Source organism: Enterococcus sp. HY326 (genome assembly GCF_026157065.1).
In the GTDB taxonomy this organism is placed as follows: Bacteria; Bacillota; Bacilli; order Lactobacillales; family Enterococcaceae; genus HY326.
Genome location: NZ_JANLGQ010000001.1, coordinates 57,672 through 115,342, shown reverse-complemented (window position 1 = coordinate 115,342; position 57,671 = coordinate 57,672). Strand labels below are relative to the sequence as shown.

At 39.5% G+C, this 57,671-nt stretch carries 59 protein-coding genes and 5 pseudogenes (1 of these 64 only partly in view); 59 read left to right on the top strand and 5 right to left on the bottom strand.

Annotation, left to right across the window (positions count from 1 at the left end; genetic code table 11):
- The 4 genes from ORH16_RS00570 to ORH16_RS00555 form a co-directional block, all read left to right on the top strand.
- Positions 1 to 236 carry the 3' end of a flavodoxin gene (locus ORH16_RS00570; protein ID WP_265455280.1) on the top strand. 502 nt of this gene lie to the left of the window's left edge, so only the last 236 of its 738 coding nucleotides appear in the window; its start codon lies beyond the left edge, outside the window; it ends in the stop codon at positions 234 to 236.
- Between the two features lie 41 nt (positions 237 to 277).
- Entirely contained in the window at positions 278 to 1,276 is a 999-nt protein-coding gene (locus tag ORH16_RS00565; RefSeq protein WP_265455278.1) for an aldo/keto reductase, read from the top strand.
- A gap of 97 nt (positions 1,277 to 1,373) precedes the next feature.
- Positions 1,374 to 2,234, top strand: coding sequence for an aldo/keto reductase (locus tag ORH16_RS00560; RefSeq protein WP_265455277.1), 861 nt, complete (start codon positions 1,374 to 1,376; stop codon positions 2,232 to 2,234).
- 180 nt (positions 2,235 to 2,414) lie between these two features.
- On the top strand, positions 2,415 to 3,497 hold the full coding sequence (locus ORH16_RS00555; protein ID WP_265455276.1) for an alpha/beta hydrolase: 1,083 nt from the start codon (positions 2,415 to 2,417) through the stop codon (positions 3,495 to 3,497).
- Positions 3,498 to 3,601: 104 nt separating this feature from the next.
- Here the strand turns inward: ORH16_RS00555 and ORH16_RS00550 are convergent, their stop codons facing one another.
- Complete coding sequence (locus tag ORH16_RS00550) at positions 3,602 to 4,519, bottom strand: LysR family transcriptional regulator (protein ID WP_265455274.1); 918 nt, start codon at positions 4,517 to 4,519, stop codon at positions 3,602 to 3,604.
- A 119-nt stretch (positions 4,520 to 4,638) separates the two neighbouring features.
- Here ORH16_RS00550 and ORH16_RS00545 point away from each other — a divergent pair, with 119 nt between their 5' ends.
- The 9 genes from ORH16_RS00545 (at position 4,639) to ORH16_RS00505 (ending at position 11,768) form a co-directional block, all read left to right on the top strand.
- Entirely contained in the window at positions 4,639 to 5,490 is an 852-nt protein-coding gene (locus ORH16_RS00545) for an aldo/keto reductase (protein WP_265455273.1), read from the top strand.
- Positions 5,491 to 5,571: 81 nt separating this feature from the next.
- Positions 5,572 to 5,991, top strand: a complete 420-nt coding sequence (locus ORH16_RS00540; protein ID WP_265455271.1) for a MerR family transcriptional regulator — start codon at positions 5,572 to 5,574, stop codon at positions 5,989 to 5,991.
- A 100-nt stretch (positions 5,992 to 6,091) separates the two neighbouring features.
- Positions 6,092 to 7,072, top strand: coding sequence for an aldo/keto reductase (locus tag ORH16_RS00535; protein ID WP_265455269.1), 981 nt, complete (start codon positions 6,092 to 6,094; stop codon positions 7,070 to 7,072).
- 28 nt (positions 7,073 to 7,100) lie between these two features.
- Positions 7,101 to 7,565, top strand: coding sequence for an NAD(P)H-dependent oxidoreductase (locus tag ORH16_RS00530; protein ID WP_265455268.1), 465 nt, complete (start codon positions 7,101 to 7,103; stop codon positions 7,563 to 7,565).
- 35 nt (positions 7,566 to 7,600) lie between these two features.
- Positions 7,601 to 7,960, top strand: coding sequence for a nuclear transport factor 2 family protein (locus ORH16_RS00525; RefSeq protein ID WP_265455267.1), 360 nt, complete (start codon positions 7,601 to 7,603; stop codon positions 7,958 to 7,960).
- A gap of 221 nt (positions 7,961 to 8,181) precedes the next feature.
- A complete protein-coding gene (locus ORH16_RS00520; RefSeq protein ID WP_265455265.1) occupies positions 8,182 to 9,525 on the top strand; it encodes an MFS transporter in 1,344 nt (447 codons plus the stop codon).
- Positions 9,526 to 9,547: 22 nt separating this feature from the next.
- Positions 9,548 to 10,390, top strand: a complete 843-nt coding sequence (locus tag ORH16_RS00515) for an aldo/keto reductase (RefSeq protein WP_265455263.1) — start codon at positions 9,548 to 9,550, stop codon at positions 10,388 to 10,390.
- A 71-nt stretch (positions 10,391 to 10,461) separates the two neighbouring features.
- Positions 10,462 to 10,899, top strand: coding sequence for a MerR family transcriptional regulator (locus tag ORH16_RS00510; protein WP_265455262.1), 438 nt, complete (start codon positions 10,462 to 10,464; stop codon positions 10,897 to 10,899).
- A gap of 17 nt (positions 10,900 to 10,916) precedes the next feature.
- Complete coding sequence (locus ORH16_RS00505) at positions 10,917 to 11,768, top strand: aldo/keto reductase (RefSeq protein WP_265455261.1); 852 nt, start codon at positions 10,917 to 10,919, stop codon at positions 11,766 to 11,768.
- Between the two features lie 514 nt (positions 11,769 to 12,282).
- Here the strand turns inward: ORH16_RS00505 and ORH16_RS00500 are convergent.
- Positions 12,283 to 12,855: pseudogene (locus ORH16_RS00500) on the bottom strand (TMEM175 family protein).
- A gap of 188 nt (positions 12,856 to 13,043) precedes the next feature.
- On the opposite strand from ORH16_RS00500, the gene ORH16_RS00495 reads away from it, so the two are divergent.
- From ORH16_RS00495 to ORH16_RS00315, 38 genes and pseudogenes are all read left to right on the top strand, one after another.
- Positions 13,044 to 13,367 carry a carboxymuconolactone decarboxylase family protein gene (locus ORH16_RS00495; RefSeq protein ID WP_265455260.1) on the top strand — a complete coding sequence of 108 codons (324 nt, stop codon included), beginning with the start codon at positions 13,044 to 13,046 and terminating at the stop codon, positions 13,365 to 13,367.
- Between the two features lie 154 nt (positions 13,368 to 13,521).
- A complete protein-coding gene (locus tag ORH16_RS00490; RefSeq protein ID WP_265455259.1) occupies positions 13,522 to 14,307 on the top strand; it encodes a glucose-1-dehydrogenase in 786 nt (261 codons plus the stop codon).
- Between the two features lie 68 nt (positions 14,308 to 14,375).
- On the top strand, positions 14,376 to 15,227 hold the full coding sequence (locus ORH16_RS00485; RefSeq protein WP_265455257.1) for a GRP family sugar transporter: 852 nt from the start codon (positions 14,376 to 14,378) through the stop codon (positions 15,225 to 15,227).
- A gap of 161 nt (positions 15,228 to 15,388) precedes the next feature.
- Positions 15,389 to 16,075 carry a flavodoxin gene (locus ORH16_RS00480; protein ID WP_265455255.1) on the top strand — a complete coding sequence of 229 codons (687 nt, stop codon included), beginning with the start codon at positions 15,389 to 15,391 and terminating at the stop codon, positions 16,073 to 16,075.
- Between the two features lie 235 nt (positions 16,076 to 16,310).
- Positions 16,311 to 16,949: an NAD(P)H-binding protein gene (locus ORH16_RS00475; RefSeq protein WP_265455253.1), complete on the top strand. Its 639-nt coding sequence runs from the start codon at positions 16,311 to 16,313 to the stop codon at positions 16,947 to 16,949.
- 42 nt (positions 16,950 to 16,991) lie between these two features.
- The gene (locus tag ORH16_RS00470) at positions 16,992 to 18,023 is read left to right on the top strand and encodes a zinc-dependent alcohol dehydrogenase family protein (protein WP_265455251.1); all 1,032 of its coding nucleotides are present in this window, start codon (positions 16,992 to 16,994) and stop codon (positions 18,021 to 18,023) included.
- 332 nt (positions 18,024 to 18,355) lie between these two features.
- Complete coding sequence (locus tag ORH16_RS00465; protein WP_265455250.1) at positions 18,356 to 19,174, top strand: alpha/beta hydrolase; 819 nt, start codon at positions 18,356 to 18,358, stop codon at positions 19,172 to 19,174.
- Positions 19,175 to 19,410: 236 nt separating this feature from the next.
- Positions 19,411 to 20,397: an aldo/keto reductase gene (locus tag ORH16_RS00460; protein ID WP_265455248.1), complete on the top strand. Its 987-nt coding sequence runs from the start codon at positions 19,411 to 19,413 to the stop codon at positions 20,395 to 20,397.
- A gap of 333 nt (positions 20,398 to 20,730) precedes the next feature.
- Positions 20,731 to 21,372: a flavodoxin gene (locus ORH16_RS00455; RefSeq protein ID WP_265455247.1), complete on the top strand. Its 642-nt coding sequence runs from the start codon at positions 20,731 to 20,733 to the stop codon at positions 21,370 to 21,372.
- Between the two features lie 31 nt (positions 21,373 to 21,403).
- Positions 21,404 to 21,994, top strand: coding sequence for a cyclophilin-like fold protein (locus ORH16_RS00450; protein WP_265455245.1), 591 nt, complete (start codon positions 21,404 to 21,406; stop codon positions 21,992 to 21,994).
- 202 nt (positions 21,995 to 22,196) lie between these two features.
- Positions 22,197 to 23,078, top strand: a complete 882-nt coding sequence (locus tag ORH16_RS00445) for a LysR family transcriptional regulator (RefSeq protein ID WP_265455243.1) — start codon at positions 22,197 to 22,199, stop codon at positions 23,076 to 23,078.
- 133 nt (positions 23,079 to 23,211) lie between these two features.
- On the top strand, positions 23,212 to 23,562 hold the full coding sequence (locus ORH16_RS00440) for a MerR family transcriptional regulator (protein ID WP_265455241.1): 351 nt from the start codon (positions 23,212 to 23,214) through the stop codon (positions 23,560 to 23,562).
- A 20-nt stretch (positions 23,563 to 23,582) separates the two neighbouring features.
- Positions 23,583 to 24,131 (top strand): NAD(P)H-dependent oxidoreductase, encoded by a 549-nt coding sequence (locus ORH16_RS00435; protein ID WP_265455239.1) that lies wholly within the window; start codon positions 23,583 to 23,585, stop codon positions 24,129 to 24,131.
- A 14-nt stretch (positions 24,132 to 24,145) separates the two neighbouring features.
- Positions 24,146 to 24,331 (top strand): 4-oxalocrotonate tautomerase DmpI, encoded by a 186-nt coding sequence (dmpI, locus tag ORH16_RS00430; protein WP_265455237.1) that lies wholly within the window; start codon positions 24,146 to 24,148, stop codon positions 24,329 to 24,331.
- Positions 24,332 to 24,364: 33 nt separating this feature from the next.
- Positions 24,365 to 25,327, top strand: a complete 963-nt coding sequence (locus ORH16_RS00425; RefSeq protein WP_265455235.1) for an aldo/keto reductase — start codon at positions 24,365 to 24,367, stop codon at positions 25,325 to 25,327.
- A gap of 23 nt (positions 25,328 to 25,350) precedes the next feature.
- Positions 25,351 to 25,740: a MerR family transcriptional regulator gene (locus tag ORH16_RS00420; RefSeq protein WP_265455233.1), complete on the top strand. Its 390-nt coding sequence runs from the start codon at positions 25,351 to 25,353 to the stop codon at positions 25,738 to 25,740.
- A gap of 73 nt (positions 25,741 to 25,813) precedes the next feature.
- Positions 25,814 to 26,554, top strand: coding sequence for an SDR family oxidoreductase (locus ORH16_RS00415; RefSeq protein WP_265455231.1), 741 nt, complete (start codon positions 25,814 to 25,816; stop codon positions 26,552 to 26,554).
- 471 nt (positions 26,555 to 27,025) lie between these two features.
- Positions 27,026 to 29,414, top strand: a pseudogene (gene secA / locus ORH16_RS00410) (preprotein translocase subunit SecA); the annotation flags it as partial.
- Between the two features lie 77 nt (positions 29,415 to 29,491).
- Positions 29,492 to 29,575: pseudogene (locus ORH16_RS18930) on the top strand (SEC-C metal-binding domain-containing protein); the annotation flags it as partial.
- A gap of 88 nt (positions 29,576 to 29,663) precedes the next feature.
- A protein-coding gene (prfB, locus tag ORH16_RS00405) for a peptide chain release factor 2 (protein ID WP_265455227.1) occupies positions 29,664 to 30,771 on the top strand; the annotation gives its coding sequence in 2 pieces (ribosomal slippage) (positions 29,664 to 29,735 and positions 29,737 to 30,771; 1,107 coding nt in all).
- A gap of 108 nt (positions 30,772 to 30,879) precedes the next feature.
- Entirely contained in the window at positions 30,880 to 31,566 is a 687-nt protein-coding gene (gene ftsE, locus ORH16_RS00400; protein WP_265455225.1) for a cell division ATP-binding protein FtsE, read from the top strand.
- A complete protein-coding gene (gene ftsX / locus ORH16_RS00395; protein ID WP_322597272.1) occupies positions 31,559 to 32,443 on the top strand; it encodes a permease-like cell division protein FtsX in 885 nt (294 codons plus the stop codon). Before ftsE ends, ftsX begins: the two co-directional genes overlap by 8 nt.
- A gap of 280 nt (positions 32,444 to 32,723) precedes the next feature.
- Positions 32,724 to 34,181 (top strand): cardiolipin synthase, encoded by a 1,458-nt coding sequence (gene cls / locus ORH16_RS00390; protein ID WP_416207827.1) that lies wholly within the window; start codon positions 32,724 to 32,726, stop codon positions 34,179 to 34,181.
- Positions 34,182 to 34,352: 171 nt separating this feature from the next.
- The gene (locus ORH16_RS00385; RefSeq protein WP_265455221.1) at positions 34,353 to 35,222 is read left to right on the top strand and encodes a phosphate ABC transporter substrate-binding protein PstS family protein; all 870 of its coding nucleotides are present in this window, start codon (positions 34,353 to 34,355) and stop codon (positions 35,220 to 35,222) included.
- 112 nt (positions 35,223 to 35,334) lie between these two features.
- On the top strand, positions 35,335 to 36,255 hold the full coding sequence (gene pstC, locus ORH16_RS00380; RefSeq protein ID WP_265455219.1) for a phosphate ABC transporter permease subunit PstC: 921 nt from the start codon (positions 35,335 to 35,337) through the stop codon (positions 36,253 to 36,255).
- Positions 36,255 to 37,139, top strand: coding sequence for a phosphate ABC transporter permease PstA (pstA, locus tag ORH16_RS00375; RefSeq protein ID WP_265455217.1), 885 nt, complete (start codon positions 36,255 to 36,257; stop codon positions 37,137 to 37,139). The genes pstC and pstA overlap by 1 nt, the downstream gene beginning before the upstream one ends.
- Positions 37,140 to 37,182: 43 nt before the next feature.
- Complete coding sequence (pstB, locus tag ORH16_RS00370; RefSeq protein WP_265456638.1) at positions 37,183 to 37,989, top strand: phosphate ABC transporter ATP-binding protein PstB; 807 nt, start codon at positions 37,183 to 37,185, stop codon at positions 37,987 to 37,989.
- 46 nt (positions 37,990 to 38,035) lie between these two features.
- A complete protein-coding gene (gene pstB, locus ORH16_RS00365; RefSeq protein WP_265455216.1) occupies positions 38,036 to 38,794 on the top strand; it encodes a phosphate ABC transporter ATP-binding protein PstB in 759 nt (252 codons plus the stop codon).
- Positions 38,795 to 38,938: 144 nt separating this feature from the next.
- On the top strand, positions 38,939 to 39,616 hold the full coding sequence (phoU, locus tag ORH16_RS00360; RefSeq protein WP_265456636.1) for a phosphate signaling complex protein PhoU: 678 nt from the start codon (positions 38,939 to 38,941) through the stop codon (positions 39,614 to 39,616).
- A 278-nt stretch (positions 39,617 to 39,894) separates the two neighbouring features.
- Positions 39,895 to 41,493: a daptomycin-sensing surface protein LiaX gene (liaX, locus tag ORH16_RS00355; protein WP_265455214.1), complete on the top strand. Its 1,599-nt coding sequence runs from the start codon at positions 39,895 to 39,897 to the stop codon at positions 41,491 to 41,493.
- Between the two features lie 65 nt (positions 41,494 to 41,558).
- On the top strand, positions 41,559 to 41,870 hold the full coding sequence (locus ORH16_RS00350) for a PspC domain-containing protein (protein WP_265456635.1): 312 nt from the start codon (positions 41,559 to 41,561) through the stop codon (positions 41,868 to 41,870).
- Positions 41,870 to 42,223 (top strand): phage holin family protein, encoded by a 354-nt coding sequence (locus ORH16_RS00345; protein WP_265455212.1) that lies wholly within the window; start codon positions 41,870 to 41,872, stop codon positions 42,221 to 42,223. The genes ORH16_RS00350 and ORH16_RS00345 overlap by 1 nt, the downstream gene beginning before the upstream one ends.
- Before the next feature lie 317 nt (positions 42,224 to 42,540).
- Positions 42,541 to 43,476, top strand: a complete 936-nt coding sequence (gene hprK / locus ORH16_RS00340) for an HPr(Ser) kinase/phosphatase (RefSeq protein WP_265455211.1) — start codon at positions 42,541 to 42,543, stop codon at positions 43,474 to 43,476.
- Between the two features lie 19 nt (positions 43,477 to 43,495).
- Positions 43,496 to 44,326 carry a prolipoprotein diacylglyceryl transferase gene (gene lgt, locus ORH16_RS00335; RefSeq protein ID WP_265455210.1) on the top strand — a complete coding sequence of 277 codons (831 nt, stop codon included), beginning with the start codon at positions 43,496 to 43,498 and terminating at the stop codon, positions 44,324 to 44,326.
- A gap of 76 nt (positions 44,327 to 44,402) precedes the next feature.
- Positions 44,403 to 45,419: an NAD(P)H-dependent glycerol-3-phosphate dehydrogenase gene (locus ORH16_RS00330; protein WP_265455208.1), complete on the top strand. Its 1,017-nt coding sequence runs from the start codon at positions 44,403 to 44,405 to the stop codon at positions 45,417 to 45,419.
- A gap of 19 nt (positions 45,420 to 45,438) precedes the next feature.
- The gene (gene galU, locus ORH16_RS00325; protein WP_322597271.1) at positions 45,439 to 46,332 is read left to right on the top strand and encodes a UTP--glucose-1-phosphate uridylyltransferase GalU; all 894 of its coding nucleotides are present in this window, start codon (positions 45,439 to 45,441) and stop codon (positions 46,330 to 46,332) included.
- Between the two features lie 169 nt (positions 46,333 to 46,501).
- Positions 46,502 to 46,930, top strand: a pseudogene (locus ORH16_RS00320) (DUF948 domain-containing protein); the annotation flags it as partial.
- A gap of 119 nt (positions 46,931 to 47,049) precedes the next feature.
- A pseudogene (locus tag ORH16_RS00315) lies at positions 47,050 to 47,619 on the top strand (YtxH domain-containing protein); the annotation flags it as partial.
- 228 nt (positions 47,620 to 47,847) lie between these two features.
- Here ORH16_RS00315 and ORH16_RS00310 read toward each other — a convergent pair.
- The 3 genes from ORH16_RS00310 to ORH16_RS00300 all read right to left on the bottom strand — a co-directional run bounded on the left by ORH16_RS00310 (position 47,848) and on the right by ORH16_RS00300 (position 51,797).
- Entirely contained in the window at positions 47,848 to 49,008 is a 1,161-nt protein-coding gene (locus tag ORH16_RS00310; RefSeq protein WP_265455204.1) for a glycosyltransferase, read from the bottom strand.
- Positions 49,009 to 49,131: 123 nt separating this feature from the next.
- Positions 49,132 to 50,433, bottom strand: coding sequence for a nucleotide sugar dehydrogenase (locus tag ORH16_RS00305; protein ID WP_265455202.1), 1,302 nt, complete (start codon positions 50,431 to 50,433; stop codon positions 49,132 to 49,134).
- 260 nt (positions 50,434 to 50,693) lie between these two features.
- A complete protein-coding gene (locus tag ORH16_RS00300) occupies positions 50,694 to 51,797 on the bottom strand; it encodes an aminopeptidase P family protein (RefSeq protein WP_265455200.1) in 1,104 nt (367 codons plus the stop codon).
- 205 nt (positions 51,798 to 52,002) lie between these two features.
- Here ORH16_RS00300 and ccpA point away from each other — a divergent pair, with 205 nt between their 5' ends.
- The 8 genes from ccpA (at position 52,003) to ORH16_RS00260 (ending at position 57,606) form a co-directional block, all read left to right on the top strand.
- Entirely contained in the window at positions 52,003 to 53,004 is a 1,002-nt protein-coding gene (ccpA, locus tag ORH16_RS00295) for a catabolite control protein A (RefSeq protein WP_265455199.1), read from the top strand.
- A 289-nt stretch (positions 53,005 to 53,293) separates the two neighbouring features.
- Positions 53,294 to 53,830 (top strand): YqeG family HAD IIIA-type phosphatase, encoded by a 537-nt coding sequence (locus ORH16_RS00290; RefSeq protein WP_265455198.1) that lies wholly within the window; start codon positions 53,294 to 53,296, stop codon positions 53,828 to 53,830.
- A complete protein-coding gene (gene yqeH, locus ORH16_RS00285; RefSeq protein WP_265456631.1) occupies positions 53,823 to 54,935 on the top strand; it encodes a ribosome biogenesis GTPase YqeH in 1,113 nt (370 codons plus the stop codon). The genes ORH16_RS00290 and yqeH overlap by 8 nt, the downstream gene beginning before the upstream one ends.
- Before the next feature lie 15 nt (positions 54,936 to 54,950).
- Positions 54,951 to 55,262, top strand: coding sequence for a ribosome assembly RNA-binding protein YhbY (gene yhbY / locus ORH16_RS00280; RefSeq protein ID WP_265455196.1), 312 nt, complete (start codon positions 54,951 to 54,953; stop codon positions 55,260 to 55,262).
- A gap of 33 nt (positions 55,263 to 55,295) precedes the next feature.
- Positions 55,296 to 55,916, top strand: coding sequence for a nicotinate-nucleotide adenylyltransferase (locus ORH16_RS00275; protein WP_265456629.1), 621 nt, complete (start codon positions 55,296 to 55,298; stop codon positions 55,914 to 55,916).
- Positions 55,906 to 56,502 carry a bis(5'-nucleosyl)-tetraphosphatase (symmetrical) YqeK gene (gene yqeK, locus ORH16_RS00270; RefSeq protein ID WP_265455194.1) on the top strand — a complete coding sequence of 199 codons (597 nt, stop codon included), beginning with the start codon at positions 55,906 to 55,908 and terminating at the stop codon, positions 56,500 to 56,502. The genes ORH16_RS00275 and yqeK overlap by 11 nt, the downstream gene beginning before the upstream one ends.
- Positions 56,503 to 56,530: 28 nt before the next feature.
- The gene (gene rsfS, locus ORH16_RS00265; protein WP_265455193.1) at positions 56,531 to 56,869 is read left to right on the top strand and encodes a ribosome silencing factor; all 339 of its coding nucleotides are present in this window, start codon (positions 56,531 to 56,533) and stop codon (positions 56,867 to 56,869) included.
- Positions 56,869 to 57,606 (top strand): class I SAM-dependent DNA methyltransferase, encoded by a 738-nt coding sequence (locus ORH16_RS00260; protein WP_265455191.1) that lies wholly within the window; start codon positions 56,869 to 56,871, stop codon positions 57,604 to 57,606. Before rsfS ends, ORH16_RS00260 begins: the two co-directional genes overlap by 1 nt.
- The last annotated feature ends 65 nt before the right edge of the window (positions 57,607 to 57,671 follow it).

Here is a 57,671-nt window from a genome sequence, read left to right as displayed (position 1 = left end):
GGTCCATGACACTTTCTAATCCAATGGTTTCTTTTTTACAAGAATATGGAGCTGATTTAAGTGGAAAAACAATTTATCCATTTTCAACAAATGCTGGGTATGGTGAAGGCGATACATTGAGTCGAATTGCAGAACTAGCTCCAGATGCAACCATCGCGGAAAGTTTTAGTATTGAAGACGAAAATTTATTAGACAACCAAGCCGATGTAGTTGCCTGGGTGAATGGCAATCAGTAATAAAATAGTTGAATAAAGTTTGAATTTGAGTGGAGATAAAAATGGAATACACAAGATTAGGTAACACTGGCTTAAAGGTTAGTCGTTTAGTGTTGGGAACGATGAATTTTGGTGCACAGAATACCGAAGAAGAATCCTTTGCCATTATGGACCGGGCCTTAGAATTAGGAATTAATTTTTTTGATACGGCTAATATTTATGGCATGGAAATTAATCCTAAAGGACATAAAGGTTGGTCAGAGGAAATCATTGGCCGCTGGTTTGCTAAAGGTGAAGGCCGTAGAGAAAAAGTTGTCTTAGCTACAAAATTTTATTTAGATATGGACAATGAATTAGATGGCCCAAATGATGCAGCTGGTTTATCAGCATACAAACTTTATCGCAGTCTAGATGCTTCTTTAAAGAGATTGCAAACAGATCATGTGGAATTGTATCAAATGCACCACATTGATCCCAAAATTAATTGGGATGAAATTTATGGTGCCTTTGAAACTATGATTGCCAGTGGCAAAATTTATTATGCAGGTTCAAGTAACTTCGGCGCTCGTCATTTGGCTTATGCCAAAGCAGCTGCTGACAAAAGAAATTTTCTCGGCTTAGTTAGTGAGCAACACAGGTATAATCTTTTAAGTAGATTGCCAGAGTTGGAATTATTACCAGCTGCTAAAGAATTGGGTGTCGGCGTGGTTGTGTGGAGTCCTTTGCAACGGGGACTTTTAGCTAATGATGTGTTGAACCCAGCCATTAAAACTGGTAGACGAGCTGAAAGCATCGCAAAATTATCTGAGATTGAAAAACACCAACTGGTAGATTATCGAGAGCTGTGTCAAGCACTAGGAGAAAGCGAATCAAATATTGCCTTGGCTTGGCTGTTGGCTAATCCAGCTGTCACAGCTCCGATTATTGGTCCTCGAACAGTAGAACAATTAGAAGAAGCAGTTCGTGCAACGGAAATAGTGTTATCAGAAGCTACATTAAATAGGCTCGATGAAATTTTCCCTGGACCCGGTGGAGCGGCACCAGAAGCTTATGGATGGTAATAAATTTTATAAATGCTAAAAATTACTTTTTTTATTTAAAGTCGCCATTCAAATAAATGACCACTAACAAATTATTTTAAAAGGAGAACAAAAAATTATGACAATCCCGACAGTCACATTAAATAATGGGGCAGAAATTCCCCAATTCGGTATAGGTGTTTATCAAATTGAAGGGGATGAATTAACCAAAAGCGTCGTGCTAAATGCATTGAACCTCGGTTATCGACATATTGACACGGCTCATGGTTACGGAAACGAGCGTGGCGTGGGAGCAGCCGTCAAAGAAAGCGGTATTCCTAGAGAAGAAATTTGGGTAACAAGCAAGCTTTGGCCAAGTGAGTACGGTGAAGGCAAAACTGAAAAAGCCATTGATAAGATGTTGAATAGACTAAACATTGGTGCAATTGATATGGTGTTGTTGCATCAACAATTTGGCGATTTTATCGGCGCATGGAAGGATTTAGAAAAAGCGGTCACCGCCGGTAAAATTAAAACAATTGGCATTAGCAATTTTGAATCGGATCGTTTGGAAGAGCTTTTGGAAGTGGCCACTATTTATCCTGCAGTTAATCAAGTGGAATGCCATCCTTATTATCCACAAGATCAGCTGATTGCCAGAATAAAAAATTTTGGTACCAAAATTGAAAGCTGGTATCCACTAGGTCATGCCGATGAAGATTTGTTAAATGAACCGATTTTTTCTGAATTAGCAAAAAAATACAATAAAACCAATGCACAAGTCATTTTGCGCTGGCATATTCAAAAGGGATTTATTATTTTTCCTCGTACGACGAGTGAAGCGCACTTGAAAGAAAATATTGATATATTTGATTTTGCATTAACTGACAGTGAAATGACAAAAATCAACGAGCTTGACCGTGGACAAAGATTTTTCGAGGTTCCCCTTGAAAAAATGGAAAAAGAATGGCTGTATTTTGTACCTGAAGACCATGATTAATCAGCTAAAGTATTTGTAAAACAAGAGGTAAAAGTTATGAATAGATCAGCGGTATTCATGACTTTTTCTATTTTAAAATTCGGCTGTTCTGTTTTTTTGTGAAGGAAAATTATATACACATACTGTCTAGCGGTTGTTAGATGATTATCAGGTGAAAGCTTTATTGGAAGGAGATTTTAGATGAAAATAAAATGGAGAAGACGACATATTGCGTCAACTTTAGCAATGTTTTTGGCGATGGTTATTCTAGCAGGCTGCTCACAAACTACAGAAAATAGCAGCGCCAATTCAACTAGTAGTTCAAGCCATGCCACTAGTTCAACAGTTGTAGAAGAAACTTCTGAGTCAATCGAAATGTCCACGACCAGTAGTAGTGCTCCAACTATTGTTCCACCGTACAATTTAGATACACGGGTGCAGGATGTGATGAATGATTCGACCTTCGCTGACTATGGTCGCCTTATTTTCCCAGCCGACCGCCAAATCAGTGATACATTGCAATTAAGAGACGTTGGAACAATTTTAACTTGGTACAATAATGTAAATGCTGATAAGACGGTGGAAATTACGAATTATTTATACGAGCAAGCGGCAAAGGGTGAAAAAATTTTTTTTGATATCTATTCTGATGAAGAAAAACAGCAAGATCCTGCTAAAAACAATACCGGGATTTTTTTCTTTAGAGGCAATCCAAATGAAAAAGTTGCTGTATTAAATGCAGGCGGTGGTTTTTCCTACGTTGCAGCGATGCACGACAGTTTTCCCCATGCATTAGAATTATCTCGTCAAGGATACAATGCCTTCGCTTTGATTTATCGTCCCGGAGCACAAACCGCTTCTGAAGATTTAGCAAGAGCGATTGTCTTTATCCATGAAAATGCTGAAGACTTAGCAGTCGATGTAACAGATTATTCTTTGTGGGGCGGTTCTGCCGGAGCGAGAATGTCAGCCTGGCTTGGCTCAAATGGAACAGAAAGTTACGGGGAAGACTCTTATCCGCGTCCGGCAGCAGTTGTCATGCAGTATACAGGGCTCTCGCAAATAACTGGCAATGAGCCACCAACCTATGCAAATGTTGGCACAAATGACGGCATCGCCAATTATCGGACTGTCGAAAACTATATCAGTCGAATAGCTTCTCAAGGTGCAGATACAGAAGTGGAAGTTTTTGACGGATTAAACCATGGTTTTGGTCTTGGTCAGGGGACAGTGGCTGAAGGTTGGTTAGACAATGCAGTTTCATTCTGGGAAAGAAACAGTTAGTAGAATGAGCCAAATATGAATTCCCCTAAATATTTTATATAGATTAGTTTTTCAAATAGTTAAAAGAGACAGCGTTAGCGAAAAAAGCTAACACTGTCTCTTTTTTAATGAAAACTAATTCGAGTGGTTTCATCTGCTTGAATTTCAGCGACATACTCCAAAAACTTTTTAACAGCTTTATTTGGTTTCACTGGACGAAGCAGACCAAAGCTGGTTTCATATTTCCAATTAACCGGCAGCGTAACATAGTTCGGCTGAATGTATTGCCACTGAGGTAACGACAAAAGTAATTTATCAGAATTGTCGTAGCGGTTAAAAATCGTTATATCGTAAAATTCATAAATGATTTCTTGCTTGATTCCCGGATAGTTTTTAGCCAAATCATTTTGTAAAATTCCTACGGGTCGATTGGGTGCGGTATCGCCAGAAATAATAGTTTCTCCTATTAAGTCGGAAAGTTCTAAGACTTCTTTTCTAGCGAGGGGATGTTTGGTAGGAACTGCCAGTGTAAATTTCATTTTTTCTAATTCAACATAGGTTGCCACTTGACTAATTTTTCCCGAGGTAAAGGAGCCGGGGATCAAATCGTAGTCTGTACCAATACTATTTAAAACAGAAATAATGCTCTCATGGTCATCATCAAATGGAATGATTTCAAAGGAAAAACGCGGTTCACGTCTTCTGACTGCATTTAATAAGCCAGCAATTTGTTGGCTGGGATTGAGTAACGAAGAGCCGATTTTGATGCGCCAAGTCTCTTCCTCTTCAGAATCGTCGGCCCGTTCAATCGCCTCATTAGAAAAATCAATTATTTTTTTGGCATCCTGATAAATGAATTTTCCTGATTTTGTTAAGGAAATCCCTTGAGGAGTGCGTTCAATCAGCGTCAGGCCCAATTGTTCTTCTAATAAATTCATCTGTTTCATAATTGCCGGTGCCGAGATAAATAACGTTTCGGCAGCTTTAGTAAAACTGCCGTTTTCAACAACAGCAATAAAGGTGTCAAGAAGATGATTGTACATAACGACCTCCTGTATTAACTTTACGTTAATACCTATCTTAACATTTTTCAAATTCTAAGACAAAGGATATGGTGTTAAGCTACTGCTATAGAAAGTTGTCGTGAAAGGAATGACAGACAATGAAATATGTCACGTTAAATAATGGTGTGAAGATGCCGCAATTAGGATTTGGAGTTTATCAAATTCCAGATTTAGCTGAAAGTGAAAAAATTGTTAGTGAAGCCTTAAAAGCGGGTTACCGGTTAATCGATACAGCATCAACCTATCTGAATGAGGAAGCGGTTGGCAGAGCAATTAGAAAAAGTAAAATTCCTAGAGCAGAAATTTTTGTTACCACCAAGGTCTGGATTGAAGATATCGGGTATGAGGCCACAAAAAAAGCCTTTCAGACTTCCCTAGACAAATTAGGGTTAGATTATATTGATTTATTTTTAATTCACGTTCCCTTTGGTGATTATTACGGTTCATGGCGCGCGATGGAGGAATTATATAAAGCTGGTAAGATTCGGGCGATTGGTGTCAGCAACTTTAGTGAAGATCGGTTGGTGGATTTAATACTAAATAATGAAATAAAACCAGCAATCAATCAGATTGAAATTCATCCGTTTCGCCAACAACGTCGAGCTTTAGAGGTGAATAAAGAATATGGAGTGCAAGTTGAAGGCTGGGCCCCATTTGCTGAAGGTAATTGCAATATTTTTCATAATGAAATCTTGATGCCAATTGCTGAAAAGCATCAAAAGACAGTTGCCCAAGTCATTCTACGCTGGCAAATACAACAAGAAATCGTCGTCATTCCCAAGTCAGCAGATGTTCAAAGAATGCAGGAAAACTTTGACGTCTTTGATTTTGAACTGAGTGAAGAGGATATGACCCAAATCAGTTATTTAGAAACGGGCTTCAAAATTATTAATCATCTGACTGTTGATATTGCAAAATCCTTCAATGAGATGAAGATTTTGCGAGCTTAGCATGGCAGGTCTAAAAAATAAAATCTACAATAAATTACTTTGAAACAAATCAGCTGACCATCCAAGAAAGGAAGAACCATTATGAATATCACAACCGCCGGAGAAAAAATCGGAATTTCTGCAGAAACTATTCGCTATTACGAAAAAACAGGATTGGTACCACCAATTACTAGGGACGAAAAGGGCTATCGAATTTTTTCGGAGAATGATTTAGATTGGCTTTTTTTCGCAAAAAAAATCCGTGAAGCCGGCGTGTCGATTGATTCGAGTATTGAGTATGTGAATCTTTTGTTGCAAGGGGAATCGCAAACTTCTCAAGAAAGAAAAGCTATTTTATTTCAACAAAAACAAACTTTAGAGGAAAAGATTTTTGAATTGAATACCATGGTCACTGATTTAAATCATAAAATTGAAGACAGTCAAGGATTGCTGCAGCAATTTGAGACTACTTTGGCAAATGACTATCAAAAAAGAATGGGTATTAGTTCTTGTTCAGTTTAAGCCGCTGAAAATTTTTTGAAATCTGCACTTTTGAAACAAAATTCTTGCTATGGAGCGAACTCCATAGTTTATCTTAAAAACATCATGGAGGTGCGTTCAAATGAAAGAACGAGTATTAGGAAATGATTTAAAGGTCAGTGAAATTGGTTTAGGCACGATGAGCATGAGTTTTGGTTATGGTAAAACGCCTGATCCAAAAGAAATGGTTAAAGTCTTGCAGGAAGCGGTGGAATTAGGGGAACATTTTTTTGACACTGCTGAGGTCTACGGTCCTTACGTAAATGAAGAATTACTTGGTGAAGCTTTAGCACCGTATAAAAAGCAAGTTACGATTGCCACAAAAGGCGGGATTAAAGTCGTGGATGGTAAACAAGTCGTAGATGGTCGGCCTGAAGAGCTAGTAAAATCTGTTGAAGATTCGTTAAAGCGATTAGGGCTTGAAGCGATTGACTTGTACTATTTGCATCGAGTTGATCCCAATACGCCGATTGAAGATATCGCTTTTACGATGCAAAAATTAATAAAAGCTGGAAAAATTAAACACTGGGGACTTTCTGAGGCTGGTGTCAATACTATTAGAAAAGCTCATGCAGTGGAGCCGTTGACGGCAGTTGAAAGTGAATATTCCTTGTGGACCAGAGAACCAGAAATTGAACTATTGCCCGTATTAGAAGAACTAAACATTGGTTTTGTTCCTTTTAGTCCGCTGGGCAAAGGCTTTTTAACTGGAACTATTTCAGCCGACAAAGAATTCGAGAGTGGAGATAGTCGCGGGGCTTTACCCCGGTTTCAAAAAGAGGCAATGGCCGCCAATCAAAAATTGGTTGATGTCATCAAAGAGTTTGCTAAAGATAAAGAAGCGACACCAGCTCAAATTGCTTTGGCTTGGTTGTTAGCGCAAAAACCATGGATTGTCCCAATTCCTGGTACAACAAAAATTCATCGTGTAAAAGAAAATATGGGTGCTGCTAATTTACAGCTTACCCATGAAGAAATCGCTGCATTGACGAAAGCAGCTGATGAAATTCAAATTATTGGCCATCGATATACACCAGAGTTAGCGAAAAGAGTGGGCTTATAAAGTTCGTTTGTTGAGAGGAGCAAGAACAATGAAAAATATTTTTTTAAATGCCAGTATGAATAAAGCTGGCCATGGCGCTGACTTGGCCAAAGAAGTTTTTGGCAAACAATCCTTTGAAACAATTAATTTGATTGACTATCAAATTAACCAAATTGGTCAAAATTTTAAAGGCGATCAATATTTTGATGTCATTGATAAATTAAGCGGCGTCAATCAATTAGTGATTAGCACACCGGTTTATTGGTCAGATATGACCGGCTACTTAAAAACATTTATCGACCGTTTGTCAGATACCATGGATATCGATATTTCTTCAAAGGAGGCTCCTTTAAATGGAGCTAAACTCATTTTGATTGTTCAAGGAACTGCACCAGATGATGCGATACCAGGAATCGAAACAGTGATTAAACATGTTGCGAGAAGATTTTTCATGAAGTATCTAGGCAAAGTGACCACTAGCAGAGATGCGAAAAGAATAAATTTTGATAAATAGTTGGATTTTTCAATAAAAAAGAAAAGAGGCTTATTATGGAACAAGTGCAAGAAGTATCACAACTTATTTGGCAAGCATTAAAAGACAGCAACCAGAAAGACTTGAAAAAATACGTCCATCCTGATGCAGTTTTCGTGCACATGGGCGTAACCCTATCAAGAGATGGTGAAATTGAGATAATCGAGTCAAAAGGTATTATTTTAAAAGAGATTGTTTTTGAAGAACAAACGCAGCATTCCTTTGATGATGTTAGCATTTTGCTGAACAAAATAAAACTGACAGCAATTGTCAACGGAAATGAAGTTGTAAATCCCTTTGTTGTAACAGAAGTATACTCAAACAAAGGCAATCAAGTACAACTGATTTCCTTGTCTTATACAAGAATTAACTACTAGAAAGTTTTAGTAATAGCTATTAAAAAAACTCGTTATTTCTACTCATTCACCTTCCAAAAGGGTGACGTAAGGTTGGTAACGTACGTTCATCTGAAGTGATGAACTAAATGAATAAAAAATAGATTTGAAAAAAGAGAGAAATTTGAAGTGTTTCTCTTGCTATGAAGTGCGCTCCATACCTTATAGTCTATTTTGTGATCGTGATTAGGAGGAAAAACACAATGCAACAAACAAAAACCAAAAGCATCGACATGGTGCTACCAATTATTTTATTAAGTTACTTTATGATTTTGTTAGACAATTCAATTATTTTTACTGGAACCGTGAAAATTGCCGAAGATTTAGGTTTGAATCAAATGCAATTATCTTGGGTCAGCAATGCTTACTCGCTTACTTTTGGTGGCATGCTTTTATTCGGTGGACGTGCCGGTGATATCTTCGGCAGAAAACGGATGTATCAAATCGGTTTGGTAATTTTTGCATTAGGTTCACTCTTTGTTGGTCTAGCAGGAAATGCCGGTGTTATCATCACCGCTCGTGCTTTTCAAGGTATTGGTTCAGCAATCTTAGCCCCAACTACCTTGGCGATTCTTATGGATAACTATCAGGGAGAAGCCAGAACAAAAGCTGTTGTTGCTTATGGTTCAATGGCTGGAATTGGGACTGCCTTTGGTCTAATTATCGGCGGGATGCTAGCAAGTTTATTTACTTGGCGAGATGGTTTCTTCATTAATGTGCCCGTCAGTATCTTGATGTTTATTTTATCCGCCAAGTTTATTCATGAAAGAGAAACGGAAAAAGGAAAAATTGATTTTCTTGGTTACATTGTTTCAGTGATTGGGATGATTGCTTTGGTGTATAGTATTGTTGGCGAAGCGTACAACTTAATTTCGTTCATCATTGCTGTACTCTTTCTTGGTTTCTTCATCTATCACGAGGCAAAAACAGCAGCACCAATTATGCCGTTGAGTCTATTTAAAAATAAAGAACGGTTGGGCGCTTATATTTCCCGCTTTACTTTTCTTGGCTCCATGTTGACTCTTTGGTTTTTAACGCCACAAATGATGCAAAATTATTTTGGTTATTCACCACTACTAACCGGTGTTGCCTTTTTCCCAGTGACCGTCGCTATTTTTATTTCAGCTCTACAAGTACCTCGCTTAACGAAGCTTTGGGACAACACCAAGCTAATGATTATTGGTTTGATTACAACCGCAATTGGTTTGGGAAGCTTGGCTTTATTTAATGGTGAAATTGGTTATTGGTTTGGGATTGCAATTCCGATGGTGATTTTAGGGATTGGTCAAGGCTTTACTTTAAGTCCTCTAACTGCAGCAGGAATTGCTCATACTTCGGCAGAAGAAGCTGGCGCAGCTGCTGGTGTTGTTAACATGGTTCACCAAATTGGTGGCTCAGTTGGCTTATCGATTGTTGTAGCCTTGAGTGCTGGCGTCTCTGATTTAATTGCAAGCTATCAATTGCAAATGACGATTGCGACCGTTTTTGTCCTTATATCTTTACTATCAGCTATCTTCTTAGTTCGCGCTGGAACTAAAAGAAAATAAAAAAATGAAAAGAGGAAAAATGATGAACTACGTAACATTAAACAATGGTGTAAAAATGCCTCAATTAGGCTTTGGTGTCTTTCAAATCCCAGATCCAAAGGAATGTGAAGAAATCGTGTATGAAGCCTTAACACATGGTTATCGCTTAATCGATACAGCGGCAGCTTACGGCAATGAAGAAGCTGTTGGTAAAGCTATCAAGCGCAGTGGTGTCAAGCGGGAAGAATTATTTATTACGACTAAATTGTGGGTCAGTGATGCCAGCTATGAAAAAGCTAAAAAAGCGATGGATCTTTCAATGGAAAAATTAGGCTTGGATTATCTTGATTTATATCTAATTCATCAACCTTTCGGCGATGTATATGGCGCTTGGCGGGCGATGGAAGAATATTATAAAGCTGGCAAATTGAAAGCAATCGGTGTCGCCAACTTCCATCCAGATCGATTGATTGATTTACTTTCCTTCAATGAAATTGTGCCAGCCTTAGACCAAATTGAAGTCAATCCATTTTACCAACGGGAATCAGATATTGACTACATGCAAAATAAAGGCGTGATCGTCGAAGGCTGGGCACCATTTGCAGAAGGAAAAAATGATTTGTTCCACAACGAAACGTTAAAAGCGATTGGGGATAAATATGGCAAATCAATTGCTCAAGTCGTTTTGCGTTGGAATCTACAAAGAGGTGTTGTGGCTATTCCGAAATCCGCAAATGTTGAACGGATGCAACAAAACTTTGATGTCTTCGATTTTGAATTAACCAAAGAAGATATGGCTGCCATTCAAAAGTTGGATCAAAATACATCTAGTTTCTTTGATCATCGTGATCCTACTCAAGTAGAACGTTTTGCAAGTCTGGCGTAAAACATTTTTCTTGCCTTGGAGTTCACTTCATAGTTTATACTAAATTTATTAAATAGAAATCAGGTGAAGCTATGAATATCAAAGAAGTCGCTAAAATGTTTGACTTAACCTCTGATACCATCCGCTATTATGAGAAAGCTGGTGTTATCCCGCCAGTGACACGAGATGACAAAGGTTACCGTGTGTTTAGCAAACGAGATTTGAACTGGATTTTTCTGGCAAAAAGTTTGCGAAACGCCGGTGTCTCGATTGAGTCAGTTATTGAATTTGCTAGATTATCTCAAGAAACAGGAGATAAACGACGGACACAAAAAGACGTGCTGCGGGCGCAACTAAACGAATTAGATGAAAAATTACTTGAAATGCAAAAGACCAGAGATTTATTGGAATATAAAATTGATACCTATGATGATCATTTAGCTAAGTTTGAAGCAGGCTTAATGACCGAAGATCAGATCGAAGAATTATGGACTATGAAGCATTTTAAAAAACAAAGTATAAAAAATTAAGAAAGCAGGAATTGAACATGCAAACAGTCAAATTAAACAACGGAGTAGAAGTTCCAATTTTAGGTTTTGGGACTTTCCAAATCACCGATTCTAAAGAAGCAGAACAAGCCGTGATTGATGCCATCAAAGCTGGCTACCGCCATATTGATACAGCACAATCATATATGAATGAAGAAGCCGTTGGTAAAGGAATTGCCAATTCAGGTGTTGCTAGAGAAGAAATTTTCCTAACGACAAAAATTTGGGTGGAAAATGTTTCTTATGATGGCGTGATGGCTTCATTCCAACGTTCATTAGATCGTTTAGGTGTGGACTATGTGGATTTATTATTATTACACCAACCTTATAACGATGTGTATGGTGCTTGGCGGGCAATGGAAGAATTACAAGCGGATGGTAAAATCAAGGCAATTGGTATTTCGAACTTTGCTGTCGATCGTGCTGTTGACTTAGCAGAATTTAACAAAGTAACCCCACAAGTGGATCAAATTGAAATTAATCCTTTCCAACAACAAGCCGAAAATATTGCCGCTTTAAAAGAAGAAGGCATTATGGTAGAAGCTTGGGCACCATTTGCAGAAGGTAAAAATGGCATCTTCCAAAACGAAATCTTAACAACAATTGGCAATAAATATGGCAAATCAGTGGCCCAAGTCATCGTTCGTTGGTTAGTGGAACAAGATATTATCGTGTTAACAAAATCTGTCAATCCAGACCGCATGGCACAAAACTTGGATATTTTTGATTTTTCATTAACAGATGAAGACAAAGCACAAATTGCGACATTGAATGCTGGGGCAAGCCAATTCTTCTCCCATGCTGATCCAGCGATGATTAAATGGATGGCTGGAAGAAGAATGGACGTTTAAAATAATTTTTTCCAGATAAATGCATCATCTCTTTGATGGTGCTTTTTTTTGCGAATATTTTTCATATTGCAGTCATGGCTGCAATAGCTAAATGATTAGATTGATAATTTCAACTGAAATCTAGCAATGATTTAGCAAACAGAAATAAATTTTTTGTGGCCAGCTTAGATTATTTATCGAACTGGGAGTTAGCCAAAGGAAGCGCACTTATTGTCACTGAAATTTCTTAGGATCAATTATCTCAACTTGGTTGGCCAGCTCAGCTTTTAAAAAATTATTCTTTCCCAGATCACTATCAAAAAGGAAGTCCATTACCAGGGTTACATTACCAGGGTTATAAGATGAAACCATTTTAAGTGTAGGCTATGCATCAATCACAAAACCCGCCATTTTTTCAATGGCGGGTTCTTTAGTTTCTTAAAGTACAAAGCAGGTAATATATCTCTATTCTTACAAAAAAATTTACCTGATTGAAGGCTAATTTTTTACAAAGATTGTGCCAGTAAATTTTTCTTTACTGGGTTTTTTCTAGCTGATGTGGAATAACAAAAATGACTAAGGTAAGGAGAACAGCAAAACTCATCGCAGCTGGCCAAATGGTCAGGGAAAGCAGTAAGCCTAGAATTTTTAAGCCAATATCATAGGCTGCCCATTTATTTCTATGGCTCATCCTTTCTTGAAATTTATGGTTTTCTTGATTGGCTGAAATCAGCGTTGCGTAAGACAAAGTATTTGAGAAGGTTACGCATAAGACAATGAATCCATAGAAGGATTGAGCAATTCCATTAGAAAAATTAGTCGCCATAATATTTGTGGCATAAGGAAACAGGGATGAAAAGAAGAGCATAATCAATGTTGCCCAGACAGTTCTTCTGGAAACTTTTTTTACAATATATCACTCATTATGGAGATTTACCCACATTGATCCTAGCCAAAAAAAGGATAGAGAATAAGCAAAAAAATTGGCTCGTAGATCCCAAAAGCCTGCTAATGTTAAAGTTGTGGGCTTCTCCAAGTCCAACACTAGAATTGTCATAATAATTGCTAAAACAGCATCAGTAAATGTAGCTAAACGTTCTTTACTCAAAAAAACACCACCCCATCAGAATAACTTTAGCATATCTAAATTTTACTGATTGGTAAAGTGTCTGGTGCAATGATCTTCCATTAAACAATTGTTGTACCTGAAAATTTTTTTGCGAGGCGTTTCTCTTGCTCTAAAGCCCACTCCAAGGTTTAAAGTAATTTTATTAATTAAGGAAGGGGCTTTTTCAAATGGAAAAACAAACAGCAGGCAGAGATCGCTTAGGCGAGTTTGCACCAAAATTTGCAGAATTAAACGATGATGTTTTATTCGGGGAGGTTTGGTCAAGGGAAACAGAATTGTCACCAAAACTTCGAAGTATGATTACTATTTCAGCATTACTATCTGGTGGAAATTTTGAGCAATTAAAAGCTCATTTATTAAAAGGCAAAGCCAATGGGATTAGCCAAGCAGAAATCTCAGAAATCATTACTCAACTGGCATTTTATTGTGGCTGGCCTAAGGCATGGAGTGCCTTTACGATTGCTAAAGAAGTATATTCTGAGGCAGACTAAACAGGCTGAATATTTATTTCTCATACATTAAGCAAAACAAATACACGTAGAGATAAAGAAAATTGATTAGTTGTAAGTTGCGACCTAGCTTTATCAAAAAGCTTGGCGCATTAGGTTATCCAAACAACAGTTAACAAGAAGAGGAGAATGTATTATGTATCAAGAATTAAAAGGAAAAGTAGCCGTTATTACAGGCGGATCAAAAGGAATTGGCACAGCCATCTCAGAACGTTTTGGCCAAGAAGGCATGAAAGTTGTCATCAATTACAATTCAGATGCTAAAGGTGCTGAAGCTGCTGTCGCAATTGTTAAAAAAGCTGGCGGCGATGCAGTAGCCGTTCAAGCCAACATTGGTTCTGAAGAAGGCGTTCAAACCTTAGTTGATGCCGCAGTTGAAAACTTTGGCGATTTAGATATTTGGATCAATAATGCAGGTATGGAAAATCGTTACAGCACTCATGAATTACCTTTAGCTGACTGGGAAAAAGTAATCAATGTTAACTTAACTGGTGTGTTCTTAGGTACGAAGGCTGCCCTCAATTATTTTCTATCAAAAAATAAACCTGGAAATATTATTAACATGTCTTCCGTCCATGAACAAATTCCATGGCCAACATTTGCTCATTATGCAGCATCAAAAGGCGGCGTAAAATTATTTACTGAAACAGTGGCAATGGAATATGCACCAAATAATATTCGTATTAATAATATTGGACCAGGGGCAATTAATACACCAATCAATGCAAAGAAATTTGCTGACCCAGAACAATTGGCAACCACAACTAAAATGGTGCCAATGGAACGGATTGGCAAACCTGAAGAAGTTGCAGCGGCGGCAGCTTGGTTAGCTTCAGATGAATCTAGCTATGTGACAGGTATTACCATGTTTGTCGATGGCGGAATGACCCTTTACCCATCTTTCCAAGGTGGCAATGGTTGATTAGAAAAGCCCCTTTAAGGGCTTTTCAAAAGGAATAATTACTAGAAAATTAAAAAGGAAGCTTTATCATGAATATTTTAATCGCTTTAATCCCAGCATTAGGCTGGGGGATTCAACCATTAATTATCGGAAAAATTGGTGGAAAACCAGCAAATCAAATTTTAGGTACCGGAATTGGGGCTTTAGTTATTGGTTTGATTGTTGAATTTGCCTTCTCACCCGGTAATATTTCTTTGGTTGTCTTTTTGATCAGTCTTTTGTCCGGAGCATTTTGGGTCATCGGACAAACTGGACAATATAAATCTCTTGAACTAATGGGGGTATCCAGTACGATGCCAGTCACAACTGGCCTACAATTAATCGGAACATCTTTAATCAGTGTCATTGCTTTTGGTGAATGGCCGACTTTGACCAATAAATTAATTGGGCTTGGGGCGATTATTTTATTAATTGTCGGAGCCATTTTTACCTCAGTCAGTGATTCGGCTTCAACCAAAGATCGTTTCAAACACGGCTTTATCATTCTTTTATTCACAAGTATTGGGTATTGGATTTACAGTGCCCTACCTAAAATGGTGGACGCTTCAGGTCTGGCAATTTTCTTTCCACAAATGCTCGGCGTCTTTTTAGGAGCACTCATCTATGTTCTTGTTACTGACCGAAAAGCGATAGTTGAAAAAACTAGCTGGCAAACGAGTCTAGTTGGGCTGACATTTTCAATTTCAGCGTTAGCGTACATTTTTTCAGCACAAGAAAATGGTGTAGCCACAGCTTTCATCATCACCCAATTAAATGTCGTCGTCGCAACATTAGGCGGTATGTTCTTTTTAAAGGAAAAGAAAAGCCCAAGAGAACTCCGCTCGACCTTGATTGGTTTAGCTTTAATTGTTGTCGGCAGCATTATTACAATTTTTATTTAATCTTAAGTTGGATTGTCTAGTAAACTCTTGAAAGGTTAGCAATGAAGAAAAACTTCAATCGTTTTTATAAATTTTTTTCAAAAAAGCCCTTGCCCTGTAGTGAACTCGATAGTTTAAGGTGTTAGTAGGAAGAAAAAAAATTTTTGGAGGATTATCATATTATGAAAAAAGCTAAGATAGCAACGGTTATGCTGGCAGCTTTCCTGTTAGCGGCCTGTCAGGCAGACGAGGGCACACAGACAGAAGGTAACTCATCAGAAAATAATGCCAGTGAGACAACTACGCAAGCGGTAGCGAGCGAATTTAATCCAGCAACAACTCTGATTGCGTATTTCTCAATGCCAGAATCTGGTGGTGTGGATGCAGTAGCCGGCTCTAGTAGAGTAGTCGTTGATGGAGAGGTTATCGGAAACACGCAGCAGATTGCCAATTGGATTTCTCAAGATACTGGTGTAGATACTTTCAGAATTGAAACTGAAAGGGAATATTCTGGCGATCATGATGAGTTAATTGACCAAGCGACAGAAGAAGGCGACGAAGATGCAAGACCAGCCTTAAGTACAGAAATTGAAAATTTTGACCAATACGATGTTGTCTTTGTCGGATTTCCAATCTGGAATGCCCGCTTACCGATGCCGATGATGAGCTTTTTTGATGATTACGATTTTTCAGGGAAAACAATTGTACCATTTTCAACCCATGGCGGTAGCAGTTTTGGCCGGACTATTTCACAGGTTGAAGAACTAGAACCAGATGCAACCGTTGTGGAGGGCTTAACTATCTCTAGAAATACGGTGAGTGATTCCCATGTAGAGGTGACAAACTGGTTAGCCAATTTGAGTCTGTAAAATCAAATTTACTTTGGAAAAAAACAGTTTTTAAATCCAATCTGAAATATAGCTGTAAAGTACGCAGGTTTAACAAAATTTAATCTCGAAATGATTCATCTGAAGATAATTTAGGAAAATTATTAGGTATTGGCTACTCTACTGAAACAAGAAAGATACCTGTAAGATATGGTAGGGAGTCAACCTAAAAAATATATTTAGCAAAACTATAGCTGAACACTAGGAGGAAATGGAAATGAAAGTATTAATTCTAGGTGCTGCTGGACAAATTGGCAGAATGGTTACAAAGGATTTATTAGAACAAACAAATGCTGAACTTGTTTTATATGGTAGAAATGTCACACAACGGTTGGCACAAGAAGCGACTAATCGTTGCCAATTAGTAGACGGTACCTTTGAAGAGGTTGATAAGATTGCAAGTTTACTTTCCGATGTTGATGCTATGTATTTGAATTATGCAACTGGTGATCAAATTATCGCGCCATTAGTAAAAGTTTTAGAACCAGCCGACTTGAAAAAAGTTATCTTTGCCAATGTACCAGATTTGTATCAAGAAGTTGAAGGACCCTTTACAGAATGGTATCGGAAAAATACAGGCATTATGTGGCAATCGTCTTATCGTAAAGCCGCTGATATTATTGAAAATAGCAGTTTAAACTATATTATTTTACGCATCACTTGGTTATATAATGAAGAGGGCAATACTAAAGTTCATTTGACAAGAAAGGGCGAGCCTTTCAAAGAAGCTCAAGTTACCCGCCAAGCAGTTTCCCAAGTAATAACTGATTTATTAACAGGAAAATTAGCTTACAATCGAGAAAGTTTAGGCGTTGGCGAACCTAATACGGAATGGTCAAAACCAAGTTTTTATTAATCCTATCAGGAAAAAAATTAAAAATTGAAACGGAGAGTTAATATGAGAGCAACAGTCTTTATGGAACCAGGAAAAATGGAAATTAAAAATTTTGAAAAACCAGAAATCAATGGTGAAGATCAAGCAATTATTCGCGTCGTTAGAGCGAGCGTGTGCGGTTCTGATTTATGGTGGTATCGTGGCATTTCTGATAAAGAAAAAGGAAGCACTGCAGGGCATGAAGCCATTGGGGTTGTTGAAGCTGTTAGTAAGGATGTTACCAATGTTAAAGTCGGCGATTTCGTGATTGTGCCTTTTACTCATGGCTGTGGTCATTGTGCAGCTTGTCTAGCTGGCTTTGATGGAGATTGTCTGACTCACTCTGCTGGTTCTAGTAGTTTCCAAGCCGAATATTTACGCTATGTCAGTGCAAATTGGGCATTAGTAAAAATTCCTGGTCAGCCTGAAGATTATTCAGATGATATGTTAAAATCATTTATGACTTTAGCCGATGTCATGGCGACAGGTTTCCATGCCGCAAAAACTGCGGAAGTTAAAGAAGGCGACACGGTTGTTGTAATGGGTGATGGTGCTGTTGGTTTATGCGGTGTAATCGGTGCAAAAATATTAGGCGCCAAACGAATCATTGCGATGAGCCGTCACGAAGATCGCCAAAAAATTGCTCTTGAGTTTGGTGCAACAGATATTGTCGCTGAACGTGGTGAAGAGGCAGTCAACAAAATCATGGAACTAACTGGAGCAGGCGCAGATGCTGTTTTAGAATGCGTCGGTACGAAGGAATCCATTGAAACAGCTGTGAAAGTTGGTCGTCCTGGAGCAGTGGTTGGACGGGTTGGCGTTCCTCATATTGATGAATTAGATACCAATGCGTTGTTCTGGCGCAATATTGGTTTAAGAGGCGGAATTGCGGCAGTCACAACCCATGACCGAGCAATTTTATTAGAGGCCGTCTTGTCTGGTGAAATCAATCCTGGAAAAGTCTTTGATAAACAGTTTGCTTTAGATGACGTACAAGCCGCTTATGCAGCGATGGATGAACGGAATGCTATTAAGTCATTATTAGTTATGGACTAGAAGAAATATATAAGAGCTGGCTGCAGGATGTAAATCTTCTGCGGTCAGCTTTTTTAGATTGAGCCTTTTTAAATTCTTTTTTGATGTACATTCATTTTGAAACAGTCGAACCTAACATCAAAGCACAGAACAATTTTTTTAGAATTATCTTAGAACCTCGGAGAAAGTAATCCCCATAACAATGTCAAACACTCGATAATTAATCTTGACTTCCAGTCAGCTTTAACTGGTAAAATTTTAGAAGTAGTTCATTTAAAGAAGCATCCGTTAAGAGAAATAACATAGCTATGGGCTAAAAGTTTTCTACAAAAAATCAGAAAAGAGGACTGCATATGCTAAATCAAACCATTAATTTAATTCGGCAAGCCACGTTGACAACTTATATTCACGACCAATCTGCTAATGGCAAAGGGCAAATTCCTTTGCGGCCAGCATTAATTATTTTACCGGGAGGAGCGTATAGTTTTTTATCTGATACTGAGGCCGAACCGGTTGCACTCACTTTTATGGAGGCTGGGTTTAACACTTTTGTTTTACGTTATTCTGTAAAAGAGGCGTCTGTTTTTCCTAATCCATTAGAAGAAATTTCTCTAGCGGTTTGGACGGTGCGGCAAAGGGCTGCTGAGTGGCAGATAAATCCAGATGCAATTGTTGCAGTCGGTTTTTCAGCGGGTGCCTGTATTGCCGGGATGCTATCTTCCCAGTGGGAGGATGAAAATTTGCTAAGACGCTTAGGTATTCCACCAGAAGGAAATAAGCCTAATGCTGTGGTGATGGCTTATGGTGCCACCTCAAACCAGCGTTTGTTAGCAACTGCCGAAGTGATTCCAGAGGATTTAGGCAAAATTGCCCGTGATCGCACACCTGAATTAGAATTAATAAATTATGTCAATGAAAAAACTGCGCCAACCTTTCTTTGGCAAACCAGATATGATCAAAATGTTCCTGCTGAGCAGGCCTTACAATATGCTCAGAAGCTGTTTGACTATCAAATTCCCTATGAACTTCATATTTTTCAAGGGGGCCGGCATGGTTTATCCGTAAATAATTCCCTCTCATCATACAAAGATAAAGAGCAGGAGAAAACCAAAAACGTGTCCTTCTGGGTGCCGATGTGTATCAACTGGCTTTATTCATTATTCGACCTTTAGAATTTTATTTAGAGTAACTGTTTTTTTTCAATTATTTGAGAAGATGGCTACTTTTTTTCTATTTTTAAAAAGAACTGTTTGAAGCAAGGCTACAGTTAAATTGCTGAAAGGTTTTAAATTATCCTAATCTTCGTCTGACTATCAGCTCAATTCAAAAAAGTTTCATAATTTATTTGACTTGGAGTGCACTCCAAAGGATATGATAAGGATAACTTTTAAAATTGGAGGGCAATAAGATGGACTACATGAAATTTGGCAATACAGGTTTGGATGTCTCACGGTTATGTTTAGGTGCGATGGGCTTTGGCGATCCCAACAGCGGCTTTCACGAGTGGGTTTTAGAGGAAGCGGATAGTCGTGAGGTCGTAAAAAAAGCGTTAGAATTAGGGATCAATTTTTTTGACACTGCGAATATTTATTCCTATGGTGCTAGTGAACAAATTTTAGGAAAAGCTCTAAACGATTTTGCCAATCGGGATGAAATTGTCGTTGCATCTAAACTTTATATGGGCATGAAAAAAGAAAAAGTTCCCAACAACGGCGGACTGTCCCGTAAAGAAATCATGCACCAAATTGATAAAAGCTTAGAACGTTTGAATATGGACTATCTCGATTTATATATTATTCACCGCTGGGACTATAAGACACCAATTGAAGAAACGATGGAGGCTTTGCATGATTTGGTGAAAGCCGGTAAGGTGCGCTATTTGGGAGCTTCGGCAATGTATGCTTGGCAATTTGCCAAAGCGCAACAGGTGGCTAAAGAAAATCATTGGACTCCTTTTGTTTCCATGCAAAATCATCTGAATCTTTTGTACCGTGAGGAAGAACGGGAAATGATGCCGTTATGTGCAGACCAAAAAATTGCGGTGACTCCGTATAGTCCGTTGGCATCAGGTCGTTTAACCCGCGACTGGAATGCAGAAACGAAACGCTTTTTAACTGATAAAACAGCTCAGGGTAAATATGACAAGACCAAAGAACAAGATCAAATCATTGTACAAAGAGTGGCAGAATTGGCTGATAAATACCAAGTGAAACGAGCAGAAATTGCGTTGGCTTGGTTGCTGCAAAAAGACCAAGTCGTAGCGCCAATTATCGGTGCCACTAAGGAAAGTCATCTATTAGATGCACTGCCTGCCTTAGACTTAAAATTAAGCGGCGGAGATGTCGCTTATTTAGAAGCGCCTTATGTGCCCCATGCAGTTGTCGGGGCAATTTAATAGATAGTCATATTATAAACGGCAACAGCATAAAAAATACTATAGCCTATTTTATCTGAAGATAAGTAAGCAACTTGAAATCCTGATGAGGAAGTTCAAGTTGCTTTTTTGTACGAGAGCTTTTTTTAAAATAAAGAGAACTTGAACGAGCTGTTGGGGCTACATTATTTTGAACACAGAAAAATTTTTATTATCGAAAGGATAAAAATAATAAATTGCAGGGATTAACATGAGTTAATCAATGACAAAACAAAAACTATTTTCCTATTTCTCCTTGACTTCCAGTCGACTTTAACTGATAAGGTTTGTAAAAAAAGGAGGCACAAAACGCATATGAAAAAGATTGTCAGTATTTTTAGTTTGAGTTTATTGTTTTTGGTGACAGGCTGTAGCAATGATAGGCAAAACAATTCAACCGGTACAAGCTCTAGTTCGCAAACTAGTAATTCTGTTGAAAGCACGCAGGAGGTTCCTGATAGTTCTCATGGGGAAAATGAAACGGAAACGAGTCACATCGCCATCATTTATTATTCTTTAACGGGAACCACAGAAGCGGTAGCCCAAGAAATTCAAGCTCAAACAAACGGTGATTTATTTGCCTTGCAAACAGTTGAGGCCTATCCGGAAAATTATTCTGCGGTTGCTGATTTGGTACAGCAACAACAGGACGACGGAGAATTTCCGGAACTGCAACCATTAGAGGTGGATTTATCGGCATATGAGACAATTTTTATCGGCTCACCAATCTGGTTTGGTTCAAGTTCCTTACCGCTTCAGCAATGGCTTATGCAAAACGATTTAAGTGGAAAAACAGTCTATCCATTTTTTACTAGCGGCAGCAGTGGAATTGCGAGTGCTATGACAGAAATCGAAAATCTCATCAGCCCACAAACCTTGGTGCCCGGACTTGGCATAAACGATGAGACAATCGATGAAACACCACAATTGGTTGCCTCATGGTTAGCCGAAAATTGATTGAAAGATTAACTAAAGGGAGGTAGAGGCAATGAAAAAATTTTTATTTGCAGCCGTTTTAGTAATCCTTGCGATTGGCTTAATCTTTATTGTGCAATCAACTAGCAGTAATAATTCTGCAATATCTTCAGCAGATTTTTCCAGTGTTAGCAATTCTGCAACATCTTTAACAGAATCTTCTATTGAAAGTAGCTCTTCAGGTGATGTTACAGAAGAAACGTTGCTACCGGAAACAAGCAGCTCGCTAGTAAACTCTCAGGAGGTGGAAGAAATGAAAATAGTTTTGACAGTGGCTGGAGAAAGCCAGACTGCCACTTTAAATAATTCTGCAGCGGCTCGGGATTTTTATGCGTTGCTGCCTTTGGATTTAACGATGGAGGATTATGCCCAGTCAGAAAAGATTGCTGATTTGCCGCAAACACTTGACACAAGCGATTCACCAGCCGGGACGGCAGCGGAAGTTGGCGATTTAACTATGTTTGAGCCTTGGGGTAATTTGGCGATTTTTTATCGCAGTATTGGCTACTCTAATGGTTTAATTTTACTCGGCAGTTTGGATGGCGAGATTGATTTTTTAACCAATCAAACCGGCGATTTCATCTTGTCGATTCGCCAAGCATAATCAAATTTGAAATATTGCGCATATCTTTTTACATATGCGCTTTTTTAAATTGCTGATAATTTCAATTCTTTGCAGCATCTTTGATCACTTGTTTACCGAGTTTCCGCAGCAATTTTTTTTAGCATTCGGGAATAAATTTGTGAATGCTATCGAAAAACTGCTAAAATAAATTAAAACTCTTGAACTGAAGGTGAAGTTATCAATGGAATTAAGAGTCCTGCGCTATTTTTTAATGGTCGCGCGAGAAGAAAATATTACTAAGGCTGCTCAGGCGTTGCATGTTACCCAGCCAACCCTCTCCCGCCAATTGGCTCAGCTAGAAGAAGAATTGGAAGTAAAATTATTCCATCGCAAAAGTCATCATATCGAATTAACGGAAGAAGGCATTTTATTACGAAGACGAGCTCAAGAGATGATGCAGCTGTCAGAAATCATCAAAGATGAACTTTCTGGGATTGGTGAAGAGCTTTCTGGTAAAGTGGCGATTGGTGCTGGTGAGTTAAAAAGCATGGATCAGCTGGCGGAAATTATTGCCGCCTTTCATGAAGATTATCCGCTGGTGGAATTTGAAATGTTTAGTGGGAATTCAGAGGGTATAAAATTTCGGATGGATCAGGGGCTTTTGGGTTTGGGTTTATTGATTGAGCCGGTGGAAATTGAAAAATATGATTTTGTGCGGATGTCTGCCTTAGAAAGATGGGGTGTTTTAGTTCCCACGAGCCACCCCTTGGCACAAAAAGAGACAATCCTAGCAAGCGATTTGGCCAATCAAGCGCTAATTGTATCTAAGAGCGCATCAATCCACAGCGAACTCAAAAGTTGGTTTGGTGAATATGGTCAAGAGTTGGATATTGTCAGCACCTATAACCTGCTTTATAACAGTGCCATGTTGATGCGAAAAAAAATCGGTCTGGGTTTGTCGCTAGAACTGCATTCCAGTTACGAGGGCCTGACCTTTGTTCCCTTAGAGCCAGAGCTAAATTTATCTTCTGTTTTGGTCTGGAAAGCTAATCAAGTTAATTCACCTACCGTCAGCAAATTTATTGCCTTTGCACAGAAATACATAAAAGGCATTTCATCTTAAATAAGATAAGCATTAGACATTGCAGTCTTTTGGTTTCATACTGAGATTAACAAATGAGATAGCAGTCGAGCGTTTCAACTGTGCTACTCAATTTGTTTGTCTCAGTTTTTTTGTGTTAAAGGAGGTTAGAAAAATGAATCAGACAGAAGTTAGTCAACGTTATCAAATTCCTGTTGAAATTCTCAGAGAATATGAATCATGGGGCCTGTGTGATGTGGTCAAATTCGTAATGGGCGAATGGCAATATGACGATCAGGATGTGGAGCGCTTGAGTACAATTATGGCGTTGCATGATTTAGATTTCAGCCACGATGAAATTGAAACATATATGCGCTTATTACTTGAGGACCCCCACGGTGCAGAAAAACGAATGGGCCTGTTAAATAGCAAACGGCAAAAAAAATTGGCGGAGATTCATCTACAGGAAAAAAAACTCGAACGAATCGATTATCTGCGCCACGTAATTAAGAAAAACCAAATATAAAAAGCAAAGAGGATACCTATATGAAAACATTAGTCGAATTATTTCACCCAAATCTTCAAGAATCAACTGTTAATCGTCGCTTAGCTGAAGCGGCGAATGTAAAAGAAAATGTCACCGTCAGAAATCTTTATGAGCTTTATTCGGATTTTAAAATTGACGTAGAGGAAGAGAAACGTCAATTATTAACGGCTGAGCGAATTGTTTTACAATTTCCAATGTACTGGTACAGCTCACCAGCTTTAGTTAAGCAATGGGAAGATGCAGTCTTAGAATACGGCTGGGCGTATGGCACCAATGGCAATCAACTAAAAAATAAAGAGTTATTGATTGCTGTGACACCAGGGGCACCGGCTGAAAATTATGTTCACAATGGGCCATTTAAATATACCGTTCATGATTTATTGCGGCCGTTTCAAGCGACTAGCAATTTAATTGGCACTCGCTTTGTCAAACCATTTGTGGTCACTGGTGCTTCAAGTATCCAAGCTGATACTTTAGAACAACAGGCTGCTGCTTATGCTGAATATTTAAGCAAGGAACAATTAGAACTTTTAGGCGATTACGAATAAGGAGAGTGCAAAATATGCCAGTTATCCAATTTGAAATTGGTCACTTAACAAAAGAACAAAAAGAACAGGTTGTAAAAGAATTTACCGAAACAGCAGTGAAGGTCACTGGAATTCCGGCTGAAGCCTTTTATGTTTTTATCAAAGAAAATAGCGGCGACAATGTCGGCGTCGGCGGAGTATTGCAAAGCGACCGCCATTAATTTATGAAGGATTCTAAAAAGGAGGACTTACTTATGAACGAGATGCAAAAAACTTTAAATATGCCTAAAATTGCTTTAGGTGCTTGGGCGTGGGGCAGTGGTGCTGCTGGCGGCGACCAAGTCTTTGGTCATCATCTAACAACAGCTGAGCTAAGACCGGTTTTTGAAAAATCTTTGGCGGTTGGTTTAAATTTATGGGATACAGCAGCGGTTTACGGCATGGGTTCCTCTGGAGCGATGCTGGGGGAATTTGTGCAGGATATTCCTCGAGAAGCTGTCTTACTCTCAACTAAATTTACACCGCAGATTGCCGAAGCTATCGCCAATCCGGGAGAAAAAATGTTGGCAGGTAGTTTTGAACGCCTTCACACAGATGTGATTGATATTTATTGGATTCATAATCCAGCTGATGTTGCCAAATGGACACCGGCATTAATTCCGTTAGCAAAATCCGGAAAAATCAAATATATTGGTGTCTCTAATCATAATTTAGCAGAAATCAAATTGGCCAATGAAATTTTAGCCAAAGAAGGGTTAAAGGTTTCGGCGTTGCAAAATCATTTTAGTTTATTACATCGTTCCTCTGAAGAGGCGGGAATTTTAGCTTATGCTAAAGAGCAGGGGATGACTTTTTTCAGTTACATGGTGCTGGAACAGGGCGCTTTATCTGGAAAATATGATACAGCTCATCCATTTCCTGAAGGCAGTGACCGTGCTGCCGCCTATAACGAGAGTCTTCCGCAATTAGAAACTCTACTTCAGTTGATGGCAGACATCGGCAAAAAATATAATGCAACAGTTGCCCAAATTGCGACAGCTTGGGCGATTGCTAAAGGAACGGTGCCGATTATCGGCGTGACCAAAGTTGAGCAGGTGATGGATGCAGCACAAGCTGCTAACATTCAGCTGACAGCCGAAGAAATGGCCGCTTTAGAAAATTTAGCCCAGACAGCTGGCGTGAAAACAATTCGGGATTGGGAAAAACCGATGGCCTAGATTTATTAAAAGGAGCAAACACTATGAATATCTCTCAAGCAGCAAAGCAATTAGATTTAACCTCGACGACTCTGCGTTATTACGAAACAATTGGCTTAATTCCGCCAATTGAACGCACAGCTAGCGGTGTAAGAAATTACAGTGAAGAAAATGTGGATTGGATTTATACTATCAAATGCATGCGGGACGCTGGTCTCTCAATTGATTCTTTGATTCAATACAACGCTCTTTATTTAGAAGGGGCCCAGACCTATGATGAAAGAAAAACTATTTTAATGAAGGAACGACAAAATTTAGTTGATAAGATTGCGGAGTTTCAAACGACTTTGGCTCGACTGGATTATAAATTAAATAATTTTTATAGTAGTGATGGTGCGACCATTTGCGATACGGAAAATCCAGCTGAGTTATGAGGCATAAACTTTGACTGAAAGCAGCAGCTCCGTGGTACTGTAAGAGTAGCTTAAAGTAAAAGGAGAGAAAGCAATGTCAACGATTGAAAGTAAAGTTGTGGTTATTATGGGAGCTTCTTCAGGAATTGGTGAGGCCACTGCCAGACGCTTAGCAAAAGAAGGTGCAAAATTAATTTTAGCTGCTCGCCGAGAAGATCGTTTAAAAGAATTGGTAGCGTCTTTACCCGGTGAAGCCTTCTATCAAGTTGCAGATGTCACTAAACAAGTGGATGTCGAAAATGTAATGAAGTTTGCGGTTGAAAAATTTGGCAAAATTGATGTCCTCTATAATAATGCGGGAATCATGCCCCAAGGATTTTTATCGGAGGCGGATTATGCATCATGGCAAAGTATGCTAGATATTAATATTATGGGGGTATTGCACGGAATTGGTTCAGTTCTGCCAATCATGAGAAAACAAGGCAGCGGCCTAATCATTACAACAGATTCAGTGGCCGGCCATGTCGTATACCCAGGTTCTGCTGTTTATAACGGCACGAAATATGCCGTTAGAGCCATTATGGAAGGACTGCGGCAGGAGGAAAAAAATAATGGCATTCGCTCAACGATTGTCTCACCCGGGATGGTTTCAACTGAGCTAATCAGTACCGTCGGCAATGAAAAAATTGCCGCCAACTTAACGGAGATGGGTAAAAAAGAAGGCGCCAGTCTTTTTGCAGAAGATGTGGCAAATGCTGTTGCCTATGTCATCGAACAGCCTGAACATGTGGCTGTCAGCGAAGTTTTAATTCGCCCCAGCCGACAAGTTGTCTAAAAAATCTATCAGCAACTCAGATTGATAAAAAAGCATTTCTGTTTCTACTTGAAGCAGAGATGCTTTTTCTTGTGTAAATTTTTTTGTATAATTCTTTAACGATGCTTTAAAGGAGTAGGCTTTCTTGAAAAAAGTTTTGATAAGGACAGCACGAATATTTAGTTTTCTAGTAACTATCTAATCACAGCTTAGAGTGAAACTTTTTCTAGGCCGTAGAATCATAAAATATATTCTGTTTTAATAGTAGAAAAGCGTCTCTTCATGTTTTCAGTACCGCATCTACTAAGTTAAATTTCTTTATTTTTTATGAGGGCTCCAAAAAAAGTTAATAAAATCTAATTTTAACAGCGATTCCCCAGCTGCAAAGTGAAAAGATATTCACATTGACGGCAAGTAGTGATAAAATAGGTTGGAGATTCTGTTCAGATTGTGCTGAATAGCGTAGATAGATTAAAGGGGAAGAGAAGCTAAATGGCGAATTTTATTCGAAAAATTGTAGAAAATGATAAAAAAGAATTAAAACGATTAGACAAAATTGCCCTTAAAGTGGAAACATTTGCAGATCAAATGGCAGCTTTAAGTGATGAACAACTAAAAGCAAAAACTGATGAATTTAAAGAAAGATTCCAAAAAGGCGAAACCTTAGACCAAATGCTACCTGAAGCCTTTGCTGTCGTAAGGGAAGCTGCCAAACGTGTCTTAGGTCTGTATCCGTATCATGTGCAATTAATGGGTGGTGTGGTTTTACATGATGGCAATATTCCGGAAATGCGTACTGGTGAAGGGAAAACCTTGACCGCTACGATGCCGGTTTATTTGAATGCCATTGCGGGCCTTGGTGTTCACGTCGTTACAGTTAATGAATATCTAGCAACCCGTGACTCAGAAGAAATGGGCGAGTTGTATAATTTCTTAGGCATGACAGTTGGTTTAAATATTAATTCAAAATCCGCTGAAGAAAAACGGGCCGCTTATGCCTGTGACATTACTTACAGCACCAATAATGAATTAGGTTTTGATTACCTGCGGGACAACATGGTCGTTTATCGCCATCAAATGGTGCAACGTCCGTTGAACTATGCGATTGTCGATGAAGTGGATTCGATTTTAGTCGATGAAGCGCGGACGCCTTTAATCATCTCTGGCCAAGCTGAAAAATCAACTGCTTTGTATACACGGGCAGACAATTTTATCAAACGCTTGAAGGAAGAAGAAGATTATAAAATTGACTTACAGTCAAAAACAATCAGCTTAACTGAACAAGGAATTGAAAAAGCGGAAGAAAACTTCGGCTTAGACAATTTATATGACCTTGAAAATACCGCTTTAACCCACCACTTAGACCAATCTTTACGAGCAAACTACATCATGCTTTTAGACATTGATTATGTGGTGCAAGAGGGTAAAGTCTTAATCGTTGACCAATTTACTGGTCGGATCATGGACGGTCGTCGTTATTCCGACGGCTTACACCAAGCTATTGAAGCTAAAGAAGGCGTTGAAATTGAAGACGAATCAAAAACGATGGCGACGATTACCTTCCAAAACTATTTCAGAATGTACAAAAAATTGGCTGGGATGACTGGGACTGCCAAAACAGAGGAAGAAGAATTCCGGGAAATTTACAACATGGAAGTCTTCCAAATTCCAACTAATAAACCAATCCAACGGGATGACCGTCAGGATTTATTGTACCCAACGTTAAATTCTAAATTTAATGCCGTCGTTCAAGATATTAAAGAACGTTATCGCAATGGTCAGCCGGTCTTAGTCGGAACCGTTGCCGTAGAAACGTCAGAATTATTGTCTGAAAAATTAAACAAAGAAAAAATTCCTCATGAAGTCTTAAATGCCAAAAACCACTTTAAAGAAGCCGAAATTATCAAAAATGCCGGTGAAAAAGGTGCAGTAACCATCGCCACCAACATGGCCGGTCGTGGTACCGATATTAAACTTGGTTTAGGTGTTGTTGAATTAGGCGGCTTGGCTGTTATCGGGACAGAACGTCACGAGTCTCGCCGGATTGATAACCAGTTGCGGGGCCGTTCAGGTCGTCAGGGTGACCCAGGGGTTTCTCAATTTTATCTATCTTTAGAAGATGATTTGATGAAACGTTTTGGTTCTGAACGGATTAAAACTTTACTGGATCGCATGAAGATTGAAGAGTCTGACGCAGTTATCCAAAGTCGGATGTTTACCAAACAAATCGAATCTGCTCAAAAACGAGTGGAAGGTAATAACTATGATACTCGGAAAAACGTTTTGCAATACGATGATGTTATGCGGGAACAGCGGGAAGTTATTTATGGTCAACGACAAGCCGTTATCATGGAGGACACGACTCTAACTGAAACTATCTTCAGTATGATTAAACGGACAATTGCTCGAGTTGTCGATGCCCATACCCAATTGGACAAGCCTGAAAACTGGAATCTGCAAGGGATTGTTGATTTCACCAGCAACACGCTCTTAAAAGAAGATACCGTTAAAGAAGAGGACTTAAAAGGCAAAACCGCTGCTGAGATTAAAACTTATCTCGAAGATTTGTCACGGACTGTTTTTGATGAAAAATCAAATCTTTTAAACGGTCCAGAACAATTATTGGAATTCCAAAAAGTGGTCGTTCTGCGGGTAGTCGATTCTAAATGGACGGACCATATCGATGCAATGGATCAATTGCGTCAGTCAATCGGCCTACGTTCTTACGGTCAAAATAATCCGTTGGTGGAATACCAAACAGAAGGCTACCAAATGTTTGAAGACATGGTGGGTGCGATTGAATTTGAAGTTACTCGTCTTTACATGAAGGCAGAAATTCGTCAAAATGTTCAACGGGAACAGGTAGCTCAAGGTACGCCAGTTAATGATGCTGGTGCAGCAGAAAGCCAAACAACCCAAAATGGTTTGGCTCGCAAAGTGTTACCAGAAGAATTCAAAAATGTCGGCCGCAATGATCCTTGTCCATGCGGCAGCGGCAAGAAATTTAAAAATTGCCACGGTCGGAATTTGTACAAAGCATAGCCGTCAGCAGCTAAATAGTTGAGAAAGATTGGGACAATCAGATATCATGAATTGTTCCAATCTTTATTTATGAAATGTGAGGAGAATTATGGAAACAGCAGAGATTAGAAATTTATTAAAAAAAATGGAAGAACAAGTCGCAAGCTTTAGGAGGTCTCTTTGACTTAGACGGTCTAGAAGAGGCAATCGCAGAAGCGGAAGGCCGCATGGCAGACCCGAGTTTTTGGGATCATGCAGAAGCGGCGCAAAAAGTAATTAATGAAAACAATGCCAATAAAAACACCTATGATCAATTTCATCAAGTGGCTGACGAGGTGGAAGAGCTAACTGTTATGGCGGAAATGCAGCTGGAGGATTTTGATTCCGAGTTACAAACAGAATTAGAAGAACGTCTAAAACTTTTGCAAGAACGACTGGCAGCCTACGAGTTATCTCTGTTATTGGATCAGCCTTATGACAGCAGCAATGCAATTTTAGAATTGCATCCCGGTGCTGGCGGTACTGAGTCACAGGACTGGGGCAGTATGCTTTTACGCATGTATACTCGCTGGGCAGAGCAGCACGGTTTTCAAGTGGAAACTTTAGATTATCAAGATGGCGATGAAGCCGGGATTAAAAGTGTTACTCTGTTAATTAAAGGCCACAATGCTTATGGCTACCTGCGCTCTGAAAAAGGCGTCCATCGTCTAGTCCGAATCTCACCATTTGATTCTGCAAGTCGCCGCCATACTTCTTTTTGTTCAGTGGATATCATGCCAGAGCTGGATGATTCGATTGATATTCAGGTGAATCCCGATGATTTGAAAATTGATACTTATCGGGCTAGTGGTGCTGGTGGTCAGCATATTAATAAAACGGAATCAGCCGTGCGGATTACCCATATTCCTACAGGGACCGTCGTTGCCAGCCAAGCGCAACGCTCGCAATTAAAAAACCGTGAGCAGGCGATGGGCATGTTAAAAGCTAAACTCTATCAATTGGAAATTGAAAAGCAAGAACAAGAAGCCGCTGCATTGCGGGGCGAGCAAATGGAAATCGGTTGGGGCTCGCAAATCCGCTCTTACGTTTTTCATCCGTATTCGATGGTTAAAGATCATCGAACAAATTATGAAACCGGTAATGTCCAAGCAGTAATGGATGGCGATCTCGATGGTTTCATTGATGCTTATCTGAAAATGAGTTTGACGGAGGAGTAATTTTTCTGCTAGATTAAATGAAATGAAAATGTAACCTTCTGAAAGCACAGTGAAATAAAATCATGCTATAATGCAACTGATTGAATTAAATTAATTGGAGAGTATCTTATGATTGAAATGCAGGAAGTAATGAAGAAATATTCAAACGGTACGACTGCCATCCGCAATATCTCCGTCAAGATTAATCAAGGAGAATTTGTTTATGTTGTAGGGCCTTCTGGGGCTGGTAAGTCAACGTTTATTAAATTAATGTATCGTGAAGAAAGAGCCACAAAAGGTAAGCTAATTGTAGCTGGCCATGATTTATTAAGAATTAAAAATCGTGACGTGCCGCTTTTACGGCGGGAAATCGGGATTGTCTTCCAAGACTACAAATTGTTACCCCGCAAGACAGTCTATGAAAATGTTGCCTATGCGATGCAGGTTATTGGCCGCAAGCCGCGGGACATTAAAAAAAGAGTTATGGAAGTGTTGGACTTAGTCGGACTGAAACATAAGGTTCGGGTCTTTCCAAGTGAACTATCCGGTGGGGAACAGCAACGGGTTTCGATTGCCCGGGCGATTGTCAACACACCAAAAGTGTTGATTGCCGATGAACCTACCGGAAATCTCGACCCAGAAAATTCATGGGAAATTATGAAACTTTTGGATCGGATTAATGCTCAAGGAACAACTGTTGTAATGGCAACCCACAACAGCACTATTGTAAATACAATTCGTCATCGTGTAATTGCCATTGAAAATGGCCGCATTATTCGGGACCAAGCGGAAGGAGAGTATGGCTACGATGATTAGAACTTTTTTCCGTCATGTTTTTGAAAGTTTAAAAAGTTTAAAACGAAACGGTTGGATGACAGTTGCCTCTGTCAGTGCCGTAACAATTACTTTAACTTTGGTCGGTATTTTCCTGGCTGTTATTATCAATGCGACAAAACTGGCCCAAGATATTGAAGACAACGTTAACGTGTCAGTTTTTATTGATATCGGGACAACGCAGGAAGACATCGATGCTCTGCAAACAGAATTAGAAGGATTGGATCATGTTGAAACAGTGTCATTTTCTAGTCGTGATGATGAGTTAGCAAGATTACAGGATGCAATGGGTGAGGCGTGGAGTTTGTTTGAAGGTGATTCGAATCCCTTGTACGATGTCTTTGTCGTCAGCGCTGATGATCCATCGAACACTGTTGCCATTTCAGAAGAGGCTGGCAATTTAGCGAACGTCTATCGTTCTGATTACGGCGGTACCGATTCAGATCGGATTTTCACGATTTCGCAAGCTGTCCAAACTTGGGGTTTAGGCGCCGCTGCTCTATTAATTTTTGTGGCGATTTTCTTAATCTCTAATACCATTCGTATTACAATTTTGTCCCGCCAAAGAGAGATTCAAATTATGCGTCTTGTTGGGGCGAAAAATGGTTACATTCGCTGGCCTTTCTTTTTAGAAGGCGCTTGGATTGGTATTTTAGGAGCAATTGTACCAGTCGTAATCATGTTCTTTGGTTATCACTTTGTGTATCAAGCTGTGAACCCGACACTCCTGCGCTCAAACTATTCATTAGTTCTGCCGGGGACATTCCTATTACAAATTAATTTATTGTTAATGGGAATTGGCGTGATTATTGGTTCCTTAGGTTCCGTATTATCTATGCGGCGTTTCTTAAAAGCTTAAAAATTTTATGGCTGTGACATTAGTTAAAACAGAATTGATTTTTCCCAGGACTATCTGGTGAGCATCACCAGATAGTGAGAATTTGCGACGAGGACCTACTGGACCGCAATCGCACATGTATTTCTGTCTTGTACCCCCACTGGACCACAGAGACAAATACAAAACATTTCGGGATTTCATCTGTTCACAAGACTAATGTTACAGTCATTTTTTTGTTCTTCTTTACAATTACTGGCCCATTAGCTATTCTAATGAAAGAGGGAAAAATGGGGAGCGGGTTATGCAGGTTATTCAATATATTACCGAAAATTTTATGACAGTGATTATTGTTGCGAATATTTTACTGTCATTAATTATTATTTTTAGGGAGCGTAAGCAGACGGCGCAGACATGGGCGTGGTTATTAGTGCTGCTGTTCATCCCTGTATTGGGCTTTGTGCTATATATCTTTTTGGGGCGGGGAATCTCCAAAGATAAAGTGTTTGATTTGAAAATGCAAGAAAAAGTCGGCAAAAATGTTGAGATTGAAGCAGAAAAAGCGGCTATCAGTCGTGGTCTATTTCCTCATCCGAAAACGGGACAGGCCGATCCCCGCCAGCTGATTTATATGCTGACGTTTCATGAAAATTCCCTTTACACGATGGGCAATCAAATTCATTTGTTTACTGACGGCCGCAAAAAATTCGATGCCTTAATCGCTGATATCAATCAAGCGAGGAATCATATTCATTTGCAATATTATATTTATCGTTCGGACGAGTTGGGTCAAGAGGTGCGGGAGGCTTTAATTACCGCAGCCAAAAGAGGCGTTCAAGTACGGGTGTTATTAGATGCTTGGGGCTCAACCGCAGTAAATGAGAAATTTTTTGCCGGCTTAAAGGCAGCCGGTGGTGAGCTAGCTTTTTTCTTTCCACTGTTTGTGCCTTATATCAATCCCCGCATCAATTACCGCAATCACCGGAAGATTGTTGTCATTGACGGGAAAATCGGCTACACTGGTGGCTTCAATGTCGGTAATGAATATTTAGGTTTAGTTAAAAAATTTGGCTATTGGCGGGACAATCATCTGCGAATTTACGGGGATGCTGTTTATAGTTTGCAAAATCGTTTTATTATGGATTGGAATTCTCAGAACACAAAGGAAATTCAATATGAACAGCATCTCTTTCCTGAGATTGAGGCAGCTGGCACAAAAGCAGCTCAGATTGTTACCAGCGGACCTGATTCTGAACATGAGCAAATAAAAATGACCTACTTAAAAATGATTTCTTTAGCTAAAGAAGAAATCTTAATTCAAACGCCTTACTATATTCCCGATGAATCAATTCATGAGGCACTTAAATTAGCCCTTTTATCTGGGGTCAGTGTTCGTCTGCAGATTCCCAATAAGCCGGACCATATGCTAGTCTATTGGGCGACCTATTCATTTTCTGCAGAATTATTAGACTACGGGGCGATTGTTGAAACCTACGAGAATGGTTTCATCCATGCGAAAACGATGATTATCGATCGAGGGATTGCTTCTGTCGGCTCTGCTAATATTGATGTGCGGTCCTTTCAATTGGATTTTGAAGTCAATGCGGTGATTTATGATGAAGATTTAGCAGAGGAATTAAGGGCGGCTTTCTTTGCCGATAGCCAGCTCTCAAAAGAATTAACCAAGGAAATTTACGAACAAAGAAGTCTTTTGATTAAGTTTAAAGAAGGGCTCGCTCGGCTGATTTCACCGCTTTTGTAACAGCTAGTTTGCAATTGTAAATTTTGTGTAAATAAATCCGTATTTTCTGTGAAGAATTTGCGGATTTTATTTTTTTATTTTTTTACATTCTTAACAAAATGTTTTAAAATAAGCTAGCTTAAAAAAATTTTTCTTTGATGAAAATCGATACTAATATGTAGGAGCAATGTTATGAAAAATTTCCTAAAACGAGTAGCCTTACTAACGACAATCGCTGGTGGTCTTTTTTTGATGAGCGGTTGTGCCTCATGGGCAGACCGTGGTGAATCAATCACGGCAGTTGGATCTTCAGCTTTGCAGCCGTTAGTTGAAACGGTTGCTGAACAATATCAAACCGCCAATGCCGGTCAGTTTATCAATGTTCAAGGAGGCGGCAGCGGGACTGGTTTGAGTCAGGTGCAATCAGGAGCGGTTCAAATCGGCAATTCCGATGTTTTTGCCGAAGAAAAAGACGGCATTGATGCCTCGGCCTTAGTTGACCATCAAGTGGCAGTCGTCGGCATCACGCCTGTGGTGAATCCTGAAGTAGGAGTCACCGATATTTCCCTAGCAGATTTAGCCAAAATTTTTCTTGGGGAAATTACCAACTGGTCAGAAGTTGGTGGCAATGATGTAGAGATAGTTTTATTAAATCGTGCCAGCGGCTCTGGTACCCGCTCGACTTTTGAAAAATGGGTTTTAGATGGACAAACAGCCGTCCAAGCACAAGAACAAGATTCCAGCGGGATGGTGCGCTCAATCGTCGCCGATACTCCAGGAGCAATCAGTTATCTGGCTTTTTCTTATGTCACTGATGACATTCAGACTTTGAGCATCGATGGCGTAGCTCCCACTGATGATAATGTCAAAACCAATAGCTGGATTATTTGGTCTTACGAGCACATGTACACGTTAGGGACACCTACTGAATTGACGCAAACCTTTTTGGATTATATCCTTTCTGATGATGTTCAAAATAATATTGTGGGAGAATTAGGGTATATTGCCATCTCACAAATGCAAGTTGCTAGAGATTGGCAAGGGAATATTATTTCCCAATAATCTTTACACAAAATTTACAAAGCATATCGAACTTTTACAATTAATTGATGTGAAGTTGATATTTCCAAGCTAAACTAGATTAGAAGTTTGCAAAGAAAATGGAGGAACTCTCTTGGAAGATGTAAAAAAAGCTTTATTAACCAAATCCAAAAGCGCCCGTAATGAACAACGGGGCAAGGCGATTAGTTTTATCTGTATCGCATTAATAGTGATTGTGGTCTTAGCCATTTTTTATTTTGTCGCGAGTAAAGGGCTTGCTACCTTTTTTACCGACGGCGTGAATATTTTTGATTTTCTTTTTGGTACTACTTGGAATCCGGGAACCGTTGACGCTAGTGGAAATCCAGAAGTCGGAGCGCTACCGATGATTGCCGGTTCGTTTTTCGTAACGGTTTTATCTGCTTTGGTAGCAACGCCATTTGCAATTGGTGCGGCAGTTTTTATGGTGGAGATTTCACCAAAAAACGGAACGAAAATCTTACAGCCGGTTATTGAGCTATTAGTTGGGATTCCTTCTGTTGTTTATGGGTTTATCGGCCTTTCAGTAATTGTTCCGGCCGTCCGTTCAGTGTTCGGCGGCACAGGCTTTGGGATTTTAGCCGGTACCTTTGTCCTATTCATTATGATTTTACCAACAGTCACCACGATGACCGTTGATGCTTTAAAAGCTGTACCCCGTTATTATCGAGAAGCTTCTTTAGCTCTAGGGGCGACTCGCTGGCAAACAATTTATAAAGTTGTGTTGCGGGCTGCAGTGCCGGGAATTTTAACAGCGGTAGTTTTTGGGATGGCCCGGGCGTTCGGTGAAGCCTTGGCTATTCAAATGGTTATTGGGAATGCTGCTTTAATGCCGACCAGCTTAACGACACCAGCAGCTACCTTAACTTCTATTTTAACAATGGGAATCGGAAACACGGTCATGGGCACACTGGAAAATAATGTACTGTGGTCATTAGCATTGATTCTTTTATTAATGTCTCTAGTCTTTAATATTGTGATTCGCCTAATCGGTAAGAAGGGAGCCTTAAAATAATGAACGCAAAACGTTGGGATAAGGTCGCTACTGCCGGCCTATATATCATCTCCGGAATTATTGTTTTAATTTTGGCTGCTCTGTTGCTTTACATTTTAGTACGAGGTATTCCAAATATTTCTTGGTCTTTTTTAACCTCACCGTCAAAATCTTATCAAGCCGGTGGCGGAATTGGGATTCAATTATTTAATTCGATTTACCTCTTATTTGTTACCATGATTATCAGTTTTCCGATTTCGATGGGAGCTGGGATTTATCTTTCAGAATATGCTAAGAAAAATCTCTTAACAGATATCATCCGCACCTCGATTGAAATCTTGAGTTCACTGCCTTCAGTAGTAGTCGGTTTGTTCGGCTTTCTATTATTTGTTATTCAGTTTAATTATGGCTTCTCAATCATTTCTGGGGCGTTAGCGTTGACCTTGTTCAACTTGCCCCTGTTGACTAGAAATGTCGAAGAATCCTTAAGAGCCGTCCATTATACGCAACGTGAAGCTGGCTTAGCGCTCGGACTTTCCCGTTGGGAAACTGTCAGAAAAGTTGTCATTCCTGAGGCTTTACCGGGAATTTTAACTGGGGTAATCTTAAGCTCGGGAAGAATCTTCGGTGAGGCAGCTGCGCTAATCTATACAGCAGGCCAAAGTGCACCGGCCTTAGACTGGGGCAATTGGAATCCGTTGAGTGTTTCAAGTCCAATCAGTATTTTCCGACAAGCAGAAACTTTGGCAGTTCACATTTGGAAAATTAATTCAGAAGGAACCATGCCGGATGGTGCGGCAGTTTCAGCCGGCGCTTCAGCCGTTTTAATTATCGCTGTGTTGATTTTCAACTTTAGTTCACGGGCGATTGGCAAACGACTTTACAAAAAATTGACTTCAGCTTAAGCCAAGCATTTTTGTAAAGAACGAGGGAGAAAAATACATGTTAATGAATGACTATAATTTTGATGAAACCCATATGGTAACCTTTGATTTCAAAGATCCCTTAGCACTTTATACCAATGATTTACATGTTTGGTACGGGGATAACGAAGCCATCAAGGGCATAGATTTACAATTCAAGGAAAATAATATCACTGCTTTAATTGGTCCCTCCGGCTGCGGCAAGTCAACGTACCTCCGTTCTTTAAATCGGATGAACGACGGCATTGCCAATACTCGAGTGACCGGTGAAATTATGTATAAAGAAGTGGACATCAACGGACCAAAAGTCGATGTCTACGAAATGCGTAAGCGGATTGGCATGGTGTTTCAGCGGCCAAATCCATTTTCAAAATCAATTTATGATAATATTACCTTTGCTTTAAAACAGCACGGGGAAAAGGATAAAAAGAAACTAGACGAGATTGTCGAAACTAGTTTAAAGCAAGCTGCATTATGGGACCAAGTAAAGGACTCTTTAGATAAAAGTGCCTTGGCTTTATCCGGCGGTCAGCAACAGCGTCTATGTATCGCTCGGGCAATTGCTATGAAGCCAGATATTTTATTATTGGACGAACCGGCTAGCGCCTTAGATCCAATTTCAACCAGTACAGTAGAAGAAACTTTAGTTAATCTGCGAAATGATTTTTCGATAATCATCGTCACCCACAATATGCAGCAAGCTGCGCGGATTAGTGACTACACAGCTTTCTTTTATCTCGGCAAGGTGATTGAATACGATGAAACCCGTAAAATTTTCACCCGCCCGAAAATTCAAGCAACAGAAGATTATGTGTCTGGTCACTTTGGGTAAACAGCTAAAAGTTTCAATTGGTTCTGCCAATTAGAAGGAGAATGTTATGGCAAAGGAAATTATTTCTTCAAAAGACCTGCACCTTTACTATGGAAAGAAAGAGGCTTTGAAGGGAATTGACTTGAGTATTAATGAAGGAGAAATTACAGCGATGATTGGCCCCTCCGGTTGCGGCAAATCGACTTACTTGCGCTCGTTAAATCGGATGAACGATTTAATTCCGGGAGTGACGATTACAGGTAGCGTCGTTTACAAAGACAAAGATATTTACGGACCGACCACTGATACCGTTGAATTACGCAAAGAAATCGGCATGGTTTTCCAACAGCCAAACCCGTTTCCTTTTTCAGTCTATGAAAATGTTATTTACGGACTTAAGCTAAAGGGTGAAAAAGACAAACAAAAACTCGACCAAGTGGTTGAAGAGAGTTTGAAGGCGGCCTCTGTCTGGGATGATGTGAAGGATAAATTGCATAAAAGTGCTCTATCACTTTCCGGTGGGCAACAACAGCGGGTCTGTATCGCGCGGGTGTTAGCCGTTAATCCGGATATTATTTTACTGGATGAACCGACGAGTGCACTAGATCCAGTTTCTACAGGTAAAATTGAGAATATGCTCTTAACTTTAAAAGAAAAGTATACTATGATTATAGTGACCCATAATATGTCCCAAGCTTCACGGATTTCTGATAAAACAGCCTTTTTCTTAGATGGGAATTTAATTGAGTTTGACAACACTAAGAAAATCTTTTTAGATCCCGCCAAAAAAGAAACTGAGGATTATATTTCTGGAAAATTCGGTTAAAGATTAAAGGATAGGGACAGTGGCACAATTATTTTTCTTAAAGTAGAAAAAAGCGAAAATAATTGTTGCTCATACTCTTGTTGAATAATAGATTTTACTTTCAGATAGTGAATACAGAACAAAACTAGGAGGAAACGACGAATGATGTTACGCTCGCAGTTTGACGAGGAGTTGCTAAGTTTACACAATCAGTTTTATGAAATGGGGATGATGGTCAGCAATGCTGTCCATAAATCGGTGCGGGCCTTTACTAAACATGATAAAGCTTTGGCCCATGAAGTTATCGATCAAGACGTCCAAATCAATGATATGGAAGTCCGCCTTGAGAAAAAAAGCTTTGAGATGATTGCCCTACAACAGCCGGTTACCACCGACTTGCGGACAATTATTACAATTATGAAGGCCTCTAGTGATTTAGAACGTATGGGAGATCACGCTGTCTCCATTGCTAAATCAGCTATCTCAGTTAAAGGGGAAACCCGGATTTCAGAAATTGAAGCGGATCTCAGTGATATGTCCGACTTTGTTAAAAAAATGGTGGACAATGTATTGATTGCCTACATTAAAACCGATCAAAAAGACGCCCGCACCATTGCCAAAATGGATGACCGGGTCAATGAATTTTTCGATTTAGTCTATGGTAAGGCGATTAAAAATATGAAACAAAATCCAGACACTGTAGTCAGCGGAACGAACTACATCCGGGTTGCTCAATATTTGGAACGGATTGCCGATTATGTCACCAATATTTGCGAGTGGATTGTCTACTTAGCTACTGGGAAAATTACTGAATTAAATAGTAACCACGACGAAAGCAACTAAATTAAGCGATTGATCAGTGGCCAGCCATTATTTAGGCGAACTTATAAAAGTTCTCTTAAAGTAATTGCTAGCCGCTGATTTTTTTGCTATTTTTGTTGAGAGCAGGCATAAAAAGCACTTATTTTTCAAAGAGGGAGCTAAAATTTAAGAAAAATTGCGACTAAGTTCTCCGACGGAAGCAAAGTTCGGGCTTAAGTCCTATGACAAACTTCTTTTAAGAGGGCATAATAGGTTCATAAGGAAAATCCAGTTCAGCAAATAAAAAGGAGGAATTTTCCATGAAAGAAAGAGAACGTATTTTAGAACTAGTTAAAAAAGGCATCCTTTCAACTGAAGAAGGTTTAGATTTATTAGAAAGTATGGCGACTGCCAAAGATGAAAAACAAATCGAAAAAGCAGCCGATGCCATTAGCCCACAAGAAAAAGCAGCAGAGTTTAAAGTGGAGGAAGACTTCGGTCAGTCTTTAGAAGAAGAACTGGAAGAAATCGACGCCGAAGCAGCCCAAGCTGAAAAAGCTCAAGAAGATCGGGAAAATTTAGAAAAGATTTTAGCAGAGCTAGCCGATGAAGCCAACCAAACTTCGGCAGAGCTGGATGAAGTTAACGTTGAAATTGCTGGCTTGAAAATCGAGTTAAAGGATACCCAAGAAGCTTTGATGGAATTAAACACCAAAGAAGATTTGGATGCTTTAACCGAAATTGATTTAGCAACGAGAGAAAGCTTAGAAGCGACTATCAAAGGTTTAGAAGTTCAATTGGAAACTTTGGAAATCCAAAAAAATCAATTAAACGAATCCTTGAAAAATATTCGCAAAGACCAATGGAGCACCAACAAGGATAGCTTCAGCGGCAAGGTGAATGAAAAAATCCAAAGCTTGAAAAATGAAATTCCTGATGATTTCAAAGAACAAGCAACGGAAACCTTCACTCAAGTTGGCAAAAATATGTCTGAAGCCGGCAGTCAAATCGGTCGTCTATTCAAAAAGACCTTCAAGGCTGTTTCCGAATCAGTCAACGACAACTTTGAATGGAAAGATTTAAACGTTAAAGTGCCAGGGGTTGCAACAACGAAGTTTGAGCACACCTTTGAATATGAAGCCAATGATGCTACTTTAATTGATGTGAAAGTAGCCAATGGCAATATCGAAATCAAAACTTGGGCTGAAAATTATGTCAAAGTGGAGGGTAAATTCCGCTTATATGGCAAAATGGATGCCGAAACGCCTCTACAAGCGTTGATGGAACGCAGCCAAATTGAAGTCGATGACGATCATATTTCCTTCCAAATCCCGAACAAACGGGTACGGGCGGACTTAACCTTTTACTTGCCAAGCCGGACTTATGACCATGTTCAACTCCGTTTATTAAACGGTAATGTCTTAGTCAGCGACTTGGATGTCAGAGATATTTATTTAAAATCAACCAACGGCAACATCACAACTGATGAATTAAAAGCGACGATGCTGGAAATTGAAGGCGTCAACGGCAATATCACAATTGGTGCCGGCGAAATTTTGGATTTGATTGTCGAAACAGTTAATGGCACCGCATCTATCAATGGTGCAGCGGCTAACATTGGGGTTTCATTAGTCAATGGTGACGTGAAGGTGACTGCTAAACATGACAATTTGAATAAAATTGATGCCAGTGCAGTCAACGGTAATGTTAAAATCGCTTTACCAGAAGCAGTTGGTTTTGAAGGATTAGCAAAAACTAGTCTTGGCAGCATCAACACACGCTTAAGCGATTACGATGTAGTACGGGAAAAGAAAGAAAAATTAAATCAATTGTTGCAATTTAGAAGAGTTGCTGACCAAGTTGCCAAAATCAACTTGTCTACTACAACTGGTAATATCTTCTTAAAGGATGCTGAGTAATCTCAGCATCCCGCTTGGAAATAAAATAAAAACATTGTAAAATAAGAGGGATAGAGGTGAGATCATTGAAAAGAAAATTGACAAAATCACGGACAAACGTCATTTTAACAGGAACCTTAGGAGGCATTGCCGAATACTTCGGGATTGATGCGACAATTGTACGAATTATCTTCGTACTGATTACCTTCGGTGCGGCGTTTAGCCCAATCCTTTTATACATCATCATGGCTTTAATTATCCCTTCAGGTCGCTCGAATTCTCGCCGGGATGATTACGGACATGAAAATCCATATTACCGCAGCAACAGTTACGGAAGCCAAAAGAAAGAACGCAAAGAAGCAGAGAAGGTTGACGATGATGATTGGAGTGACTTCTAATGAGTTATTTCCAACGCTTAGTCGTGAACACGCTGACCTTTGTGGCCTTAACGGTCTTAATGCCTAACACGATTCATGTGAGCAGCATCTGGGCGGCCATCCTTGCCAGCTTTGTTTTATCACTTTTAAATATGTTAGTGAAACCAATTTTAACTTTGTTTTCACTACCACTGACACTGATTACATTTGGGCTATTCAGCTTTGTCATCAATGCCTTTATGCTTCAACTAACCTCAACGTTAGTTGGTGCCGGCTTTCGACTTTCCTCATTCTGGGGGGCAGTCTTAGTCGCCATTGTGATGAGCTTGGTCAATGCGATTGTCAGTGAACACAATTTAACCAAATATACTTAATAAAAACAGATAGTCAAAAATCTTGGTCGGCATGAAATTACTTCAGCTGACTGCTAAGGGATGCGGCTATCTGTTTTTTATTTTTCGAATGAGACTGAGAGGTTAGTGCAACTAGAACAAAATTTCAAAAACATTTTGTAGCAACTCTTATCTAAATTTTTTTCCTTCTGCTAAGGACTTACTGGACATAAAGCAACTACAACACAAAGCAGAATTTCATCCAGTAAAAAGACTAGTGTCAGCCTCGCTTTTTCCTAGTAACTCACAGCAAGGAATGATAGAATAATAAGGAATCTCTAAGGAAATGAGGAAGTTTAATGGCTGAAATTGTAAAAGTCGGACAGCTGGTGGAAAAGCTAAATTTAGAAATTGTCACCGGCTCAGAAAATAGTTTGGAAAGAATCATTACCATCGGGGATATTTCCAGACCGGGTTTAGAGCTGACCGGCTACTTTAATTATTATTCCCATGATCGCATTCAATTATTCGGCAACAAAGAAGTTGCCTTTGCCCAGCGCATGATGCCGGAGGAACGTTTGATGGTGATGCGGCGCATGTGTACTGAAGACATGCCTTGTTTTTTAATTTCTCGGGGCTTAGAAGCCTCTGATGAATTGATTCAAGCAGCTGTAGAACATGATATTGCTGTGCTACGCTCACCGCTATCGACTTCAAGATTAGTTGGCGAAGCTTCTAGTTATTTAGATAGTCTGTTGGCTGAAAGAACTAGCGTCCACGGAGTGTTGGTTGAGGTCTATGGTTTAGGTGTGCTAATTCAAGGGGACAGCGGTATCGGAAAAAGTGAAACAGCCTTAGAATTAATTAAACGAGGCCATCGTTTAATCGCTGACGATCGGGTGGATGTCTACCGGCAAGATGAATTGACGGTTGTCGGTGAGCCACCGAAAATTTTACAACACCTAATTGAAATTCGCGGTATCGGTATCATCGATGTCATGAATTTATTTGGTGCCAGTGCGGTGCGGGGCTCAATGCAGGTACAGTTGACGGTCTATTTAGAATCTTGGTCTAAAGATAAAAAATACGATCGCCTTGGCAGTGAAGATTCGACCAAAGAAATTGCCAAGGTCAGCATCCCGCAAATTAAAATCCCCGTAAAAACGGGACGCAATGTGGCGATTATCATTGAAGTGGCGGCGATGAATTTCAGAGCCAAAACAATGGGCTACGATGCAACGAAAACCTTTGAGGATCGTCTCACACAATTAATTCAAGAAAATTCTGGAGAATAAGAGAAAGTTGGAGTAAGTCATGGTCGCAACCATCAATCGAGTTGCCTTTAATTTATTTGGAATCGAAATCTACTGGTACGCTTTAATTATTGTCGCTGGTATTATCGTCGCAATGTGGATGAGTAGCCGTGAAGCACTGCGGGTGGGCATGCAAAAGGATGATGTTGGCGATTTTATGCTCTGGGCCTTACCGATTGCTATTGTCGGGGCGCGGCTTTATTATATTTTATTTGATTTGCCAAAGTATTTAGCAGATCCGATTCAAATATTTAATATCCGTTCAGGCGGTCTTGCCATTTATGGTGGGCTGATTGCCGGTGGGATTGTGGTATTCTTTTTTACCCGCTATCGGTTTATCAATACGTGGACTTTTTTAGACATTGCCGCACCAAGTGTGTTGTTGGCCCAAGCGTTTGGCCGCTGGGGCAATTTTATGAATCACGAAGCTTACGGTGGCGACACCACCCGCAGCTTTCTTGAAAGCCTGCACCTGCCGAATTTTATTATTGATAATATGTATATTGACGGCATTTACCGTCAGCCGACTTTTTTATACGAGTCAACTTGGAGTTTAATCGGCGTGATTTTATTATTGGTCCTAAGAAAACGCCACGGCTTCTTTAAGCAGGGAGAAGTCTTTTTAACTTACATTGCTTGGTATAGTTTTGGTCGCTTCTTTGTTGAAGGAATGCGGACGGATAGCTTGTATCTGTTTGCAAATATTCGGGTGTCCCAAGTGCTGTCGGTTATCTTATTTGTCGGAGCGATTGCAATTATCATTTGGCGGCACAAAAAAGGCAATTTAAAGGATTATGACCGCAGCAAAGGAGAGAACCAAAGTTTCCTATAAATTTCTAATTTTTTTTGGTTAGCATCCTGGCTTATGCTAAAATTATTTTATTAGTTGTTGAATTGGAGGATTTTCGTTGAAACAAAAAATTGCAGTCTTAGGACCTGGTTCTTGGGGCACAGCATTAGCTCAAGTGTTGGCGCAAAATGGTCATGAGGTTTCCTTATGGGGCCACAATCCGGCCCAGATTGATGAAATTAATACTTATCACACCAACCGCCATTATTTACCGGATACTAAAATTCCTGAGACGATTAAAGGATATAAAGTATTGGCGGAGGCCATTGAAGGGGCAGATGCGGTTTTGTTCGTGGTTCCCACGAAGGCCATCCGCTCAGTTGTGCAAGAATTTACGGCCCATGTTAAAAATCAACCGGTCATCATTCATGCCAGCAAAGGTTTAGAGCAAGGCAGTCACAAACGGATTTCGGAAATTTTATTTGAGGAAATTCCAGCTGAAAAACGCCAAGAGATTGTCGTTTTATCGGGACCAAGTCATGCTGAAGAAGTGGCAGTCGGGGATATTACCACCATTACTGCTGCCAGTTTATCAGACGAGTGTGCCAAATATGTTCAGAAAATATTTATGAACAGCTATTTTCGAATTTACACCAACAACGATGTGATTGGTGTCGAAACGGGAGCGGCTTTAAAAAATATTATTGCCATCGGCGCTGGCGCAATTCACGGCTTAGGCTTTGGCGACAATGCCAAGGCGGCCATCATGACCCGCGGCTTAGCGGAAATTAGCCGGTTAGGTGTGGCGATGGGGGCCAATCCCTTAACCTTTATCGGCTTAAGCGGTGTCGGTGATTTAATTGTCACCTGTACTAGTGTCCATTCGAGAAACTGGCGGGCTGGCAACTTGTTAGGTAAAGGTCAAAAGCTAGACGAAATTCTCGACAATATGGGCATGATTGTCGAAGGTGTCTCTACCACTAAAGCCGCTCGTGAATTAGCAGAAAATTTAAAGATTGATATGCCAATCACGGAAGCTATTTATCAAGTGTTGTACGAAAATAAAGAGGTAAAGGAAGTAGCACGGGATATTATGCTGCGGGATGGGAAAGATGAAAATGAATTTAGTAAATGAAGATAAAGGAGCACAAATTATGAACGTCAAAAAAGCAGTAATTCCAGCAGCCGGTTTAGGTACTCGTTTTTTACCAGCTACTAAGGCTATGGCCAAAGAAATGTTGCCAATCGTCGATAAGCCGACAATTCAATTTATCGTCGAAGAAGCCTTGAAATCCGGGATTGAAGATATTTTAATCGTCACCGGTAAAGCCAAACGCCCAATTGAAGATCACTTTGATTCCAATGTTGAATTGGAGATGAACTTAAAGGAAAAAGGCAAAACAGAACTACTGCAATTAGTCGAAGAAACGACAGAAGTTAATTTGCACTTTATCCGTCAATCGCATCCAAAAGGCTTAGGCCATGCAGTGTTACAAGCGAAAGCCTTTGTTGGCAATGAACCTTTTGTAGTGATGCTCGGCGATGATATCATGGAGGACAAGGTGCCTTTGACCAAGCAGCTAATCAATGATTATGATAACACTCATGCTTCAACGATTGCTGTAATGCGGGTGCCCCACGAAGACACCTCTAAATACGGCATCATCAATCCTGAGACTGAAGTCCAAAAAGGGCTGTACAATGTAAAAAACTTTGTTGAAAAACCAAAACCAGAAGAAGCACCTAGCGACTTAGCTATTATTGGTCGCTACCTATTAACGCCAGAAATTTTCAATATTTTGGAAAATCAAAAACCAGGAGCCGGCGGTGAAATTCAGTTAACCGATGCCATCGATACCTTGAACAAAACGCAGCGGGTTTTTGCCAGAGAATTTAAAGGCAAACGCTTTGATGTCGGTGATAAATTCGGCTTTATGAAAACTAGCATTGAATATGGCCTGCAACATCCAGAAGTCAAAGACAACCTGCGGGAATATTTAATTCAGTTAGGTACTGAATTGCAGCAAGAAACCAAAGGAAAAAAATAGCGATTTTAAAGAGACTCTGACATTAGTCAATAGATTCAGGAAACTGTCTGTTAAAACTAATTTCAGAGTCTCTTTTCTATATTACTTTAGCATTTTGCTGGAAACTGCTATAATAAATCTAATAGCGCTTTAACAGAAGAAAATAATGTAAATTGGGGAGGAAGTTTTAATGACACTTGGAGGAATCGCTGCGTTGATTGCAGCTGTCGCCTTTTTGATCTTGGTCCTTTTTTTAATAAAGGTACTGAATAAAGCTGCTCAGGCAGTCGAAAAAATTGATACTACTGTAGCTGAGGTAAATAAAACAATCGCTGTTGTTACGAACGACGTCGATTTATTGAGCCGTCAGGTGGAAGGCCTGTTGGTTAAATCAAATGATTTATTAGAAGATGTTAACGGCAAGGTCGCAACGGTTGATCCATTATTCCAAGCGATTGCTGATTTAAGTGAAAGTGTGTCTGATTTGAACAGCGCCAGCCGCAATCTGGTGCGTCGCTTTACTTTAGTCGGCCGCAATTCAAATGCTGCCGGAATGGCTGGTAAAATGGGCGGTGCTGCCTATCGTTTTTATAAAAATCGCAAGGGTAAAGGAACTAGCGAGACAGCAGAAGACCTGCAAAAGGATTCGGAAGCTGAGATGGATGATATCGTTCAGGAATATCAAGAATACACAACTGATTAGCAAGAAAAAATAAAAATTTTTAGGAGGCAGTTACAATGGCAAACAAAGGTGGAGGCTTTTTATTAGGTGCAATTATCGGTGGAACGGCAGCGGCGGTTGCAGCCTTACTATTAGCACCAAAATCAGGTAAAGAATTACGGGAAGACTTGGCTGATCAGTTTGAAGATTTCGCTGATCAGGCAGGAGACTATACTGAGTATGCGAAAGAAAAAGCTGCAACAGTAACAAAACAAGCCAGTGATTTTGCAGATTCTGTAATTAGCAAAACGAGTGATTCTTTCCAAAATGCACAAGACAATGGCAGTGATGTCTTAGATAATTTAAAACAACGGACCAGTGATTTATCTGACCGCTTTAAAAAGACAGCCGCAGATATGGAGGAGCTGACTAGTGATTTCGGCGACTTAGCTGGCAACACAACAGAAGATATTATTATTGATGTGCAGGATACCTTTGGGACTGTTGCTGATACAGCTAAAGAAGCAGTTGAAGAAGCGAAGGCCACCGTCAGTGAAGCAGCCGCTGATGTGAAAGAAAACGTGAAGGATAACGCAGAAGATGCTGCAGTCATGGGCGAAATTGCCAAGGATGAATTAACAGATACAGCCAAAGATGTCAAAACGGCAGCGAAAGAAACCACTGCTGATACCAAAGCAGCCGCTGACGATACGGCTAAAGATCTTAAAGCAACTGTCGATGAAGTCAAAGCAGAAGCTAAAGACACAGCCAAAGATGTGAAAGAGACAGCCAAGGATAAAAAATAATTGAAGTTAATAAACAGAGGTCTCCTCAGACAAATTGAGGGGACCTCTGTTTTGCTTTTTGATAAAACGTTATCTTGTATACCATTTTGAGATGCCAATTGTACATAAAGCGTAAACACGAATAAACATCAGTAAAAATCCGTAGAAAAAATTTAAAACAAAGCCAAAGAGATACCAGAGCAGATTTTTGCGGGAGTAATAAATACAGGTCAAATAATAAACCAGTACAGTATAAACAATTGCCACAAAAATCATCAGTGGGGTAAAACGGAAATTTTCAAAAAAGAACAGATAGAGAAAAATAAGTAAGTTAATCAACCACAGATATTGTTCCAAAATTTGAAAAGCTAGAGCAAAGCCCCTTTTATAAAGGGCTTTGAAGCTAAACAAGGTGAATAACAATCCTGACTTTTGCCAACGAATCTGTTGTCGTAGATAGTTGGGAATTCTTGTGGGAACATCAGTCCAACAAATAGCTGATTCTTGGTAGAGAGTTTTTAGACCTTCCTTCATGGTGATTAGCGTTAATAAACGATCATCGCCAGTTATACAATGAATTCCCAAAAACCGATCTCGGCTGAATAAGTCTAGATTTCTTAAAACAACCTCTAAGCGATACATGCTCAATGCACCGGAACATACAATAACTGATCCAAAGAAGCTCTGGGCTCGTCTGCCAAGCTGAAAAGCATTGCTGTAGATAATATCTTGCATTCGTGTTAAAAAATTATGGGAAAAATTTCGAGGTTGAATTTTTCCTACAACTGCACCAGTTTTTGAATTTTCAAAGGGTAAAAGCATGTCAGCAACAGCATTGGTAGAGATTTCACCATCAGAATCTAAAAGCAAAACAAACTGACTCTGTAATTCTTTAAAGGCTAATATTTGAGCGGCTTTTTTTCCTAAGTTTTCTGATTGCCGCAAAATTCTCAGCGAAATATCTGGATACTGCTTCCACCATTTTGGTACCAATCGTTGCAGTTGATTATATACAGTCAAATCATCACAGCCATCGTCGACAAAAATAATTTCATGGACTTGATACGTCTGTCTGGCGATACACTCTAAGACAGTCACTAAAGTGTCATAATCCTCATTATAATAAGGGATGATTACGGCAACTGTAGGTTTTTCTTCAATTAACCAGGTACTGTTTGTATGCACCGCTTTTCGATTGGCAAAAAGAGAAAAGAATAATTTGAAGCACAGATAAGAAAAATTTATAGACAAGAAAATCCACCAAACTGGATACTCATCGTGTACCCATCGCCTAAGTAACAAAATCAAGAGAAAAATAAAACAAATCCAAACAACAGTCAAAACTTTTTTTGAAAGGCTTAGTGATTTCATAATTTAGGTTCCATATAATTCAGGTACATGCTGAGTTCGAGTCACACCTTTTGTATCAAAAATTAACATATTATGATCAATTAGTTTTTGATAATCTACTTGGTCATGATCGGTTAATATCAGAACTAAATCCTTTTGATACAATTCCAGATAATCAATATTTTCAACTTTTTCCGGTTGACCATCAATTTCCAATGAATTGACATAGGGGTCATGGAGAGTAACTTGCGCTCCGTAATCACGTAATTCCTTCACTAAATCAGGTGCCGCTGACTCTCTTAAGTCGCTGATATTTTTCTTATAGGTAACACCTAATACAGCTATCTTGGCTGAAAAGCTAGGAATATGTTCTTGGGCTAAAACCTTTATCACTTGCGTAGCAGTAAATTTATTCATAGATTCATCTACATTCACAGCGGCATCAATAATTGGTGTCGCATACTTCTGTCCCTCCATAAACCATTTTAAATAATGTGGATCAACGCCAATACAATGTCCACCGACTTTTACAGAGGGAGTGAACTTCATAAAGCCAAAAGGTTTAGTACCAGCCGCTTCAATTACTTCAAAAACATCTAGGTTCAAAGTGTCACATATTTTTGCTAGTTCATCCGCAAAACTAATATTTACATATCTAAACGTGTTCTCATAAAGTTTTGCTAGTTCAGCCACTTCCATACTGCTGACAGCTACTGCCATCTTTCCGAAAAATACTTTTGCCAATTGTGTGCATTTCGGAGTGTAACCGCCAACTAATTTTGGAGTATTAGCAACAGTGTATGCTCGATTTCCAGGATCAACTCTTTCTGGAGAAAATGCCACAAAAATATCTTTGCCAATTTTCCAACCTGCTTGTTCTAAAGGTTCAACAAGATATTGCTTTGTGGTGGTAGGGTATGAAGTGCTTTGTAAAATAATTAGCTGCCCTACTTGTGCACGAGCAACAACTTGCTGACAGGCTGCTTGAACAAAGGACATATCAGGCTGGTTGAAATTATCAATAGGCGTGGGCACATTAATTAACACAACATCCATGTTTTCAATTTTTTGAAAGTCAGTTGACAATTGATTATGTAAGTTAAATGTCTCAATCTGCTGGTTTGAAATATTATCAATATAACTTTGTCCCTTTTGTAATTTCCTAATTTTTTCTTTGGCGATATCAATTCCTAATACAGAAAAGCCGTGCTTGCTGTAATGAAGAGCGTAGGGGAGGCCGACATATCCAAGGCCGACAACCGCAATTTTGGCCTTTTTTGAACTAATTTTTTCTTTTAAGCTTAAAAATTCAGCCATTAATTTCATAAAAATACCTCATTTGCATTCTATTTAAATACTAATATATATTTTATTATAAATTATTATATTAAAAGAAGTCCAATCTAAGGTTTTGAAATTTCAATAAAATTTTCCATAAAAGAATAAAATGTTATTTAAAATTGGTTAAAACGACAAGGTTTTTATAGGTTTAAATAAATTTCGGGAAAACAATACCCTAAAAACAAAGAAAAACCACCTTATAAATATAGGTGGTTAGTTTGAATCGGAGAAATATAATTAAAATATCAGCGGATAATTGTTATTTCTTTTGAGGTAGTCGTAAAAGGAATACAACCGTCTTTTGTGACTGCGACACAGTCTTCAATCCGTACCCCGACTTTTTCAGGTATATAAATACCGGGTTCAATCGAAAAACACATACCTTCTTCTAAAATTAAATCGTTGCCAGCAACAATACTAGGGTATTCATGAACAGTTGTGCCAATCCCGTGACCTAAGCGATGATTGAAATATTCTCCATAGCCATAACTGCTGATGACATTACGGGCAACGGCATCCAGCTCAGCAGCAGAAATTCCCGGCCTAACCGCAGCTTGAGCCGCCAATTGTGCTTCTAAGACAATGTTGTAAATTTCTTTTTGAAAGTCATTAGGCTCGTGAAAAGCAACGGTTCGAGTGGCATCACTGCAGTAACCATTCCAAACGACACCAAGATCAAACAAAACTAAATCACCAGCAGCTACAGCTGATTTACCCGGATTTCCATGGGGACTGGCTGCATTTTTGCCAGTCAATACTAGCGTGTCAAAAGACATTTGTTGAATACCGTTGCGCTTTAACTGGTATTCGATTTCTGCGACTAGCTCTTGTTCAGTAACGCCTTCGTGAATAGCTTTGAAGCCAACCTCAAATGCAACGTCCGCCCAATGACCTGCCTCCAACAAGCGATTGATTTCACTAGGAGTTTTTAGCAACTGCATTTTTTGAATCAAAGGCGTCAGATTAGCAGAAAATATTGCTCCTGGAAAAGCTTGTGCCAATGATTCAAAGCGTTCCACTGGCAATTGATTTTTTTCAATTGCAAAACTTTCAATGCTGCCATAGCGCTGCTTCAATTCATTTGCGATAATTTTCCAAGGATCTTGGCTATCTAAATAGCCAATCACATCAAAAGTGAAACCGCTGCTTTTAGCATCTTCAACTTCTAATGCCGGGGTAAATAAAAAAGGCTCCGCTTCAGCGCTGACAAAGAGCGCCAAAACTCGTTCGTGAGGCTCGCTTTCATAGCCAGCGAAATAGGCGATGTGTTGCGGATCACTGATATAGGCTACGGCAGTTTGATTGTCAATTAGCCAATTTTGTAACTCTTTCATTTTTTCGGTATCCATAAAAAGACCTCCATAAAAAACTTCTTATTGTAGCCTGATTGTAGCACGTTTTTTGAAGGTCTGTAAAAAAAGCGAGCAAAATAGAAAAGAAAAAATAATTTTCATGAAAGTGAAAGTAAAACGGTTGCAATTTTGGAGGAAGTTTGCTATTCTTGTCTAGAAATGTAAATAGGATTTTCTGAAAAAATATAAGGAGCAAAAAATTATGGATAAACAAACAATTACAATTTATGATGTTGCACGGGAGGCCAATGTTTCAATGGCGACGGTATCGCGGGTTGTCAATGGCAATCCTAATGTTAAACCAGCAACACGGAAAAAAGTTTTAGAGGTCATCGATCGCTTAGACTATCGGCCAAACGCCGTAGCTCGTGGCTTAGCCAGCAAAAAAACGACGACTGTGGGAGTGATTATTCCTGATGTCAGCAATACATTTTTTGCATCACTTGCTCGTGGGATTGATGATGTAGCGACAATGTATAAATACAATATCATTTTAGCGAACTCTGACAGCAACGATCAAAAAGAAGTCAGCGTGTTAAACAACTTATTGGCGAAACAAGTCGACGGCGTGATTTTCATGGGACATCGGATTACCGATGAAATCCGTGGCGAATTTTCCCGCTCGAAAACACCGGTTGTATTAGCGGGCTCAATTGATCCTGATGAACAGGTGGGAAGTGTCAATATCGATTACACCTCAGCAACGAAAGATGCTGTAAGTTTATTGGCTGCTAATGGTCATAAAAAAATCGCTTTTGTTAGCGGTGCGTTGATTGATCCTATTAATGGAAAAAATCGGTTGAATGGGTACAAAGAAGCATTAAAAGAAAATAAGTTAGATTACAGCGAAGGTCTAATTTTTGAAGCGAATTACAATTTCAAAGAGGGCTTAAACTTAGCGGAAAGAATCCGCAACAGCGGTGCAACAGCGGCCTATGTGACCGATGATGAATTGGCAGTTGGTATTTTAGATGGGATGCTAGATGCTGGCGTAAAAGTTCCTGAAGACTTTGAAATTATCACTAGCAACAATTCATTGTTAACAGATATTGTGCGCCCGCGCTTAACTTCGATTACTCAACCGTTATATGATATCGGTGCGGTAGCAATGCGGCTATTGACTAAAATGATGAACAAAGAAGATGTGGAAGAAAAAACAATTGTCCTGCCTTATGGTATTGATAAAAAAGGCTCGACGAAATAGGACTATTTTCAATAAGAGTCAATCGGCACATGCTGATTGGCTTTTTTTATGGTAATAGCGATAGTACTTGTTTTTTTATATGAGCACTAAATTTTTTTATTCAATCAAGGAAATAATTTCAATGATTTTCATTATCTTAAAACTAAAGAGTAATAAACAATTTAAAGCCTTAAAATCCCTTTAAAGTCGTAGATAAAGCAGGCGGACTTCATAGCTTTTTTTGAGCATTTAAGCTATAATAAAACGTCGTGGAGTCTTGCTGCTCCTATTTTTTATTTGAGGAGAAAATATGTTTTCAAAATACAAACCAACTTGGATGGTGGAAGCCATCTATCAAATTACACCGGAACAATTAAAGGCGATGGGGATTAAGGCAGTCCTCACCGATTTGGACAATACGTTGATTGCTTGGAATAATCCAGAAGGTACCGAAGAATTGCGCCTGTGGCTAGAAGAGATGACTAAGGCTGAGATTCCAGTGGTGGTTGTTTCCAATAATAATCATGAACGGGTTGAAAAAGCGATTGCGCCTTTTAATCTAACTTTTGAGGCCCGGGCTTTGAAGCCACTCAGCCGTGGTTTAAAAAAAGCCCAAGCAAAATTAGGGCTGAAAAACAATGAAATTTTGATGGTCGGCGATCAGATTATGACTGATATTCGTGCAGCAAATGGGGCGGGGATTCCTAATGTTTTAGTGAAACCGATTGTTGATACGGATAGCTGGAAGACACAGATCAATCGCTTTTTTGAAGGGCATATTATGAAACATTTGGCAAAAAAACATCCCGAGATGTTATGGCAGGAGGGCCTTTTTGAAAATGAATGAAGAAACGATTCACTGTATCGGCTGCGGCGTAGTCATTCAGACAGATGAGCCTCAGGAGTTGGGCTACACACCAAAAAATGCTTTGGAAAAAGGCATGGAAAACGGCGAAGTTTATTGTCAGCGCTGTTTCCGTTTACGCCATTACAATGAGATTCAAGATGTCCATTTAACAGACGATGATTTTTTACGTTTATTAAATGAAATTGGCCAAAAAGATGCCTTGATTGTTAACGTGGTCGATATTTTTGATTTCTATGGGGCATTAATTCCTGGTTTGCATCGTTTTGTAGGGGATAACCCTTTAATTATGGTGGGCAATAAGGTTGATATTTTACCGAAATCTTTAAAGCGGGGCAAAATGACGCAATGGATGAGAGAACGTGCTCATGAAGCAGGGTTAAGACCGCTGGATGTTTTGTTAACGAGCGCACGAAAACCCCAGGAAATGACACAGCTATTAGAGCTGATTGAAAAATATCGCGATCATCGGGATGTTTATATCGTAGGGGTGACCAATGTCGGCAAGTCAACCTTGATTAATCAAATTATCAAGCAAACTGCTGGTGTGCAGGATTTAATTACCACTTCAAGATTTCCCGGCACAACATTAGATAAGATTGAAATTCCTTTGGATGACGGTCATTTTTTGATTGATACACCGGGAATTATTCATCGCCATCAGATGGCCCATTATCTTGGCGACAAGGATTTAAAAATCATTGCGCCCCACAAGGAAATCAAACCGAAAGTTTATCAGCTGAATCCAGAGCAAACTTTATTTTTAGGCGGCTTAGCGCGTTTTGATTTTATCAAAGGTGAGCGCAGTTCTTTTGTGGCGTACGTGGCGAATGATATTGAAATTCATCGGACAAAATTAAGTAATGCCGATAATTTTTATCAAAAGCATGTTGGGGGTCTTCTGCAGCCGCCAAGACCAGATGAAGTAGCGGAATTTCCAGAATTGGTCCGCTTTGAATTTTCAATTAAAGAAAAAACAGATATCGTCTTTGCCGGCTTAGGCTGGATTACAATCACCAAGCCGGCGGTTATTGCCGGTTGGGCGCCAAGGGGTGTCGATGTGATTGTGCGCAAAGGCTTAGTCTAGAAAAGAGAAGAGAAAATGGAATTAAGAGGGAAGCAAAAACGTTTTTTAAGAAGCCAGGCCCATCATTTACAGCCGATTTTCCAAATCGGCAAAGGCGGTCTGAACGCCGCTGTCATCAAACAAATTGATGAAGCTTTGGAAAAAAGAGAGCTGATTAAAATCAGTCTCCTGCAAAATACCGACGAAGTGGCTGATGAAGTCGCAAAAGTTATTCAAGAAACGATTCATTGTGAGGTTGTTCAGATTATTGGTCGAGTAATTGTCTTATTCAAACCATCCTCTAAAGAGAAATATCAAAAACTTTCTCAAGAAGTCAAAGCAATCTAGGAGGCGTTTACGGTGGCTTTAACCAGTAAACAAATGCAGACAAAAGTTGTTTTAGAAGAAGCTCTTGAAGTAAAAAAAAGAAAGCAAGTCGGGCTATTGGGGGGCAGCTTTAATCCTGTTCACCTAGCTCACTTGGTGATGGCTGATCAAGTCGGTCGCTCTTTAGGCTTAGACAAAGTATCATTAATGCCTAGCTACGAGTCTCCCCATGTTGATCACAAGGAAGCTATCTCAGCTGCCCATCGTCTAAAAATGCTGCAGCTGGCCCTTGAAGATAATGATTATCTGGATATTGAAATGATTGAGTTGATTCGTAAAGGGAAGAGCTACACCTATGATACAATGAAATTATTAAAAGAGCGGGAGCCGCAGACGGATTTTTATTTTATCATCGGTGGTGACATGGTTGCCTACTTGCCAAAATGGCATCGCATTGAAGAATTGATGGAGCTGGTGAATTTTGTTGGTGTTAAACGTCCCGGGTATGATGAAACTAGTCCCTATCCAATCATCTGGGTGGATGTGCCGCAGATTAGCCTCAGCTCGACTAAAGTTCGCCAAAAGATTGCTCAAGGCTGCTCTTTAAAATATTTGGTGCCGGATAAAGTCTTGGACTATATCCATCAGGAAGGACTGTATCTAGATGACAAATGAGTTCACGAGTTTTGATCGGGAAATGATTATGCAACGGGTCCAAATGGCAATGAGTGAAAAAAGATTTTTGCATGTCCTCGGCGTTGAAAAAACAGCGATTGAGCTGGCCAAGAGATTTGGTGGCCACATTGAGCAGGCGGCTTTGGCGGGACTGACCCATGATTATGCCAAAGAACGCCCTGACGAAGAATTTGAGCTAGTGATTTATCGTGACGGATATGATTTAAATTTATTGAAATACGGCAACGCTATTTGGCACGGCCTAATTGGAGCCGATTTTGTGGAACGGGAATTAAAAATTACCGACCAAGCGGTGCTCCAAGCCGTTCGCCTGCATACAACGGGGGCTGCTCAAATGACTTTGTTAGATAAAATTCTTTATGTAGCCGATTATATTGAACCCGGCCGAGATTTTCCCGGCGTAGAGGAAGCTCGCAAATTGGCTGAAGTCGATTTAGATGCGGCGGTTGCCTTTGAAACTAAACATACGTTGGCTCATTTATTAGAAAATGAGCAGTTGATTTATCCAAAAACGTTAGAAACATACAATCAATGGGTGGTTAAACCCAAACAATTTAAAGCATAAGGAGTGAATTATTATTAACAGTTTAGAAATGTTGGAAATTGCTGTTAAGGCCGCTGATTCGAAGCGGGCTGAGGACATTTTAGTCTTGGATGTCAAAGATATTTCATTATTGGCGGATTATTTTATGATTTGTTCGGCCAATTCAGAACGGCAAATCAATGCGATTGTCGAGGAAGTAGTCGAGAAAATCGAAGAAAAACAAGGTACAGTGAAGCGTATTGAAGGTAAAGACGGCGGCAAATGGGTTTTAATTGATTTAGGCGATGTCATTGTCCATGTTTTCCAAACGGCAGAACGTAGCTTTTATAATTTGGAAAAATTATGGTCAGATGCGCCCCTTGTTCAGATTAGTGAGTGGGTTGACTAATGGCTTACGAAACCTTTGCCTTTATTTATGATGAAGTGATGGACACTAGTCTCTATCAACAATGGCTGACTTTTACGCAGCGCCATCTGCCTAAAGAAACGAAAAATATTTTAGAATTGGCCTGCGGGACTGGTGCTTTGGCTGTCGAGCTAGCCAAAGCAGACTATCAAGTCACAGCTTTAGATTTATCAGAGGAAATGCTAATGGTAGCTGCTGATCGAGCGATTGCGGCTGAGGTGGACATTCAGTTTGTCGAGGGCAATATGTTGGATTTATCTGAAATTGGCCAGTATCAAGCGATTACTTGTTATTCAGATTCTCTGTGCTACATGCGCAATCAAGCCGAAGTGCAACAAGTCTTTGATGAAGTTTATCAAGCGCTAGATGAGCAGGGGACATTTATTTTTGATGTTCACTCGCTGTATAAAATCGATCAGCTGTTCCCAGAGTATAGTTATCACTATCAAACAGATGAGTTCGCTTTTTTGTGGGAAAGCTATCCCGGAAAAAAAGCTCATAGTATTGAGCATTTTCTAACTTTTTTTGTTCAGACCGAAGAAGACGAAGAGATTTTTATCCGTAAAGATGAGCTGCATCAAGAGCGGACCTATCCCCTTGAAATTTATATCAATATGCTGGAAAATGCCGGCTTTGAAAATGTCAAAATCTTTGCTGATTTTAGCGAAGCAGCCCCGACGGAAAAAAGTGAACGCTGGTTTTTCGTCTGTCAAAAGTAATTCCTAACCATCCGTAAAAACGGATGGTTTTTTGCTGTCAAAACGTGTTAAGGATTATGGACTGC

Bases quoted from the DNA above. Each gene is read 5' to 3' on its own strand.
- ORH16_RS00565 (WP_265455278.1), top strand. From the start codon at position 278: ATGGAATACACAAGATTAGGTAACACTGGCTTAAAGGTTAGTCGTTTA.
- ORH16_RS00560 (WP_265455277.1), top strand. From the start codon at position 1,374: ATGACAATCCCGACAGTCACATTAAATAATGGGGCAGAAATTCCCCAA.
- ORH16_RS00555 (WP_265455276.1), top strand. From the start codon at position 2,415: ATGAAAATAAAATGGAGAAGACGACATATTGCGTCAACTTTAGCAATG.
- ORH16_RS00550 (WP_265455274.1), bottom strand. From the start codon at position 4,519: ATGTACAATCATCTTCTTGACACCTTTATTGCTGTTGTTGAAAACGGC.
- ORH16_RS00545 (WP_265455273.1), top strand. From the start codon at position 4,639: ATGAAATATGTCACGTTAAATAATGGTGTGAAGATGCCGCAATTAGGA.
- ORH16_RS00540 (WP_265455271.1), top strand. From the start codon at position 5,572: ATGAATATCACAACCGCCGGAGAAAAAATCGGAATTTCTGCAGAAACT.
- ORH16_RS00535 (WP_265455269.1), top strand. From the start codon at position 6,092: ATGAAAGAACGAGTATTAGGAAATGATTTAAAGGTCAGTGAAATTGGT.
- ORH16_RS00530 (WP_265455268.1), top strand. From the start codon at position 7,101: ATGAAAAATATTTTTTTAAATGCCAGTATGAATAAAGCTGGCCATGGC.
- ORH16_RS00525 (WP_265455267.1), top strand. From the start codon at position 7,601: ATGGAACAAGTGCAAGAAGTATCACAACTTATTTGGCAAGCATTAAAA.
- ORH16_RS00520 (WP_265455265.1), top strand. From the start codon at position 8,182: ATGCAACAAACAAAAACCAAAAGCATCGACATGGTGCTACCAATTATT.
- ORH16_RS00515 (WP_265455263.1), top strand. From the start codon at position 9,548: ATGAACTACGTAACATTAAACAATGGTGTAAAAATGCCTCAATTAGGC.
- ORH16_RS00510 (WP_265455262.1), top strand. From the start codon at position 10,462: ATGAATATCAAAGAAGTCGCTAAAATGTTTGACTTAACCTCTGATACC.
- ORH16_RS00505 (WP_265455261.1), top strand. From the start codon at position 10,917: ATGCAAACAGTCAAATTAAACAACGGAGTAGAAGTTCCAATTTTAGGT.
- ORH16_RS00495 (WP_265455260.1), top strand. From the start codon at position 13,044: ATGGAAAAACAAACAGCAGGCAGAGATCGCTTAGGCGAGTTTGCACCA.
- ORH16_RS00490 (WP_265455259.1), top strand. From the start codon at position 13,522: ATGTATCAAGAATTAAAAGGAAAAGTAGCCGTTATTACAGGCGGATCA.
- ORH16_RS00485 (WP_265455257.1), top strand. From the start codon at position 14,376: ATGAATATTTTAATCGCTTTAATCCCAGCATTAGGCTGGGGGATTCAA.
- ORH16_RS00480 (WP_265455255.1), top strand. From the start codon at position 15,389: ATGAAAAAAGCTAAGATAGCAACGGTTATGCTGGCAGCTTTCCTGTTA.
- ORH16_RS00475 (WP_265455253.1), top strand. From the start codon at position 16,311: ATGAAAGTATTAATTCTAGGTGCTGCTGGACAAATTGGCAGAATGGTT.
- ORH16_RS00470 (WP_265455251.1), top strand. From the start codon at position 16,992: ATGAGAGCAACAGTCTTTATGGAACCAGGAAAAATGGAAATTAAAAAT.
- ORH16_RS00465 (WP_265455250.1), top strand. From the start codon at position 18,356: ATGCTAAATCAAACCATTAATTTAATTCGGCAAGCCACGTTGACAACT.
- ORH16_RS00460 (WP_265455248.1), top strand. From the start codon at position 19,411: ATGGACTACATGAAATTTGGCAATACAGGTTTGGATGTCTCACGGTTA.
- ORH16_RS00455 (WP_265455247.1), top strand. From the start codon at position 20,731: ATGAAAAAGATTGTCAGTATTTTTAGTTTGAGTTTATTGTTTTTGGTG.
- ORH16_RS00450 (WP_265455245.1), top strand. From the start codon at position 21,404: ATGAAAAAATTTTTATTTGCAGCCGTTTTAGTAATCCTTGCGATTGGC.
- ORH16_RS00445 (WP_265455243.1), top strand. From the start codon at position 22,197: ATGGAATTAAGAGTCCTGCGCTATTTTTTAATGGTCGCGCGAGAAGAA.
- ORH16_RS00440 (WP_265455241.1), top strand. From the start codon at position 23,212: ATGAATCAGACAGAAGTTAGTCAACGTTATCAAATTCCTGTTGAAATT.
- ORH16_RS00435 (WP_265455239.1), top strand. From the start codon at position 23,583: ATGAAAACATTAGTCGAATTATTTCACCCAAATCTTCAAGAATCAACT.
- dmpI (WP_265455237.1), top strand. From the start codon at position 24,146: ATGCCAGTTATCCAATTTGAAATTGGTCACTTAACAAAAGAACAAAAA.
- ORH16_RS00425 (WP_265455235.1), top strand. From the start codon at position 24,365: ATGAACGAGATGCAAAAAACTTTAAATATGCCTAAAATTGCTTTAGGT.
- ORH16_RS00420 (WP_265455233.1), top strand. From the start codon at position 25,351: ATGAATATCTCTCAAGCAGCAAAGCAATTAGATTTAACCTCGACGACT.
- ORH16_RS00415 (WP_265455231.1), top strand. From the start codon at position 25,814: ATGTCAACGATTGAAAGTAAAGTTGTGGTTATTATGGGAGCTTCTTCA.
- ftsE (WP_265455225.1), top strand. From the start codon at position 30,880: ATGATTGAAATGCAGGAAGTAATGAAGAAATATTCAAACGGTACGACT.
- ftsX (WP_322597272.1), top strand. From the start codon at position 31,559: ATGATTAGAACTTTTTTCCGTCATGTTTTTGAAAGTTTAAAAAGTTTA.
- cls (WP_416207827.1), top strand. From the start codon at position 32,724: ATGCAGGTTATTCAATATATTACCGAAAATTTTATGACAGTGATTATT.
- ORH16_RS00385 (WP_265455221.1), top strand. From the start codon at position 34,353: ATGAAAAATTTCCTAAAACGAGTAGCCTTACTAACGACAATCGCTGGT.
- pstA (WP_265455217.1), top strand. From the start codon at position 36,255: ATGAACGCAAAACGTTGGGATAAGGTCGCTACTGCCGGCCTATATATC.
- pstB (WP_265456638.1), top strand. From the start codon at position 37,183: ATGAATGACTATAATTTTGATGAAACCCATATGGTAACCTTTGATTTC.
- pstB (WP_265455216.1), top strand. From the start codon at position 38,036: ATGGCAAAGGAAATTATTTCTTCAAAAGACCTGCACCTTTACTATGGA.
- phoU (WP_265456636.1), top strand. From the start codon at position 38,939: ATGTTACGCTCGCAGTTTGACGAGGAGTTGCTAAGTTTACACAATCAG.
- liaX (WP_265455214.1), top strand. From the start codon at position 39,895: ATGAAAGAAAGAGAACGTATTTTAGAACTAGTTAAAAAAGGCATCCTT.
- ORH16_RS00345 (WP_265455212.1), top strand. From the start codon at position 41,870: ATGAGTTATTTCCAACGCTTAGTCGTGAACACGCTGACCTTTGTGGCC.
- hprK (WP_265455211.1), top strand. From the start codon at position 42,541: ATGGCTGAAATTGTAAAAGTCGGACAGCTGGTGGAAAAGCTAAATTTA.
- lgt (WP_265455210.1), top strand. From the start codon at position 43,496: ATGGTCGCAACCATCAATCGAGTTGCCTTTAATTTATTTGGAATCGAA.
- galU (WP_322597271.1), top strand. From the start codon at position 45,439: ATGAACGTCAAAAAAGCAGTAATTCCAGCAGCCGGTTTAGGTACTCGT.
- ORH16_RS00305 (WP_265455202.1), bottom strand. From the start codon at position 50,433: ATGAAATTAATGGCTGAATTTTTAAGCTTAAAAGAAAAAATTAGTTCA.
- ORH16_RS00300 (WP_265455200.1), bottom strand. From the start codon at position 51,797: ATGGATACCGAAAAAATGAAAGAGTTACAAAATTGGCTAATTGACAAT.
- ccpA (WP_265455199.1), top strand. From the start codon at position 52,003: ATGGATAAACAAACAATTACAATTTATGATGTTGCACGGGAGGCCAAT.
- ORH16_RS00290 (WP_265455198.1), top strand. From the start codon at position 53,294: ATGTTTTCAAAATACAAACCAACTTGGATGGTGGAAGCCATCTATCAA.
- yqeH (WP_265456631.1), top strand. From the start codon at position 53,823: ATGAATGAAGAAACGATTCACTGTATCGGCTGCGGCGTAGTCATTCAG.
- yhbY (WP_265455196.1), top strand. From the start codon at position 54,951: ATGGAATTAAGAGGGAAGCAAAAACGTTTTTTAAGAAGCCAGGCCCAT.
- ORH16_RS00275 (WP_265456629.1), top strand. From the start codon at position 55,296: ATGCAGACAAAAGTTGTTTTAGAAGAAGCTCTTGAAGTAAAAAAAAGA.
- yqeK (WP_265455194.1), top strand. From the start codon at position 55,906: ATGACAAATGAGTTCACGAGTTTTGATCGGGAAATGATTATGCAACGG.
- rsfS (WP_265455193.1), top strand. From the start codon at position 56,531: ATGTTGGAAATTGCTGTTAAGGCCGCTGATTCGAAGCGGGCTGAGGAC.
- ORH16_RS00260 (WP_265455191.1), top strand. From the start codon at position 56,869: ATGGCTTACGAAACCTTTGCCTTTATTTATGATGAAGTGATGGACACT.